Annotated in this window: 58 protein-coding genes and 1 tRNA gene (1 of these 59 cut by a window edge); 36 read left to right on the forward strand and 23 right to left on the reverse strand. The window is 73.1% G+C overall.

Features of this window, described 5'->3' with window-relative positions:
* A partial coding sequence (locus ACTMS0_RS09120) for a C39 family peptidase (RefSeq protein WP_441154706.1) occupies positions 1-288 on the forward strand: 288 nt, incomplete at its 5' end.
* 139 nt (positions 289-427) lie between these two features.
* On the opposite strand, the gene ACTMS0_RS09125 is transcribed toward ACTMS0_RS09120, so the two are convergent.
* On the reverse strand, positions 428-1327 hold the full coding sequence (locus tag ACTMS0_RS09125; protein WP_441154707.1) for an A/G-specific adenine glycosylase: 900 nt from the start codon (positions 1325-1327) through the stop codon (positions 428-430).
* Between the two features lie 101 nt (positions 1328-1428).
* Here ACTMS0_RS09125 and ACTMS0_RS09130 point away from each other — a divergent pair, with 101 nt between their 5' ends.
* The 3 genes from ACTMS0_RS09130 (at position 1429) to ACTMS0_RS09140 (ending at position 3338) form a co-directional block, all read left to right on the forward strand.
* The gene (locus ACTMS0_RS09130; RefSeq protein ID WP_441154708.1) at positions 1429-1941 is read left to right on the forward strand and encodes a glycine cleavage system protein R; all 513 of its coding nucleotides are present in this window, start codon (positions 1429-1431) and stop codon (positions 1939-1941) included.
* On the forward strand, positions 1938-2501 hold the full coding sequence (locus ACTMS0_RS09135) for a peptide deformylase (protein ID WP_441154709.1): 564 nt from the start codon (positions 1938-1940) through the stop codon (positions 2499-2501). The genes ACTMS0_RS09130 and ACTMS0_RS09135 overlap by 4 nt, the downstream gene beginning before the upstream one ends.
* 114 nt (positions 2502-2615) lie before the next feature.
* On the forward strand, positions 2616-3338 hold the full coding sequence (locus ACTMS0_RS09140) for a hypothetical protein (protein ID WP_441154710.1): 723 nt from the start codon (positions 2616-2618) through the stop codon (positions 3336-3338).
* Here the strand turns inward: ACTMS0_RS09140 and disA are convergent.
* From disA to ACTMS0_RS09160, 4 genes are all read right to left on the reverse strand, one after another.
* Positions 3335-4510: a DNA integrity scanning diadenylate cyclase DisA gene (gene disA, locus ACTMS0_RS09145; RefSeq protein WP_441154711.1), complete on the reverse strand. Its 1176-nt coding sequence runs from the start codon at positions 4508-4510 to the stop codon at positions 3335-3337. The two genes, ACTMS0_RS09140 and disA, sit on opposite strands and share 4 nt — an antisense overlap.
* A 130-nt stretch (positions 4511-4640) precedes the next feature.
* Positions 4641-6095, reverse strand: coding sequence for a DNA repair protein RadA (radA, locus tag ACTMS0_RS09150; protein WP_441154712.1), 1455 nt, complete (start codon positions 6093-6095; stop codon positions 4641-4643).
* 86 nt (positions 6096-6181) lie between these two features.
* Entirely contained in the window at positions 6182-6871 is a 690-nt protein-coding gene (locus ACTMS0_RS09155; protein WP_441154713.1) for a hypothetical protein, read from the reverse strand.
* A 137-nt stretch (positions 6872-7008) separates the two neighbouring features.
* On the reverse strand, positions 7009-7854 hold the full coding sequence (locus tag ACTMS0_RS09160; protein WP_441154714.1) for a UbiA family prenyltransferase: 846 nt from the start codon (positions 7852-7854) through the stop codon (positions 7009-7011).
* Between the two features lie 46 nt (positions 7855-7900).
* Between ACTMS0_RS09160 and ACTMS0_RS09165 the strand changes: the two genes are divergently transcribed.
* From ACTMS0_RS09165 to ACTMS0_RS09175, 3 genes are read left to right on the forward strand one after another with little or no spacing between them, the layout of a single operon-like run.
* On the forward strand, positions 7901-8638 hold the full coding sequence (locus tag ACTMS0_RS09165; protein ID WP_441154715.1) for a methyltransferase domain-containing protein: 738 nt from the start codon (positions 7901-7903) through the stop codon (positions 8636-8638).
* 43 nt (positions 8639-8681) lie between these two features.
* Positions 8682-9848, forward strand: coding sequence for an acyl-CoA dehydrogenase family protein (locus tag ACTMS0_RS09170; protein ID WP_441154716.1), 1167 nt, complete (start codon positions 8682-8684; stop codon positions 9846-9848).
* A 34-nt stretch (positions 9849-9882) separates the two neighbouring features.
* The gene (locus tag ACTMS0_RS09175; RefSeq protein ID WP_441154717.1) at positions 9883-10932 is read left to right on the forward strand and encodes a type III polyketide synthase; all 1050 of its coding nucleotides are present in this window, start codon (positions 9883-9885) and stop codon (positions 10930-10932) included.
* Between the two features lie 67 nt (positions 10933-10999).
* On the opposite strand, the gene ACTMS0_RS09180 is transcribed toward ACTMS0_RS09175, so the two are convergent.
* On the reverse strand, positions 11000-11689 hold the full coding sequence (locus ACTMS0_RS09180) for a hypothetical protein (RefSeq protein ID WP_441154718.1): 690 nt from the start codon (positions 11687-11689) through the stop codon (positions 11000-11002).
* A gap of 327 nt (positions 11690-12016) precedes the next feature.
* On the opposite strand from ACTMS0_RS09180, the gene ACTMS0_RS09185 reads away from it, so the two are divergent.
* The 4 genes from ACTMS0_RS09185 to ACTMS0_RS09200 are packed head-to-tail and all read left to right on the forward strand — an operon-like array spanning position 12017 to position 14789.
* Positions 12017-12502: a CarD family transcriptional regulator gene (locus ACTMS0_RS09185; RefSeq protein WP_012015454.1), complete on the forward strand. Its 486-nt coding sequence runs from the start codon at positions 12017-12019 to the stop codon at positions 12500-12502.
* A 56-nt stretch (positions 12503-12558) separates the two neighbouring features.
* On the forward strand, positions 12559-13254 hold the full coding sequence (gene ispD / locus ACTMS0_RS09190) for a 2-C-methyl-D-erythritol 4-phosphate cytidylyltransferase (RefSeq protein WP_441154719.1): 696 nt from the start codon (positions 12559-12561) through the stop codon (positions 13252-13254).
* Positions 13255-13270: 16 nt separating this feature from the next.
* On the forward strand, positions 13271-13753 hold the full coding sequence (gene ispF / locus ACTMS0_RS09195; protein WP_441154720.1) for a 2-C-methyl-D-erythritol 2,4-cyclodiphosphate synthase: 483 nt from the start codon (positions 13271-13273) through the stop codon (positions 13751-13753).
* 10 nt (positions 13754-13763) lie between these two features.
* The gene (locus tag ACTMS0_RS09200; RefSeq protein WP_441154721.1) at positions 13764-14789 is read left to right on the forward strand and encodes a tetratricopeptide repeat protein; all 1026 of its coding nucleotides are present in this window, start codon (positions 13764-13766) and stop codon (positions 14787-14789) included.
* Between the two features lie 60 nt (positions 14790-14849).
* On the opposite strand, the gene ACTMS0_RS09205 is transcribed toward ACTMS0_RS09200, so the two are convergent.
* The gene (locus ACTMS0_RS09205; protein ID WP_441154722.1) at positions 14850-16019 is read right to left on the reverse strand and encodes a homogentisate 1,2-dioxygenase; all 1170 of its coding nucleotides are present in this window, start codon (positions 16017-16019) and stop codon (positions 14850-14852) included.
* Between the two features lie 81 nt (positions 16020-16100).
* Between ACTMS0_RS09205 and ACTMS0_RS09210 the strand changes: the two genes are divergently transcribed.
* From ACTMS0_RS09210 to ACTMS0_RS09230, 5 genes are all read left to right on the forward strand, one after another.
* Positions 16101-16964 carry a hypothetical protein gene (locus ACTMS0_RS09210; protein ID WP_441154723.1) on the forward strand — a complete coding sequence of 288 codons (864 nt, stop codon included), beginning with the start codon at positions 16101-16103 and terminating at the stop codon, positions 16962-16964.
* Positions 16961-18160, forward strand: a complete 1200-nt coding sequence (gene fahA / locus ACTMS0_RS09215; RefSeq protein WP_441154724.1) for a fumarylacetoacetase — start codon at positions 16961-16963, stop codon at positions 18158-18160. The genes ACTMS0_RS09210 and fahA overlap by 4 nt, the downstream gene beginning before the upstream one ends.
* Before the next feature lie 297 nt (positions 18161-18457).
* Complete coding sequence (locus ACTMS0_RS09220; RefSeq protein ID WP_441154725.1) at positions 18458-18667, forward strand: DUF397 domain-containing protein; 210 nt, start codon at positions 18458-18460, stop codon at positions 18665-18667.
* 106 nt (positions 18668-18773) lie between these two features.
* On the forward strand, positions 18774-19244 hold the full coding sequence (locus ACTMS0_RS09225) for an SRPBCC family protein (protein WP_441154726.1): 471 nt from the start codon (positions 18774-18776) through the stop codon (positions 19242-19244).
* A 125-nt stretch (positions 19245-19369) separates the two neighbouring features.
* Positions 19370-20623 (forward strand): outer membrane protein assembly factor BamB family protein, encoded by a 1254-nt coding sequence (locus ACTMS0_RS09230; protein ID WP_441154727.1) that lies wholly within the window; start codon positions 19370-19372, stop codon positions 20621-20623.
* Positions 20624-20682: 59 nt separating this feature from the next.
* Here ACTMS0_RS09230 and hisC read toward each other — a convergent pair whose 3' ends face one another.
* From hisC to hppD, 4 genes are read right to left on the reverse strand one after another with little or no spacing between them, the layout of a single operon-like run.
* The gene (gene hisC, locus ACTMS0_RS09235) at positions 20683-21786 is read right to left on the reverse strand and encodes a histidinol-phosphate transaminase (protein WP_441154728.1); all 1104 of its coding nucleotides are present in this window, start codon (positions 21784-21786) and stop codon (positions 20683-20685) included.
* On the reverse strand, positions 21783-22733 hold the full coding sequence (locus ACTMS0_RS09240) for an RDD family protein (protein ID WP_441154729.1): 951 nt from the start codon (positions 22731-22733) through the stop codon (positions 21783-21785). The genes hisC and ACTMS0_RS09240 overlap by 4 nt, the downstream gene beginning before the upstream one ends.
* A 22-nt stretch (positions 22734-22755) precedes the next feature.
* On the reverse strand, positions 22756-23442 hold the full coding sequence (locus ACTMS0_RS09245; RefSeq protein WP_441154730.1) for an RDD family protein: 687 nt from the start codon (positions 23440-23442) through the stop codon (positions 22756-22758).
* A gap of 11 nt (positions 23443-23453) precedes the next feature.
* Positions 23454-24659 (reverse strand): 4-hydroxyphenylpyruvate dioxygenase, encoded by a 1206-nt coding sequence (hppD, locus tag ACTMS0_RS09250; protein ID WP_441154731.1) that lies wholly within the window; start codon positions 24657-24659, stop codon positions 23454-23456.
* A 137-nt stretch (positions 24660-24796) separates the two neighbouring features.
* Here hppD and ACTMS0_RS09255 point away from each other — a divergent pair, with 137 nt between their 5' ends.
* The gene (locus ACTMS0_RS09255; RefSeq protein WP_441154732.1) at positions 24797-25297 is read left to right on the forward strand and encodes an Lrp/AsnC family transcriptional regulator; all 501 of its coding nucleotides are present in this window, start codon (positions 24797-24799) and stop codon (positions 25295-25297) included.
* Positions 25298-25332: 35 nt separating this feature from the next.
* Here ACTMS0_RS09255 and ACTMS0_RS09260 read toward each other — a convergent pair whose 3' ends face one another.
* The gene (locus ACTMS0_RS09260) at positions 25333-26322 is read right to left on the reverse strand and encodes a helix-turn-helix domain-containing protein (protein WP_441154733.1); all 990 of its coding nucleotides are present in this window, start codon (positions 26320-26322) and stop codon (positions 25333-25335) included.
* 68 nt (positions 26323-26390) lie between these two features.
* Here ACTMS0_RS09260 and ACTMS0_RS09265 point away from each other — a divergent pair, with 68 nt between their 5' ends.
* From ACTMS0_RS09265 to ACTMS0_RS09280, 4 genes are all read left to right on the forward strand, one after another.
* On the forward strand, positions 26391-27602 hold the full coding sequence (locus ACTMS0_RS09265) for an MFS transporter (RefSeq protein ID WP_441154734.1): 1212 nt from the start codon (positions 26391-26393) through the stop codon (positions 27600-27602).
* A gap of 111 nt (positions 27603-27713) precedes the next feature.
* The gene (locus ACTMS0_RS09270) at positions 27714-29153 is read left to right on the forward strand and encodes an outer membrane protein assembly factor BamB family protein (protein ID WP_441154735.1); all 1440 of its coding nucleotides are present in this window, start codon (positions 27714-27716) and stop codon (positions 29151-29153) included.
* 127 nt (positions 29154-29280) lie between these two features.
* Positions 29281-30948, forward strand: coding sequence for a fumarate hydratase (locus ACTMS0_RS09275; protein WP_441154736.1), 1668 nt, complete (start codon positions 29281-29283; stop codon positions 30946-30948).
* Between the two features lie 46 nt (positions 30949-30994).
* Positions 30995-32404, forward strand: a complete 1410-nt coding sequence (locus ACTMS0_RS09280; protein ID WP_441155152.1) for a class II fumarate hydratase — start codon at positions 30995-30997, stop codon at positions 32402-32404.
* A gap of 316 nt (positions 32405-32720) precedes the next feature.
* Here ACTMS0_RS09280 and ACTMS0_RS09285 read toward each other — a convergent pair whose 3' ends face one another.
* Positions 32721-33266 (reverse strand): CGNR zinc finger domain-containing protein, encoded by a 546-nt coding sequence (locus tag ACTMS0_RS09285; RefSeq protein ID WP_441154737.1) that lies wholly within the window; start codon positions 33264-33266, stop codon positions 32721-32723.
* Positions 33267-33352: 86 nt separating this feature from the next.
* Between ACTMS0_RS09285 and ACTMS0_RS09290 the strand changes: the two genes are divergently transcribed.
* Positions 33353-34315, forward strand: coding sequence for an EamA family transporter (locus tag ACTMS0_RS09290; RefSeq protein ID WP_441154738.1), 963 nt, complete (start codon positions 33353-33355; stop codon positions 34313-34315).
* Between the two features lie 183 nt (positions 34316-34498).
* Entirely contained in the window at positions 34499-36175 is a 1677-nt protein-coding gene (locus ACTMS0_RS09295) for a S8 family serine peptidase (RefSeq protein WP_441154739.1), read from the forward strand.
* Between the two features lie 132 nt (positions 36176-36307).
* Here the strand turns inward: ACTMS0_RS09295 and ACTMS0_RS09300 are convergent, their stop codons facing one another.
* Both ACTMS0_RS09300 and ACTMS0_RS09305 read right to left on the reverse strand, forming a co-directional pair.
* Positions 36308-37243, reverse strand: a complete 936-nt coding sequence (locus ACTMS0_RS09300; RefSeq protein ID WP_441154740.1) for an endonuclease domain-containing protein — start codon at positions 37241-37243, stop codon at positions 36308-36310.
* 200 nt (positions 37244-37443) lie between these two features.
* On the reverse strand, positions 37444-38184 hold the full coding sequence (locus ACTMS0_RS09305) for an IclR family transcriptional regulator (protein WP_441154741.1): 741 nt from the start codon (positions 38182-38184) through the stop codon (positions 37444-37446).
* Positions 38185-38247: 63 nt separating this feature from the next.
* Here ACTMS0_RS09305 and cysS point away from each other — a divergent pair, with 63 nt between their 5' ends.
* Together cysS and rlmB are read left to right on the forward strand one after the other, a co-directional pair.
* A complete protein-coding gene (gene cysS, locus ACTMS0_RS09310; protein ID WP_441154742.1) occupies positions 38248-39663 on the forward strand; it encodes a cysteine--tRNA ligase in 1416 nt (471 codons plus the stop codon).
* On the forward strand, positions 39663-40784 hold the full coding sequence (gene rlmB, locus ACTMS0_RS09315) for a 23S rRNA (guanosine(2251)-2'-O)-methyltransferase RlmB (RefSeq protein WP_441154743.1): 1122 nt from the start codon (positions 39663-39665) through the stop codon (positions 40782-40784). Before cysS ends, rlmB begins: the two co-directional genes overlap by 1 nt.
* Positions 40785-40845: 61 nt before the next feature.
* On the opposite strand, the gene ACTMS0_RS09320 is transcribed toward rlmB, so the two are convergent.
* The gene (locus ACTMS0_RS09320; RefSeq protein WP_441154744.1) at positions 40846-41937 is read right to left on the reverse strand and encodes an ABC transporter ATP-binding protein; all 1092 of its coding nucleotides are present in this window, start codon (positions 41935-41937) and stop codon (positions 40846-40848) included.
* Positions 41938-42258: 321 nt separating this feature from the next.
* Here ACTMS0_RS09320 and ACTMS0_RS09325 point away from each other — a divergent pair.
* A tRNA-Thr gene (locus ACTMS0_RS09325) sits at positions 42259-42335 on the forward strand.
* 179 nt (positions 42336-42514) lie between these two features.
* Here the strand turns inward: ACTMS0_RS09325 and ACTMS0_RS09330 are convergent.
* Positions 42515-42850, reverse strand: a complete 336-nt coding sequence (locus ACTMS0_RS09330; RefSeq protein ID WP_441154745.1) for a hypothetical protein — start codon at positions 42848-42850, stop codon at positions 42515-42517.
* A 263-nt stretch (positions 42851-43113) separates the two neighbouring features.
* Positions 43114-44070 (reverse strand): helix-turn-helix domain-containing protein, encoded by a 957-nt coding sequence (locus ACTMS0_RS09335; RefSeq protein WP_441154746.1) that lies wholly within the window; start codon positions 44068-44070, stop codon positions 43114-43116.
* 97 nt (positions 44071-44167) lie between these two features.
* Between ACTMS0_RS09335 and ACTMS0_RS09340 the strand changes: the two genes are divergently transcribed.
* Positions 44168-45229, forward strand: coding sequence for a saccharopine dehydrogenase family protein (locus tag ACTMS0_RS09340; RefSeq protein ID WP_441154747.1), 1062 nt, complete (start codon positions 44168-44170; stop codon positions 45227-45229).
* A gap of 82 nt (positions 45230-45311) precedes the next feature.
* Here the strand turns inward: ACTMS0_RS09340 and ACTMS0_RS09345 are convergent, their stop codons facing one another.
* On the reverse strand, positions 45312-46586 hold the full coding sequence (locus ACTMS0_RS09345; protein WP_441154748.1) for a hypothetical protein: 1275 nt from the start codon (positions 46584-46586) through the stop codon (positions 45312-45314).
* Positions 46587-47014: 428 nt separating this feature from the next.
* Between ACTMS0_RS09345 and ACTMS0_RS09350 the strand changes: the two genes are divergently transcribed.
* Together ACTMS0_RS09350 and ACTMS0_RS09355 are read left to right on the forward strand one after the other, a co-directional pair.
* Positions 47015-47968, forward strand: a complete 954-nt coding sequence (locus tag ACTMS0_RS09350; RefSeq protein WP_441154749.1) for an ice-binding family protein — start codon at positions 47015-47017, stop codon at positions 47966-47968.
* 89 nt (positions 47969-48057) lie between these two features.
* On the forward strand, positions 48058-48942 hold the full coding sequence (locus tag ACTMS0_RS09355) for an alpha/beta fold hydrolase (protein WP_441154750.1): 885 nt from the start codon (positions 48058-48060) through the stop codon (positions 48940-48942).
* Between the two features lie 61 nt (positions 48943-49003).
* Here the strand turns inward: ACTMS0_RS09355 and ACTMS0_RS09360 are convergent, their stop codons facing one another.
* The 3 genes from ACTMS0_RS09360 to ACTMS0_RS09370 are packed head-to-tail and all read right to left on the reverse strand — an operon-like array spanning position 49004 to position 50599.
* Positions 49004-49861: an alpha/beta fold hydrolase gene (locus ACTMS0_RS09360; protein ID WP_441154751.1), complete on the reverse strand. Its 858-nt coding sequence runs from the start codon at positions 49859-49861 to the stop codon at positions 49004-49006.
* A complete protein-coding gene (locus ACTMS0_RS09365; protein ID WP_441154752.1) occupies positions 49861-50313 on the reverse strand; it encodes a DUF1801 domain-containing protein in 453 nt (150 codons plus the stop codon). Before ACTMS0_RS09365 ends, ACTMS0_RS09360 begins: the two co-directional genes overlap by 1 nt.
* A gap of 37 nt (positions 50314-50350) precedes the next feature.
* Positions 50351-50599, reverse strand: coding sequence for a flavin reductase (locus tag ACTMS0_RS09370; RefSeq protein ID WP_441154753.1), 249 nt, complete (start codon positions 50597-50599; stop codon positions 50351-50353).
* Positions 50600-51006: 407 nt separating this feature from the next.
* Between ACTMS0_RS09370 and ACTMS0_RS09375 the strand changes: the two genes are divergently transcribed.
* From ACTMS0_RS09375 to ACTMS0_RS09405, 7 genes are all read left to right on the forward strand, one after another.
* Positions 51007-51753: a DUF5753 domain-containing protein gene (locus tag ACTMS0_RS09375; protein WP_441155153.1), complete on the forward strand. Its 747-nt coding sequence runs from the start codon at positions 51007-51009 to the stop codon at positions 51751-51753.
* Entirely contained in the window at positions 51741-51935 is a 195-nt protein-coding gene (locus ACTMS0_RS09380) for a DUF397 domain-containing protein (protein WP_441154754.1), read from the forward strand. The genes ACTMS0_RS09375 and ACTMS0_RS09380 overlap by 13 nt, the downstream gene beginning before the upstream one ends.
* A gap of 40 nt (positions 51936-51975) precedes the next feature.
* Positions 51976-52380, forward strand: a complete 405-nt coding sequence (locus ACTMS0_RS09385; RefSeq protein WP_441154755.1) for a helix-turn-helix domain-containing protein — start codon at positions 51976-51978, stop codon at positions 52378-52380.
* Positions 52381-52415: 35 nt separating this feature from the next.
* Positions 52416-52835 carry a VOC family protein gene (locus ACTMS0_RS09390; protein WP_441154756.1) on the forward strand — a complete coding sequence of 140 codons (420 nt, stop codon included), beginning with the start codon at positions 52416-52418 and terminating at the stop codon, positions 52833-52835.
* Between the two features lie 5 nt (positions 52836-52840).
* Positions 52841-53503 carry a DUF998 domain-containing protein gene (locus ACTMS0_RS09395; RefSeq protein ID WP_441154757.1) on the forward strand — a complete coding sequence of 221 codons (663 nt, stop codon included), beginning with the start codon at positions 52841-52843 and terminating at the stop codon, positions 53501-53503.
* 63 nt (positions 53504-53566) lie between these two features.
* Positions 53567-54172: a histidine phosphatase family protein gene (locus ACTMS0_RS09400; RefSeq protein ID WP_441154758.1), complete on the forward strand. Its 606-nt coding sequence runs from the start codon at positions 53567-53569 to the stop codon at positions 54170-54172.
* Between the two features lie 30 nt (positions 54173-54202).
* On the forward strand, positions 54203-54616 hold the full coding sequence (locus ACTMS0_RS09405; protein ID WP_441154759.1) for an ASCH domain-containing protein: 414 nt from the start codon (positions 54203-54205) through the stop codon (positions 54614-54616).
* Between the two features lie 125 nt (positions 54617-54741).
* Here the strand turns inward: ACTMS0_RS09405 and ACTMS0_RS09410 are convergent, their stop codons facing one another.
* Positions 54742-55069 carry the 3' portion of a type 1 glutamine amidotransferase domain-containing protein gene (locus tag ACTMS0_RS09410; RefSeq protein WP_441154760.1) on the reverse strand. Its footprint extends 335 nt past the window's final position, so the window shows 328 of its 663 coding nt (coding positions 336-663); the start codon falls outside the window, past its right edge — the gene reads right to left on this strand; its stop codon occupies positions 54742-54744.

Here is a 55069-nt window from a genome sequence, read left to right on the forward strand (position 1 = left end):
ACCGACGCCAAGGCCGACGACAAGCAGACCGACAAGCTGCGCGAGGACGTCGTGCGCACCGTCGACGACGGCCGCGCGCTGGTGGCGAACATCGCCGGCACCGCCACCGACACCGACGGCGGGGTGCACTCCTTCGAGGGCGGCCACTACATCTCCGTCACCGGCTACCGCGACAGCGGCCACCAGGTGAAGATCGCCGACAGCGCCGACCCCAACCAGGCCGAGTACTGGATGACCACCGAGGCGCTCGCCGACTGGATCGCCACCCGCGGCTACAGCACCTCCTGACACACCGACACAGCCGAAAGGGCCGGCCCCCACCCGGGGGCCGGCCCTTTCGTCATGCCCACGTACACCGGCCGAACCGCTCGCCGGGACATATGGCTGTGGCAATCCGGGGCAGTCGCCGTAGGAAGGCGCTGACGGGTCAGGGGACCGGGACCGGTGGACCGTCGCCGGCCAGGCGGAAGGACGCTTCGCCGACCGGCTCGACGAGACCGTCGTCCACCAGTCCGGCCAGGGCTCGCGACCGCTGGACGTCGTCGGCCCACACCTGGTCCAGGCGCTGCCGGGGGACCGGCGCGGTCGCTTCGCGCAGCACGCCGAGCAGCAGTCCGCGTACCTGACGGTCGGTGCCGGCGTACCGCTGCGGCCGCCGGGTGGGGCCGGTGGGCGCCTCCTGGCCGGAGGCGCGCCAGGCGCAGACCGACTCGACCGGGCAGGTCGCGCAGCGCGGCGACCGGGCGGTGCAGACCACCGCCCCCAGCTCCATGAAGGCGGCGCTGGCCAGCGCGGCGGCGGCCGGCTCCACGGGGAGCAGCTCCTCGGTCGCGACCAGGTCGGCAGGGCGGGTGGCCGGGCCGGCGTCCGGCTCACCGGCGACCGCCCGGCAGACCACGCGCCGTACGTTGGTGTCCACCACCGGGTGCCGTTGCCCGTACGCGAACGCGGCCACCGCCCGCGCCGTGTACGTGCCGACGCCCGGCAGCGCCAGCAACTGCTCCAACCGATCCGGTACCCGCCCGCCGTGCCGCTCGACGATCGCCACCGCGCACTCGCGCAGCCGGACCGCCCGCCGCGGGTAGCCGAGGCGCCCCCACATGCGGATCGCCTCCGCCGGAGTGTCCGCCGCCAGGTCGGCCGGCTCGGGCCAGCGCGCCAGCCACGCCTCCCACGCGGGCACCACCCGGACGACCGGGGTCTGCTGAAGCATCACCTCGCTGACCAGGATCGCCCACGGGCCGACCCCGGGCCGGCGCCACGGCAGGTCCCGGGCGTTGCGCGCGTACCACCGGCTGACCAGGGTGGCGAAGGTCGGTTCAGTCATCGCGTCGCCGATGATGTCACGGCCGAGGCGCTGTCCCGCTGACTGGGCGACCCGTACCGGGCCCGCGACGCGCTCTGCCGCCGGTCGGGGACAATGCCGGGATGAACGAGCTCGCCATCACCGTCATCGGCCGGGACCGACCGGGCATCGTGGCCGACGTCGCCGAGGTGCTCGCCCGGCTCGGCGCGAACCTCACCGACAGCACGATGACCCGGCTGCGGGGGCACTTCGCGATGACCCTGATCTGCGTGGGCCCGGCCGCGGCCGACGTCGAGGCCGCCCTGGCGCCGCTCGCCGCCGACGGCCAGCTCCTCGCGACCGTACGCGCGGTGACTCCGGACGGCGAGTCGGCGCGGACCGGCGAGCCGTACGTGATGGCGGTGCACGGCGCGGACCGGATGGGCATCGTGGCGGCGATGACCCGGGTGCTCGCCGACGCGGGAGGCAACGTCACCGACCTGAGCACCCGGCTGGCCGGGTCGCTCTACGTCGTCGTCGCCGAGGTGGATCTGCCGCCGGGCACGGCCGAGAAGGTGGCGGCCCGGCTGGCGTCGACCGCCGCCGACCTGGGCGTCGACGTCACCCTCCGGCCGGCCGATCCGGACGTGCTGTGAACGGCGAGGAGTACGCGGGCCTGGGTGACTGGACGCCCGAGGACCTGGGTGTGCCGGGGGAGGTGCGGCCCGTGGTGTCCGCGCCGGCCACGGTGCTGAGCCGGGCCGGCGGCGAGGTGGACCCGACCGCCGAGGAGACCGTACGCCTCGCGGCCGACCTGGTCGCCACCATGCGGGTGTCGCCGGGCTGCGTCGGCTTGGCCGCCCCGCAGATCGGGGTCGGTGCCCAGGTCTTCGCGGTGGACGTCACCGGCCACCCGAAGGCCGCCACCGTGCACGGCACCTTCGTGCTGTGCAACGCGACGGTGGTGGAGGCCAGTCGCTGGAAGGTCGGCCGGGAGGGGTGCATGTCCGTGCCCGACCTGACCGGCGACGTGAAGCGGGCCGGTCGGCTGGTGGTGGAGGGCGCGCTGCCGGGGACCGGCAAGGTCGTCCGGCTGGTCACCGACGCGTTCGAGGCGCGGGCGCTCCAGCACGAGATCGACCACTGCGGCGGGCTGCTGTTCCTCGACCGGGTGGCCGGTGCGCACGCCATCTACCAACGGAAGGTCTACCTCTGACGGTGCATCGGAACACGGTCGGCTGTCCTGAGTGGAGGCTCCTCCCATGAGCTGTCGACGGCTCGGCGCGTCGCGGCGGCGAGCGGTGCGGTGCGCCGCTACCGTGGGGGCATCATGCGTCTGACGGTCGGCCCCCTGCCCCCCACCGTGTACTGGCGGCGTCGCGCCGTCGTACTCGGAGCGGTGCTCCTCCTCCTGATTGTCGTGCTCTACTCGTGCAGCGGCTCGGACGACCGCTCCGGCCGGTCGGGCGGGAGTGGGGCGCAGTCGACGTCGGGCGCGACCTCGCCCGGTGCGACACCCGAGCCCAGCGGCTCGGTGCTGACCCCGCAGACCGGCACGCCCCCGCCGACGGGCGGCACCGGCCCGTCGGGCGCGAACCCGTCGTCCGGCGCGACCACCACGAACGGCCCGGTACCGGTCAACCCCGTCGTTGACGACGGCACCTGCACCGACGCGGAGATCGCCGTGACCGCCGTCGCGCGGCCGGCGACCGTGGTCCGCGGCGCGACCGTGGACCTGCAGTTGAAGATCAGGAACAGCTCGAACCGGACGTGCAGCCGGGACGTCGGCGCGGACGTGCAGGAACTGTTCATCAAGTCGGGTGCCGAGAAGATCTGGTCCTCCGACACGTGCGGCAGCGGCAAGGGCTCGGACGTCCAGTCGTTCACGCCGAACTTCGAGCGTTCCTACCAACTGGGCTGGAACGGCCGGGACACCACCCGCTGCGCCGACGGCGTGGCCGCCGGCCCCAACCCGCCGGCCGGCACCTACCAGGTCTTCGCGCGGGTCGGCACGAAGCTCAGCGAGCCGGTGCGGCTCACCATCACCGCCTAGACGTAGCGTTCCAGGATCGAGGCCTCGGCGAGCCGGGAGAGACCCTCCCGTACGCCCCGGGCGCGGGCGTCGCCGACGCCATCGACGGCCTGCAGGTCCTCCACGGTGGCGCCGAGCAGCCGCTGGAGGCTGCCGAAGTGCACCACCAGCCGGTCGACGATCGCCACCGGCAGCCGCGGCACCTTGGCCAGCAGCCGGAACCCCCGGGGGCTGACGGCGGCGTCCAGCGCGTCCGAGGCGGCGGGGTAGCCGATCGCCTTGGCGACCGCGACCAGGTCGATCAGCTCGGTGGCGCTGAGCAGGTCGAGCTCGACCAGCGCCTCGTCGAGGGTGCGCGACTTGCGCCCGGCGGGCAGGTAGTCCCGGATGACCAGGGTGCGGTCGGCGTCCACGCCGGCCATCAGCTCGTCGAGCTGGAGAGCGAGGAGCCGGCCGTCGGTGCCCAGCTCGACCACGTACCCGGCGATCTCGTCGGCGATCCGGCGGACCATCTCCAGCCGCTGCACGACAGCGACCGCGTCCCGGACGGTGACCAGATCCTCGATCTCCAGGGCGGAGAGCGTGCCGGAGACCTCGTCCAGGCGCAGCTTGTACCGCTCGAGGGTGGCGAGGGCCTGGTTGGCCCGGGACAGGATCGCGGCCGAATCGTCCAGCACGTGCCGCTGGCCGTTGACGTAGAGGCTGATGATCCGCATGGACTGGCTCACCGAGATGACCGGGTATCCGGTCTGGTGGGCGACCCGCTCGGCCGTGCGGTGGCGGGTGCCGGACTCCTCGGTGGGGATGGACGGGTCGGGCATGAGGTGCACCGCTGCCCGGACGATCCGGGTGCCGTCGCTGGAGAGCACTACCGCGCCGTCCATCTTGCACAGCTCCCGGACCCGGGTGGCGGAGAACTCCACGTCGAGCGGGAAGCCGCCGGTGCACAGGCTCTCGACGACCTTGTCGTACCCGAGGACGATCAGGGCGCCGGTGCGGCCGCGCAGGATCCGCTCCAAGCCGTCGCGCAGGGCGGTGCCCGGCGCCATCAGGGCGAGGTTGGCCCGCAGCGGGTCGCCGGCGGCGCCGCCGGTCACGTTGACGCTGATCGGACGGGCGGGCGAACCCACGGCGCCGGTGCGGGCGTGGGGGGTCGCGACGGCAGGCTTGGTGGTGTCGCGGTCGATCGGCACGGGCAACAGTCTACGGACTGCCCTGCGGTGGGTGCTGTCGTGGTTACTGTGATGTGTCGCGATGCCGGCCTCCGCCCCGACCGCCCGGCCTGCCCGGTCGATCCGGTATCGCCCTCGATGCCCGAACCGGTCACTCCACGGACGCCCGCGCGACGGCCTGGAGGGCCGCCCGGACGTCGGTGACCTCGATCACGCGCATCTGCTCGGCCCGGACGCCGGTGCTCTCCGGCCCGCAACCAGGCGGCACGAGCGCCAGGCGGAACCCGAGCCGGGCCGCCTCGGCCAGCCGGCGTGGCACCGCGCCGATCCGCCGCACCTCGCCGGTGAGCCCGACCTCGCCGATGGCCACCAGGTGCGGGGCGATGGCCAGGTTCAGCCCGCCGGAGGCGACGGCCAGGGCGACGGCCAGGTCGGCGGCGGGCTCGACCACCCGGATGCCGCCGACGGTGGCCGCGAAGACCTCCCGGTCGTGCAGGGTCAGCCGCTCGGTGCGCCGCTGGAGCACGGCCAGCACCATGGCGAGCCGGGCCGAGTCGAGCCCCGAGACCGTACGCCTCGGCGAGCCCGCTACCGTCGCCCCGATCAGTGCCTGGACCTCGGTGACCAGGGCCCGCCGCCCCTCCATCGCCACCGTCACGCAGGTGCCCGGCACCGGCTCCGAGTAGCGCGTCAGGAACAGCCCGGACGGGTCGGCGAGGCTGCTGATGCCGCCCTCGTGCATCTCGAAGCAGCCGACCTCGTCCGCCGCGCCGAACCGGTTCTTCACGCCGCGCACCATCCGCAGCGACGAGTGCTTGTCGCCCTCGAAGTGCAGCACCACGTCGACCAGGTGCTCCAGCACACGAGGGCCGGCGACCTGGCCGTCCTTGGTGACGTGACCCACCAGCACGGTGGCGATGCCGCGCTCCTTCGCCACCGCGACCAGAGCCGCGGTGACGGCGCGGACCTGGGTCACCCCGCCCGGCACGCCCTCGGTGCCGGTGGTGGAGATGGTCTGCACCGAGTCGAGCACCAGCAGGCCCGGCTTGACCGCGTCGAGGTGGCCGAGCACCGCGGCGAGGTCACTCTCGGCGGCCAGGTAGAGCTGGTCGTGCAGGGCGCCCATGCGCTCGGCGCGCAGCCGGACCTGGCTGACCGACTCCTCGCCGCTGACCACCAGCGAGGGGCTGCCCCCGCCGGCCGCCCACTGCTGCGCCACGTCGAGCAGCAGGGTCGACTTGCCGACGCCGGGCTCCCCGGCGAGCAGCACCACCGCGCCGGGGACCAGACCGCCGCCGAGCACGCGGTCGAGCTCGCTGACGCCGGTGGGGCGGGCCCGGGCGGGCGCCGCGCTGATCGTCGCGATGGGGCGGGCCGGCTCGGCCGGCATCCGGGAGCTGACCACCCGGCCGGAGACCGTCGGGCCGGTGAGCGTGCACTCGACCACCGAGCCCCACTCGCCGCACTCCGGGCAGCGCCCCACCCACTTGGGCGGCTGGTGCCCGCAGGCGTCGCACTCGTACGCCGGGCGGGGTTCGCGGGCGCCGGCACGGCCGCGCCCGCCCGCCGTGCCGGCGCGCGGGGAGGTGGATCGTGAGGTGGTCACACCGGGACGTTAGCCCCCGCGTACGACGAAAACACCGCCGGCGTGGTGGTGTTCACCAACGCCGACGGTGCCGTGGTTCGCGTGGGTCAGTGCTCGGCGCCGCCCTCGCCGCCGGGGCCGTGCCCGCCCTCTTCCTGGCCCTCGTAGCCGCCCTCACGCTCGATGATCGGCGACGGGGGCGCGGCCGGGGTGAGCGGCACCGCGACCGGGGCCGGGCCGGTGACGGTGTTGCCGTTGCCGAAGTCGAAGGTCACGAAGACGTTCTGGCCGGAGCGCAGCGACTCCTCCAGGCCGATCAGCTGGAGGACCTGCCGACCCTCGGTGTTGAGCTGCACGTAGCTCAGCGGCGGAATCTCGATCCGGGCCGGCTGCGCGGCCGGCGCGGACGGCGACGGGCTCTCCGACGGCGACTCGTTCGGCGTGGGCGACCCGGTGGCCCCGGTCGTCGCACCGGCGCCGGTGATGACGACCTCGCGGGCGTCGTCGGTGGTGACCGTCACCGTGACCGGATTCGGGGAGTCGTTGTAGATCACCGCGTTCAGGACGGCGTTCGCCCCGGCCTTGTAACCCTCGACACCCGGGAACGCGACCAGCAGGCCGCGGACCGCGTACGCACCGTTCTTGGTCTGGAGGTTCACGCCCTGGACCGACGGCTCCTTGTTGGCGGTCTCGGCGACCTGGCCAGCGCCGCACCCGGACAGCAGCAGTCCGGTCGCCGCCGCCACCCCGGACAGCAGCAGGGCCGCCCGCCGGGAACCCCTGATCGAGCGCGTCACGTCGGTCCTCCTCGTCACGATCCCGCCCGGCCATACCCGGGCACGGTGGCCATGCCCGCGCAGACCGCGCTCCAGGGTAGTTGGGGTGGATCGAGGGCCGCACGCCGACCCGGGGATGCCACCTCCCGGGGTGGTCCTCAGAGCACCCGACCGCTGGTGACCAGCAGAACGACGTCGATGAGGGCGATCACCATCACCGCCCGGAAGTCCGCCACCGGCCGCGCCCGACTGGCCGTGCGTCCGCCGTACCACGTCAGGGGCGGCACCACGACGGCGGCGGCCACCGCGGCGAGCCCGACCGCCGACGGCGGCCCGGGCGGCCCGAGGACCAGCGTGGCGGTCGCGGCGAGCAGCAGCCCGGCGGCGGCCGCCCGGCTGCCGGCGGAACCGAGGCGGTGCGGCAGCCCGCGCACGCCGGTGCGGGCGTCGTCGGCGAGGTCGGGCAGCACGTTGGCGAAGTGCGCGCCCGCGCCGAGCAGGGCCGCGGCGGCGACCAGCCAGACCGGCGGCGCCGGCGCGCCGGGCAGCGCGAGCACGACGAAGGCCGGCAGCGACCCGAACGAGAGCGCGTAGGGCAGCACCGACAGCGGCGAGGACTTCAGCGGCCAGTCGTAGAGCAGCGCGGAGAGCAGGCCGGCGGTGGCCACGAGCGCGGCGGTGGGGTTCGTCGCCAGCGCGAGCAGCGGCGTGGCGAGCGCGGCCACCACGGCGGCCCGGGCCGTGGCGCGCCGGCTCACCGCGCCGGCGGCGACCGGCTTGTCGGTACGCCCCACCGCGGCGTCCCGCTCCGCGTCGAGCGCGTCGTTGGCCCAGCCGACGGCGAGCTGACTCGCGGCGACGGTCAGCACGACGGCGACGACGCCGGACGGCCGGTGCCCGACGCCCCAGGCGAGCAGGCCGGCGACGGTGGTGACCGCGGCGGCCGGCTCCGGATGGCTCGCCCTGAGCAGGGCCAGCGTCGGCATTAGCACTGTCGACGGCATGAGGGAAGTCTGGTCGTTACCGGGCAGTCGTGCCACGCTCGTGTCCATGCGAGACGCGGGCCGCACCCTGCCGCGCAACGATCCGCGCCAGTACGACGACCTGGCCGGCGAGTGGTGGCGGCCGGACGGCGCGTTCGCGATGCTGCACTGGCTGGCCGAGGCCCGCGCGGCGCTCGTGCCGGCGGCGTCCCGCCCCGACGCCCTCCTGGTCGACCTCGGCTGCGGCGCCGGGCTGCTGGCCCCCCACCTGGCCGGCAAGGGTTACCGGCACGTCGGTGTGGACCTGACCTTCTCAGCCCTGGAACAGGCCGCGGCGCACGGCGTGACCGTCGTCAACGGCGACGCCACCGCCGTCCCGCTCGCGGACGGCTGCGCCGACGTGGTCGCCGCGGGTGAGCTGCTGGAGCACGTGCCGGACTGGCGGCGGGCGGTGGCCGAGGCCTGCCGCCTGCTCCGCCCCGGTGGGCTGCTCGTCCTCGACACCCTGAACGACACCGCGTTGAGCCGCCTGCTCGCCGTCCACATCGCCGAGCGGCTGCCCACCGTGCCCCGCGGCATCCACGATCCACGGTTGTTCGTGGACGCCCGCGCACTGGTCGCCGAATGCGCCCGGCACGGCGTGGAGCTGCGGCTGCGCGGTGTCCGGCCGCAGCTGACCGGCCTGCTCGCCTGGCTGGCCCGGCGGGTGCGCGGCGCCGCCGGCCCGGCAGGGCCGCCGCCGCGCATCGTGCCGACCTGGTCGACCGCCGTCCTCTACCAGGGCCGGGGGGTCCGAAGGGGATAGCGGAACCGGCGCGGGGGTACACGTACGCGGAGAAGGGGGTTCCATGACGCTGCAGGCTGTGGAGGCGGCCCGCCGGTTGGCGCCGCGATTCGCCGCCCGGGCGGCCGGGCACGACCGGGACGGCTCGTTCCCGGCCGACGACTTCCGGGACCTGCGGGAGGCGGGCCTGTTCGGCCTCATGGTCCCCCGCGAGCTGGGCGGCCTGGGGGCCACCTTCGCCGAGTACGCGGCCGTCGCCACCGAGCTGGCCCGGGGCAACGGCGCGACCGCCCTGGTGTTCAACATGCACGCCTCGGTGACCGGCGCGCTGGGCGCGGTGACCGAGGAGCTGGCCGAGGCGCTCGGCGTACCGGAGGAGGCGCTCGCGGCGCGGGACCGGCTGCTGCGCGCGGCGGCCGAGGGTGCCTGGTACGCGGTCGCGATGAGCGAACGCGGCGCGGGCGCCCGGCTCTCGCAGCTCAGCACTGTCTACGAGCCGGTCGACGGGGGCTGGCGCATCAAGGGCAGCAAGACGTTCTGCTCGGGTGCCGGCCATGCCGACGGCTACCTGGTGGCGGCTCGCGGCGCCGCCGACCCGTCGGTGGTCTCCCAGTTCCTGGTGCCGGCCGGCGACGGACTGACCGTCGAGGAGACGTGGGACTCGCTCGGCATGCGGGCCACCTCCTCGCACGACCTGCACCTGGACGTCACCGTGCCGGCCGACCGGCTGCTCGGCGGCGTGGAGGGGCTGGCCCTGGTCGTCGCGCAGCTGATGCCGCACTGGCTGGTCGCGAGCTACGCCGCCGTGTACGTGGGGGTCGCCCGGGCGGCGATCGACGCGGCCGCCGAGCACCTCAACGCCCGCAACCTCGCCGGCCTGCCTGCGGTCCGGGCGCGGTTGGGCCGCGCCGACGCGGCGGTGGCGGCGGCCGGCCTGGTGGTCGCCGAGGCGGCCCGCCGGGTCGACGAGGCACCCGGCGACGCCGAGACCAACCGCTGGGTGTGGCGGGCCAAGCTGCTGGCGGGCACCACGGCGGCCGAGGTGGCGGCCTCGGTGCTGGAGGCGGCCGGGACGTCCGCGACCCGCCGGGGGCATCCGTTGGAGCGGCTGTACCGGGACGCGCGCTGCGGCTCGCTGCACCCCGCGACGTCCGATGTCTGCGCGGACTGGCTCGGCATCGCGGCGCTGGGCGGCGACCCGGACCGCGACGGGTCGGCCCCTCGTTGGTGAACGTGCAGGGGAATCACGACGAGAGGTGGGCATCGTGGCCGTGCCAGTGATCGCGGGTATCGGTACGGCGCACCCGCCCTCGGCCGACCAGGCCGAGCTGTGGGAGGACTTCTTCGCGAAGCACTTCTCCGGCACCACGCGGGCGCTGGCCCAGCGCATCTTCGCGAACTCCGGCGTGAGCCGCCGCCAGGCCGCGGTCAACCCGCTGCTGGAGGACGTCTCCGACTGGCCGACCGAGCGGCGCATGCGCCGCTACCAGGTGGAGGCCCTGCCGCTGGGCAAGGAGGCGGTGGGCCGTGCGCTGACCGCCGCCGGCCTGGCCGCCCACGACGTCGGGCTCTTCGTGGTCTGTTCCTGCACCGGGTACGCCACCCCGGGGCTGGACATCCTGCTCGCCCGGGACCTGGGCATGGCCCCCGGCACCCAGCGCATGTTCGTCGGCCACATGGGCTGCTACGCCGCGCTGCCCGGGCTCGGCGCGGCGAGCGACTTCGTGACCGCCCGGGGCCGGCCCGCGCTGCTGCTCTGCGCCGAGCTGACCAGCCTGCACATCCAGCCCTCCACGGCCCGGGTGGACACCCAGCAGATCGTCTCGCACGCGCTCTTCTCGGACGCCGCCGTCGCCGTCGTGGTGATGCCGGGCGGTCCGGGGTACGCGCTGCGCGAGGTCACCTCGGTCACCGACACGTCGACCGCCGACCACATGACGTGGGACGTCACCGACACGGGCTTCCGGATGGGGCTGTCGCCGAAGGTGCCGCAGGTGCTCTCCACGCACGTCCGGGGGCTGGTCGACGACCTGCTCGCCCGGCACGGCACGACGATGTCCGGGGTGGACGGCTGGGCGGTCCACCCGGGCGGCCCGCGCATCCTCAACGTGGTGGAGCGGGAGCTGGCCCTGTCGCCGGACGGGATGGCCGCCTCACGGGCCACGCTGGACGCGCACGGCAACTGCTCCTCGCCGACGGTGCTGCTGATCCTGGACCGGCTGCGCCGGGCCGTCGTACCGCCCCGGCGGGTGGTGATGCTGGCGTTCGGCCCGGGCCTCACCCTGTACGCGGCACTGCTCGAAGAGCAGGGCTGACCGGGCCGCGCTGCCCTCGGCGCATGGGCGCCGGGGCGGCGGACCGGTCGCGGGCGACGGGCGCGGATCAGCCCGCCAGGCGGGCCAGCTCGGGCTGGTAGTCCCCGGTCGAGCGGACCTCGGGGACCACCTTGACCATGGTCCCCGAGCGGTCCACCAGCAGTGCGGTGGCCGCCCCGGTGCGGGCCGGCAGGTGCAGGAAGGCGCGCAGCCCGCCGGCGGGGTCGGCGAGCGCACGGACCGTCTTCCCGGCGGGCGGGGGAGGGACCCGGACGGCCGGGTCGGCGTCGACGGTGACCACGGTGACACCGGGCGGCGCAACGGAGGCGGCGCCGGCCATCTCGGCCGCGCAGGCGCACCCGTCGACCAGGACGATGAGCGCCGGCAGCAGCCCGCGCAGCGGCACCGGCTGCCCGTCGTCGACCAGGTCGAGTGCGGGCAGCGGCCGCCCGGTCAGCCCGGCCGGCGGCGCGTACGGGGCCGGCGTCGACACCGACGGCGTCGAGCGGGTGGAGCGGGGCCAGGTGACGGCGACCAGGCCGGCCACGGTGGTGACCACGGCCACCAGGAGCACCAGCAGCGGCAACGCGAGCGGTGGTACGGGCCGGGGTGCGTCACCCTGCGCCTGTCGGCGCAGCTCTCGGCGGACCTCTTCGGCCTCGGCGGCCAGTGCCGAGGCGTCGTCCGGCACGACCACCCGGCCCCACTCCGGCGGCAGGTCGGGCAGTCCGGGGCCGTCTGCGTCGGGCTTGCCCATCAGACCCCCTGGAATTGTCTCGGTGAGCCTGCGGCGGGCTCCCTTCCAGCGTCCCCCACCGGGCCTCCTGCCGCTACACCTGGGCGCGTACCGGCGCCGCGGGATACCATGAGGCTGAGCGCATGCCCTTGATCTCGGGTTTCCGTCATCCGTACCGGGACGTCACGTGATCGTCACGGAGTGTGTTCGATTCTTCGGTCTGGCGGCCTGTCAAGCTGAAGAAATCCCTCTCACAGGGCCCCTGAGCTGCGCCAACGGTCAGGACAGCGGTGAGACATCGGTGTCTGAGCGTGTTACCCTAGACACAGCGAAAGGGGTTTCGAACCTATGGTTTTCAGTGTCGGCGAGACCGTTGTTTACCCCCACCACGGGGCCGCACTCATCGAGGCAATCGAGACTCGGGTCATCAAGGGCGAGGAAAAGCAGTACCTCGTTCTGAGGGTCGCGCAGGGTGACCTCACGGTCCGGGTGCCCGCTGAGAACGCCGAGATCGTGGGTGTGCGCGAGGTGGTGGGCGAAGAGGGCCTCGGAAAGGTCTTCGACGTTCTCCGGGCTCCGCACACCGAGGAGCCGACCAACTGGTCGCGGCGTTACAAGGCGAATCTGGAGAAGCTGGCCTCCGGCAACCCGCTGAAGGTGGCCGAGGTCGTCCGCGACCTGTGGCGCCGGGAGCGGGAGCGGGGGCTGTCCGCGGGCGAGAAGCGCATGCTCGCCAAGGCCCGCGACATTCTCGTCGGCGAGGTCGCGCTGGCCGAGAAGAGCACCAAGGACGAGGCGGAGACGCTGCTCGACAAGGTGCTGACCGAAGCCTGATCCGCACCCCATCGTCCTACCCGATTCGCAGCGAAGAAACCACCGAGGACCGCGACGTGACCGCGCAGCTCAATCCGCGCGGTGACGTCGCGGTCCTCGTGCCTGCGGCCGGTGCCGGGGTGCGGCTGGGCCCCGGCCGGCCGAAGGCGCTGCGCCTGTTGGGCGGCGAGCCGCTGCTGGTGCACGCGGTCCGCCGGCTGGCCGCCGCGGTCTCCGTGCACACCATCGTGGTGGCGGCACCGGCGAGCGAGCTGGACGCGGTCCGCGAGCTGCTGGCCCCGGTGGCGCCGGTGACCGTGGTGCCCGGTGGTGCCGAACGGCAGGCGTCGGTCGCCGCCGCACTCGCCGCGGTGCCCGCCGGCCCGGAGATCGTCCTGGTGCACGACGCGGCCCGGGCGCTCACCCCTCCCGACCTGGTGGAAGCCGTCGCGGCGGCGGTCCGGGCCGGTCACGACGCGGTCATCCCCGTCCTGCCGGTGGTCGACACGATCAAGGAGGTCGGGGCCGGCGAGCTGGTCCTCGGCACGGTCGACCGCGCCGCTCTGCGTGCGGTGCAGACCCCGCAGGGCTTCCGCCGGGCGGTGCTGGCCGCCGCGCACGCCGCCGCCACCGACCCGCTCACCGACGACGCGGGCCTGGTCGAGAAGCTGGGCGTCCCGGTGGTGTGCGTACCCGGCTCGGAGTACGCGTTGAAGATCACCCGCCCGTTCGACCTGGCCCTGGCCGAGCACCTGCTGGCCACCGGCGCCTGACGCGTACCCTCGGGTCATGATCGTTCCGCGGGTGGCCATCGGCACGGACGTGCACGCCTTCGAGGCCGGTCGGCCCTGCTGGGTGGCCGGCCTGCACTGGCCCGACCAGGACGGCCTGGCCGGGCACTCGGACGCCGACGTGGCCGCGCACGCCGCCTGCAACGCGCTGCTCTCCGCCGCCGGCCTCGGCGACCTGGGCTCGAACTTCGGGGTCGGGCAGCCGGAGTGGGCCGGCGCCTCCGGCGTGGCACTGCTCGCCGAGAGCGCCCGCCGGGTGCGGGCGGCCGGGTTCGCGATCGGGAACGTCTCGGTGCAGGTGATCGGAAACCGTCCCAAGATCGGTCCGCGGCGGGACGAGGCGCAGCGGGTGCTGTCGGAGGCGGTGGGCGCCCCGGTCAGCGTGTCCGCCGCCACCACCGACGGGCTCGGCTTTCCCGGACGCGGCGAGGGCCTGACCGGCATCGCGGTGGCCCTGGTGTACGAGGCTCCGGCCGCCTAGGCTCGCCGCGATGTCCAGCGACGCCACCTCCGACCGTTCCGCCGCCGACGGCTACGTCCAGCGTGCCCAGCTCCTCGCGGAGCTCGGCCGGTACGACGAGGCCGCCGCCGAGCTGGGCTACGCGGTCGCGCTCGAACCCGCCAACGCCGCAGTGCTGACCGCCCTGTCCCGGGTGCACCTCGCCGCCGGTCGGCCCGCCGACGCGCGTACCGCCGCCGACGGCGCCGTCGCCGCGGCCCCCGACTGGGTCCCCGCCCTCGTCGCCCGGGCAATGGCGCTCGCCGACCTCGAGGAGTACGCGGAGGCGGCCCGGACCGGCGACCGCATCCTCGCGCTCGGCCCGGACGACGCGTACGCGCAGCGCAGCGCGGCCGCGATCCTGGCCGGCTCGCGCAACGGCCAGCCGGCACTGAACGCGGCGTGGCGCGGGGTGGAGCTGGCCCCCGAGGAGCCGGAGGCGCACCTCGTCCTCGGCCTGGTCGCGGCGAACATGCAGCTGTACGACCTGGCCGAGCGGGCGTACACCGAGGCGCTGCGGCTCGACCCGCAGCTGGCCGAGGCGCGGCACGACATCGGCGTGCTTCGGCTGGAGCAGCGCCGCTGGAGCGAGGCGCTGGAACACCTCGCCGAGGCCGCCGCGATGAGCCCGGGCCGGATCGACTCGGGCCGGACGATCTCCGTCGGCCTGCGCCAGCTCGTCGTCTTCGGCGCCGGCTGGTCGATGATCGCGGCCGTGGTGCTCGCCTGCCTCGCCGTCGGCAGTGACGGCACGTCGCGCGTCGCGGCGGTGTTCGCGGCGCTCGGCGGGGCGCTGCTGGTGTGGCGGTACGCCGCGAAGCTGCCCGGCCTGGCCCGGACGATCCTGCCCGGCCTGCTGCGCTCCGACCGCACCCTGGCCCTGGCCGTGTACGCGGCGGCCGCCGCGCCGGTGCTGATCCTGCTCTACGCGCTGGTCGGCACGCCGTGGCCGCTGGTCCTGGCGATCGGCGTGGCGACCGTCGCCGAACTGACCGTGGTCGCCCGACCCGTCAGGTGACCCGGCGTCGGGCGGCACGTGTCAGGGGTGACCAGCGCCGCGTAGCTGAGCACCCCGGCCTTACCGGGGGCGGCGGGCCCAGGTCCAGGCGTAGGCGTCGTCCTCGCAGGTCGTAGCCGCGTCGCACAGGTCGAGTGGGCGGAACGTGTCCACCATGACCGCCAGCTCGTCGAAGAAGTCGACCCCGATCGACCGTTCGGCGGCTCCGGGCTGCGGCCCGTGCGTGAAGCCGGACGGGTGCAGCGAGATGGACCCCTGCTCGATGCCGGAGCCGCGCCGCGCCTCGTAGTTGCCGCCGGTGTAGAAGAGCATCTCGTCGGAGTCGACGTTGTGGTGGTTGTAGGGAACCGGGATCGCGTCCGGGTGGTAGTCGACCTTGCGCGGCACGAACGAGCAGATCACGAAGTTGGGGCCCTGGAAGGTCTGGTGCACCGGCGGCGGCTGGTGGATGCGGCCGGTGATCGGCTCGAAGTCGTGGATCGAGAACGCCCACGGGTACATGTGCCCGTCCCAGCCGACCACGTCGAACGGGTGGTTCGCGTAGACGTACCGCGTCCACCCCCGACGGTGCCGGACCAGCACCTCCACGTCGGTGCCGTCGGCCAGCAGCGGCGCGTCCGGCCCGCGGACGTCCCGCTCGCAGTACGGCGCGTGCTCCAGGAACTGACCGCGCACCGACAGGTAACGCTTGGGCGGGCCGATGTGGCCGGCCGCCTCGACGGCGAGCAGCCGGACCGGCTCCGAACCGGTCGGGACGAGCCGGTGGATGGTCGAGGTCGGGATGATCACGTAGTCGCCGGCGACCACGTCGAGCACGCCGAACGTGGACTCGACGCGCAGCGTGCCGGACTCGACGTACAGGCAGTGGTCGCCGGTGGCGTCGCGGAACAGCGGGGACGGCCGGTCGGCCAGCACGTACGCGATCCGCACGTCGTCGTTGGCGAGCAGGTACTGCCGGCCGAGCACCGGATCGGCGCCCGCGGCGTCGAGCTTGTGGGTGCGCAGGTGGCGGGGCTTGAGCGGGAGGTTCGGCGTACGGGTGAACGCGGGCGGGGTGAACTCCTCGGCCGCGACGATCGCGGTCGGCGCGTACCGGTGGTAGAGCAGAGACGAGTCGGAGGAGAAGCCCTCCTGGCCCATCAGCTCCTCCGCGTAGAGGCTCCCGTCGGGCTGACGGAACTGGGTGTGGCGCTTGCGCGGCACGTCGCCGACGCGGCGGTAGTACGGCATCTCGCCTCCCGGGGGCCGGTTGGCGTCCGATTATCGGACGCGGTTGTCCGCTCCTTGTAGCGTCCCGTACATTCTTGTGTCGTGTCAACGCAGCTGCCCCGGCTCCTGGCCGGCCTCGTCGACGATGCCGCGGTCTTCCCGCCCGGCAGCGCACCGCTGCCCGACGCGGTCACCGCGCACCGGCGCCACCGCACCTCCTGGTACGCCGACCTGGTCGGCCCGTTGCTGGTGCCCGCCTCCGCGGTGACCGGCCGCGAGCTGCACCCGCTGGTCGACCCGGCGGAGGGCCTGGTGGTCGGGCTGATCGGCGACACCGGGCTGGACGGCCTGCCCGCCGCCCTGGCGGCGCTGCCGGCCGGCGTCACCGCCCGCCAGGTCGAGGTGGCCGTGGCCAGGCGCGGCGAGGACCCGTTGCCCGGCCTGGCCGAGCTGCTGAAGCTGACCGACCGGCTCGACACCACCGCCGTCTACGCCGAGATCCCGTTGACGTTCGGGCTGATGGGCGCGCTGGACGCGCTCGTCGACGCCCGTGCCGCCGGAGCGCCGGTGGCGGCGAAGTTCCGCACCGGCGGCCTCGCCGCCGAGCTGTTCCCGACCCCCGCCGAGCTGGCCGCGGTGATCTGCGCCTGCCGGGACCGGCAGCTGCCGTTCAAGCTCACCGCCGGCCTGCACCACGCGGTGCGGCACCTGGAGCCGGAGACCGGCTTCACCCACCACGGCTTCGCCAACGTGTTGGCCGCCACGCTCGCCGCTGCCGGGGGCGCCGGGGTGGAGCGGGTCGCCGAGCTGCTCACCGCTACCGACCCCCGGCCGCTGCTCCAGCCGATCGAAGCCGGTCTGCACGCGGCGCGTCCGCTGTGGGTCGGGTACGGCTCGTGCAGCATCCTGGAACCACTGACCGATCTGATCCGGCTGGGGCTGGTGAACGGGGGCGTCGACGCATGAGCTGGGTGACGGGTGCCGAGGGTTCGCCGTACGGGGTGCACAACCTGCCGTGCGGGGTGTTCCGCACCGCCGACCGCGAGCCGCGGGTGGGCGTACGCATCGGGGATCTCGTGCTGGACCTCGGCGGCGCGGAGGCCGCCGGCCTGGTGCTCGCCGCCGGGGCGCTGGGCCGCCCCCGCCTGAACGAGTTCCTGGCGCTCGGCCGTCCCCAGTGGACGGCGGTCCGGCAGCGGATCACCGAACTGCTCACCGACACTGCCCACCGGGCGGCGGTCGAGCCGCTGCTCGTCCCGCTGGCCGAGGCCGAGCTGCTGCTGCCGTTCGAGGTCGCCGACTACGTCGACTTCTACTCCTCCGAGCACCACGCCGCGAACGTCGGTCAGATCTTCCGGCCCGGCCAGCCGCCGCTGCTGCCGAACTGGAAGCACCTGCCGATCGGGTACCACGGCCGGGCCGGCACGGTCGTCGTCTCCGGCACGCCGGTGGTGCGGCCGCAGGGGCAGCGGGCCACCCCGCAGGGCCCGGTCACCGGTCCCTCGGTCCGCCTCGACATCGAGGCGGAGGTCGGCTTCGTGGTCGGCACGCCGAGCCCGCTGGGCCGGCGGGTCGCCGCCCACGAGTTCGACGACCACGTCTTCGGGGTGGTGCTGGTCAACGACTGGTCCGCCCGGGACATCCAGGCCTGGGAGTACCAGCCGCTCGGCCCGTTCCTCGGCAAGTCCTTCGCCACCTCGATCTCGGCCTGGGTGACCCCGCTGGAGGCGCTCGGCTCGGCCTTCGTCCCGGCACCGGACCAGGACCCGCCGGTCGCCGACTACCTGCGGGACGAGCCGCACCTCGGCCTCGACCTGCGGCTGGCCGTGGAGTGGAACGGCGAGCGGGTGAGCGAGCCGCCGTTCGCCACGATGTACTGGACCGCGGCCCAGCAACTGGCCCACCTGACCGTCAACGGGGCGTCGCTGCGCACCGGCGACCTGTACGCCTCGGGCACGGTCTCCGGCCCCGAGCGGCACCAGGTCGGTTCGTTCCTGGAGCTGACGTGGGGCGGCACGGAGCCGGTGAAGGTGGGCGGCGGGGAGACCCGGACCTTCCTGGAGGACGGGGACACGGTCACCATCACCGCCACCGCGCCCGGCCCGGACGGCACGACCGTCGCCCTCGGCGAGGTCACCGGAACCATCCTCCCGGCCCGCTGACCGGGCCTGCCGGAACCATCCTCCCGGCTCGCTGACCCGAGCCGTCCGTCGGACGCGGCTCCGACGCTCGGCCGCGCGCCGGAGCCGACCGTCGCCCGCCCGCCCCTCCTGACGTACGCCCCGTCCGTCGGGTCCCGCGGATGGGACGGGTCGTCGCACAGATCGTCCGATGGGCGGGCACACCTCCCGCGTTTGATCGACCGGATTCCGTCGCTGTGCCGCGCCGGGCCGGGCCCGATCTTCCCCCTTCGGTCCCGGCCCGGCTGTCGGCTGGCGTCCGACGACAGGAGGGTGAGGATGAACGATCTCGCGGGCGCGGTCTGGCGTACCAGCAGCCGCTCGAACGACCAGGGGCTCTGCGTGGAGGTGGCCGACAACCTCGTCGACGCGCTCGGCGTGGTGGCCGTACGCGACTCGAAGGACCAGTCGGGACCCACGCTCGCGGTGAGCCCCCCGGGATGGACGGCGTTCGTGCGGGCGATCCAGGCGGGACAGTTCCGCCCCTGACCGCCGCCGGCCGCGCGCCGCGAGGGGCCTCCCGGGACGGAAATTCCACCCGAGGGGCCCCCGTTCCGCGCTCACCCGGCGTACCGTCGACGCCACGGGAGGTGGCATGTCGAGGGTGGCGGTGACCCGGTCCATCGAGGCGCACGCCGTGGACGTCTGGCGTCTGCTCACCGACCTGACCGTCCGCGCCCATGCCACCCGCGGGGTCGAGGTGCTGACCCCGGGCGGGTTCGGCCCCGGCACGACCTGGCGGGAGGTCCGGTCGCAGCCCGACGGGTCCGCCCTGATCGAGGAGTTCGTCGTGGTCGCCGTGGAGCCGCCGCGACGCCTGGTGCTCAGCTCGCCCGGTGCGGGGGTGGACTACCGGGTCACCTGGACGTTGCGCCCGGTCCGCCGCCGCGGCCGCGGATGCACGCAGGTCACGGTCACGCAGGAGGCGGTCGCCACCGAGCCGTACGGCCGGGTCGTGGCACTCCTGCTCGGCGGGCTGGCCGCCCGGGCGGTCGAGGGCGCCCTGCGACGGGACCTCGCCGACCTCGCCGCCGCTGCCGCCGACGCCACCACCGAGGCCGCCTAGGGCGGTTATCGACGTCACGACCCGGCCTCGCCGGGACTTCGACACACGCCCAACTGCCGCCCGCCTCGGCAACCTCACCGTGGCCGGGCGGGCCGCGCTGGGTAGGGTGCCGGGCGGAGGTGCGCATGGGGTTCCCGAAGGGCCGGCGACGCGTCGTCCTCGTGGCGGCGGTCCTGCTGGTCGCCGTCGCGGTAGCGGCCACGGTCTGGCGGGTGCTCGCCCCGGCCGAGGTCAGCACGCCGGCACGCGCCGCGTATCCGGAGGCCCCGAACCGGGACCCGCGGGTGGTCGCCCGGCTGCCGGTGGCCCCGCTGGTCGTCGACGGCCGGCTCCGGGTGTACGCGGCACAGCGCCAGGTCTACGCCGACCGGCCGGTGGACCACCGCTACCGGACCACCCCGTACTGGTCGTACCGCCGCTGGCCCGCCGAGCTGGCCGGCTTGGTGGCGAGCGGGACCACGGTGGTGAGCCGCTGGTCGGACGGCCTGCTCGTGGCGCTGGACGCGCGGACGGGCCGGGTCGCCTGGCGGGCGGAGGGGCCGGCCCCGGCGCGGATACCGACGGCGCGGCGGACCGGGTCGGCGAGGGTGTGGAACCCGGAGGGCCTCTTCGTCGCCCCGATCCCCGGCGGCGGGTCGGTGGTGGTGGCCGCCGGCGGTGACGCGTTGACCGCCGTGGACCTCGCCGACGGGCGGCGCCGCTGGCGCGCCGGGGTCGGTACCGGCTGCCACGACGTGATCGGCACCACCGCGGCCGGCCGGCTCGTGAGCGTCGACGGGTGCGACGGACCGGCGACGGTCGAGTTCCGGGACGCGGGCACGGGCACGGTGGGCACCCGGTGGCGCCCGCCGGGCGCGGGCGACGCGCTGAGCGCCACACCGCTGGGCTGCCGTACCGGCCGGTCCGGGTGTGCCGGCCTGCGGACGGTCACCGGGGCCGGCGACGGCGCGGGCCGGGGCTGGCTGTTCGGCGACGGCGAGCCGACCGCCGCACCAGCCCTGGACCGTCCGGACAGCGTGCTCGCCGGTGACACCGCGATCGGGATGGCCGGCGGCAGTGCCGTCGGCCGCGATGCGCGGACGGGCGTCGAGCGGTGGCGCCGGGACCTGGGCGCGGGGCGGGTGCTCGCCGTCGAGCCGGACCGGGTGCACCTGGTGACCGACGCCAACGGCCTGGTGACGCTGGACGAGGCCACCGGTGCGCAGCTGTCGTGGTTCACCCTCACCGCCGGCTCGGACGGGACGTCCTGGGCGCCGGGGGCCGCGTACGCGGTGGACGGCTACGTGGCGGTGGAGCGGCTCCGCGAGCCGGTCGACCCGGAGGCGGACGACCAGCGCTACTTCTTCACCTCCGAGCCCGTGCTGCTCGCCGCGACCTAACCGCCACCACCGCCAGCCATCAGCTCACCACTGCTGAACCGACCCCGCCATGCTCACAGTCAGCCGAGTGCCGACTCCGCCGCCGCGAGGAAGGCGTCGTTCTCGGCCGGCGTGCCGATGGTGACCCGCACCCCGTCGCCCGGGAAGGGCCGCACGATCACGCCGCGCGACTCACAGGCCTTGCCGAAGTCCACCGACCGGTCGCCGAGCGGCAGCCAGACGAAGTTGGCCTGGCTGTCCGGCACGTCCGGGACGAGCTTGCGCAGCGCTTCGGTGACCCGGTCCCGCTCGGCCACCACCAGGGCGCACCGCCGCTCCACCTCGTCGGCTTGGGCGAGCGCCGCGAGCGCGCCCGCCTGCGCGGCCATGCTGGTGGAGAAGGGCGTGACGACCTTGCGGACCGCCGCCGCCACCGCCGGCTGGGCGACCAGGAAGCCGATCCGCAGACCGGCCAGGCCCCAGGCCTTGGAGAGCGTCCGCAGCACCGCCACGTTGGGCCGGTCGGCGTAGGTGAGGCCGTCCGGTACCTCCGGATCGGTGACGAACTCCCGGTACGCCTCGTCGATGACCACCAGCACGTCGTCCGGCACGGCGTCGAGGAACCGGTCCAGCTCGGCCGTGCGGACGGCCGTACCGGTGGGGTTGTTCGGGTTGCAGACGAGGATCATCCGGGTCCGGTCGGTCACCGCCGCGGCCATCGCCGCCAGGTCGTGCCCGTGCCCGGCGTCGTTGGGGACGCGCACGCTGGTCGCGCCGCTGGTCGCCGCGATGATCGGGTACGCCTCGAACGACCGCCACGCATAGAGCAACTCGTCACCGGGCAGGCAGGTGGCCCGCACCAGGTGCTCGGCCAGCGCCACCGACCCGCAGCCGGTGGCGATCCGGTCCGGGTCCACCCCGTACCGCTCGGCCAGGGCCTGGCGCAGCGCCACCACGCCCATGTCCGGGTAGCGGTGCACCCCGGCCGCGGCCTCCGCGACCGCCTCCACGACGCCGGGCAGCGGGCCGTACGGCACCTCGTTGCTGGCCAGCTTGATCGCCTCGGGCAGGCCCAGCTCCCGGGCCAGGTCGGCCGGGCTGCGGCCGGGTACGTAGTTGGGCAGCGCGTCCAGGTCGGGGCGGGTCAGCCGCGGCGACGGCTGGGGACGTCCGGTGTCGGTCATGGGGTGTCTCCCGGGGGTGTGGTGCGGTCGTTCTCTGGGGCGGGGGTGCGGGGAAGCTGGACCACCACGGTCTGTGCCCGCTTGTCGTGCAGGGCCTGCCGCATCGGGTGGTCGAAGAGCGGAGAGACCGCGTCGAGGAGCTGGAGCAGCAGGCCCAGGCCGCAGCAGTACCAGAGCAGGGTGGGCAGGCCCAGCGTGTTCCACCTCCGCAGTGCCCGGCCCATGCCGAGCGGCTGGTCGGCGGCGAGCGGCACGGCCTTGATGCCCATCAGCCGCTTGCCCAGCGTCTGTCCGCTCGCGGCCATGGCCGGCACCTCGTAGGCGAGCCAGAGCGCGGTGGCGATCAGCAGGATGACCACGAGCAGCGACTCCGCCTGCGCACCGGGCTGGGGCAGCGGCTCCGACGTCATCTCCCCGTTCTCGACGCGCCGCCACCACTCGGCGACGGTGGGCCGGAACTCCTGGGCGAGACGCCAGACGAACCAGCCGTTGACGGCGGCGTTGAGCGCGAAGACGACGGCGAAGTCGATCAGCCGGGCGACCAGGCGGGCCCCGTACCCGGCCAGCGGCAGCCCGTGCGGGCGCGGCTCCGGCGGCCGGCCGGGCCAGGCGCCGGGCGGCCAGCCGGGCGGCGCGGCGTACCCCGGCGGTGCGGCGTGCGGCGGCCACCCGCCGGGGTGCGGTGCCGGGCCGACGGCGGGCCCGGCCGGACCGCCGTGTCCGGCCGGCGGATGGCCAGGAGCCGGGGACACCGGTCCCGGTGCGGGCGCGGGCGGCGCCGAGGGCGTGACGGGCGCCGAGGGGGGGACGGCGGACTCGGCGGGTGGCGGACCCTCCGGCGGGGTGGCGTCGACCGGGATGGCCGCGCCGACCCAGCCCTCGCCGTCCCAGTACCGCCGGGTGTCCGGGTCGGCGGGGTCCACGTACCAACCGGGTGCGACGCTCACCGGGCCGCCTCGCTGCGCTCGTTCACTCGGCAACCTTAACGACGACGGTTTCCGCGAACTTGTCGTGGAGGCACTGCTGCCAGGGCTGGTCCCACAGCTGCCAGAACCCGTCGACATAGCTGAGGAAGGGGACGAAGGAGCTGGCGAGGAACTGCACCACCCACCGGCGGCCGGCCGCGCGGCGGGTCAGCCGCCGGGCCGGATCGAGGGGGACGACCCGCAGCTTCATCACCTTCTTGCCGAACGTCTGGCCGTCGCGGCGCAGCAGGTACTCCACGTGGTACAGCCAGTACAGGCCGATCATCAGGACGAACAGCCCGAGCTGGGCCAGCAGCAGCGGCAGCAGGTAGTCCAGGAAGAGGGTGCGCGGGTCCGGCTCGACCGGCGTCCCGTCCGGGTTGATCCGCGTCACCGCCACGAACATCCGAAACCAGAGGACCAGGTAGACCGGAAGGAACACCACCAGCGCGACGGCCGTGGCCAGGGCGGTGTCGATCAGCCACGCCAACAGCCGGTCGGGGAAGCTCGCGAGCGGCTGCCCGTTCGGGGCGAGCGCCGGCGGCGGGGGCACCGGACGGGGCGGCCCGGCCCAGCCCGGCGGCGGGGCGTACTGCGGCGGTATCGCGTACCCGTGGGGGTGCGGCGGGACGCCGCCGGCGGGCGGGTGCCCACCGGCCGGCGGCGTCACGTACGGCGGAGGTTGGCTCACGCTCGACAGTCTTACAGGTTGCCGCGCTTCTCCTGCTCCCGCTCGATGGCCTCGAAGAGCGCCTTGAAGTTGCCCTTGCCGAAGCCGAGGGAGCCGTGCCGCTCGATCAGCTCGAAGAACACCGTCGGGCGGTCCTGCACCGGCTTGGTGAAGATCTGGAGCAGGTAGCCGTCCTCGTCCCGGTCGACCAGGATCTTGCGGGCCTTCAGCTCCTCGATCGGCACCCGCACCTCGCCGATGCGGGCGCGCAGCTCCGGGTCGTCGTAGTACGAGTCCGGCGTGTCCAGGAACTCGACGCCGGCCGCCCGCATCGCGTCGACGCTGGCCAGGATGTCGTTGGTGGCCACGGCGATGTGCTGCGCGCCCGGGCCCTGGTAGAACTCCAGGTACTCGTCGATCTGCGACTTCTTGCGGGCGATCGCCGGCTCGTTCAGCGGGAACTTCACCTTGCGGGTGCCGCTGGCGACGACCTTGCTCATCAGCGCCGAGTAGTCGGTGGCGATGTCGTCACCGATGAACTCCGCCATGTTGGTGAAGCCCATGACGCGCTTGTAGAACTCGACCCACTCGTCCATCTTGCCGAGCTCGACGTTGCCGACGACGTGGTCGACCGCCTGGAAGAAGCGCTTCGGCTGGAGGCCGGCGTCGATCATCGGCTGCCGGTCCACGATCGGGCCACGCGCCACGAAGCCGGGCAGGAACGGGCCGCTGTAGCGGGACCGGTCGACCAGGGTGTGCCGGGTGTCGCCGTACGCGGCGATGGCCGCCATCCGGACGGTGCCGTGCTCGTCGCTGACGTCGTGCGGCTCGACCAGGCCGGTCGCGCCCTGCGCCGTGGCGTGCGCGTACGCGGCGTCGACGTCCGGAACCTCCAGGGCGATGTCGGAGACGCCGTCGCTGTGCTTCGCCACGTGGTCGGCGCCCTCGGCGTCGGGGCGGACCGCGCCGGTCAGCACGAACCGGGCCGAGCCGCTGGTCAGCACGTACTGGGCGTGGTCCCGGTGACCCTGCTCCGGCCCCCGGTACGCCACGCAGGTCATGCCGAACGCGGTCGAGTAGTAGTGCGCGGCCTGCTTGGCGTTGCCCACCAGGAAGTGCACGTGGTCGAGGCCCTTGACCGGGAACGGGTCGTGGCTGATGTCGTGGTCGACGGCGCCGACCAGCCGGTCGACGTCGACCTCCTCGGTCGACTGGGGTCGGTCGATCGCCTGGGTCATGATGGCCTCCCTCGCGTACCGGCCGGCCTCGTGGGCCGACGCTGTGCTCTTCCCGCGAATATCGCCGTGAGCCGGCTCACTGGGCAACTGTCCCGGTTCCGGCTGGTCAGGTTGCACAAGGAGTAGGGTCTTCACCCGTGAACACTGGTCAGGATGTCCAGCTCGACGCGCTCGACTCACGGCTGATCGAACTGCTCGCCGAGGAGCCCCGGATCGGCGTGCTGGAGTGTTCGCGCCGTCTCGGGGTGGCCCGGGGCACCGTGCAGGCCCGCCTCGACAAGCTGGTCGAGCGGGGGGTGATCGGCGGTTTCGGGCCGGACGTCTCGCCGGCGGCCATCGGGTTCGGGGTGACCAGCTTCGTCACCCTGGAGATCAGCCAGCGGCACGGCCACGACCCGGTCACCGCCCACCTGGCGGCGATCCCGGAGGTGCTGGAGGCCCACACCATCACCGGCTCCGGGGACCTGCTCTGCCGCATCGTCGCCCGCTCGAACGCCGATCTCCAACGGGTGATCGACCAGATCGTCTCGTACGAGGGCATAAGACGCGCCTCAACGATCATCGCTCTGGCCGAGCAGATCCCGTACCGCGTGCTCCCGCTCGTCCGCTCTGCGGTGCAAGGAAGGGACCCCTATTAACGCCTCCGGTAGTAAAAGGGTCCCTTCTTAACGCCTCAGGCGTGGCCTGCGAGGGCGTCGCCGAGCGGGGTGCGGCGGTAGAGGACCGAGCGGGCGGTGCGGGTCCCGGTCACCAGGCCGGATTGGCGGAGCACTGACAGGTGGTCGCCCACGCCGCCGAGGCTCATGCCCAGCTGGGCGACGAGTTGGCTCGTGGTCGCGGGTGCGGCCAACGCCCGCAGGATCGTCGCCCGAGCCCGGCCGACCAGCCGGTCCAGCGCCTCCTCGGGGCGGGTCGGGTCGGGTGGGCCGAGCATCTCGGCGACCCCGGAGGCCCGGTAGACGACGGCGAACGGCCAGGGCTGCTCGACGTAGTTGATCATCGTGCCGAAGACGGTGGGGACGAGGAGCAGCCCGCGCCCCGCCAGCGTGTACGTCTCCGGGTCGTGGTCGGCCACCTCGATGTAACCGACCGGCCCTCCGGGCACCCACCGCAGCCGGGGGTCCAGGCCCGCGACCGCCGCCCCCCAGCCGTACGCGAGGAGCCGCCCGGCCCGGTGCAGCAGGTCCCGTTCCAGGACGGCCCGCAGGCGCGGCCAGTCCGGCTCGACCAGCGTGGTCCAGGCCGCCTCGATCGCGTCCGCGAGCCGGTCCACCACGTCGGGGGAGTCGTAGATCCGGCGTGCGTACGCCGGTGGGGTCCGGTGTCCGGCGAGGTTGCGGGCCAGTTCGTCCCGGGCCTGCGCCAGCGGGGTCGCGCGGACCACCGCCAGCTCGTCGGCGAAGTCCCGGCCGGTGCCGTCTGGCGGCGGCTGGATGAAGTCCGCGTTGTACCCGCCCCGGCGCAGCAGTGCCAGCAGCGCCCCCACCGCCGGCAGCTCCCGTAGCAGCCGCTCGTACGCCGGTCGGGCCCGGACCACCCAGGGTGCCAGGCCGGGGACGGTGTTCTGCCCGGCCAAGAGCCGCAGCGCGGACACCGCCTCGCCGAGCGGCGAGATCGCGAATCGGCTGGCGGCGACGTCGGCCGGGGTTACCTCGATCCGCACGCCACCTCCCTGTTTCGTCCCAGAGCGAAAGGATAGAGCGCGCCCCGGCGAGCCGGCACGCTGGCCGCGTGACCCTGACCGACACCCGTCCCGCCACCTACCGGGACGTCTTCGCCGTCGCCGAGTTCCGGGTGCTCTTCGGCAGCTTCGGCGTGTTCCTGATCGGCGAGACGGTGAAGATGCTCGCCCTGTCCGTGCTGGTCTACGAGCGCACCGGCTCGGGGCTGCTCGCCGCGCTGGCGTACGTGACCGGGTTCCTGCCGCACGCCTTCGGCGGGGTGTTCCTGCTCGCGCTCGCCGACCGGTGGCCGCCGCGCGCGGTGATCGTCGGGTACGACCTGGTCCGGCTCGCCATGGTGGTGGTGCTCGCCCTCGGCGTGCTCTCCCCGGGGGCGATGCTCGGGCTGGTCGCGGTCGTCGGCCTGTTCGGCCCGGTCAGCAGCGCCGCCCGGACCGCGCTGCTGCCGGAGGTGCTGCACGGCGACGCGTACGTCCTCGGGCGGTCCCTGCTCACCGTCGCGGCCGGTGGCACGCAGGTGGCCGGGTTCGCCCTCGGCGGGCTGCTGCTCGGCCTGGTCGGCCCGTACGGTGCGCTCTGGCTGACCGCCGTCACCTGCGCCCTGTCCGCCCTGGTCGTGCGCGTCGGGCTGACACCGCGACCGCGCCGCGCGCGACCCGGCGGCGGAAACGCGGTCCGGGAGACCTGGCGGGTCAACCGGGCACTGCTCGGCGACCGGCGGATCCGGGGTCTGCTGCTGGCGCAGTGGCTGCCCGGCTCGGTGCTGGTCGGGGCCGAGGGCGTCGCCGTGCCGTACGCCGCCGGTCTCGGCGTGGAGGCCAGTGCGGGCGTGCTGCTGATGGCGGCCGCGTTCGGGATGCTCGTCGGGGACCTGCTGGTGGGGCGGTTCGTCGCTCCCGCCCGTCGGGAGGCGTGGACGCCGTGGCTCGCGTTGCTGCTCGGCGTACCCATGCTGGCGTTCGTGGCCCGGCCGGCGTTGTGGCCGGCGGCGGCGCTCTTCGCGGTGGCCACCGCGGGCTTCGCCTACCAGCTCGGCCTGGCCCGCCGGTTCCTCGACGCGGTGCCGGAGGAGCGGCGCGGGCAGGCGTTCGGGCTGGTCAGCACCGGTCTGATGGCGGTGCAGGGGCTGGCCGCCGCGGCCGGCGGCGCGCTGAGCGAGGTGCTCGCACCGGGCACGGTGATGGCGCTGGCCGGAGTGGCGTCGCTGGCGGCGACGCTGGCGCTGTGGCGGGTGCTGACGCCGCCACGCCACGGCGGGTGAGGTGTTAACAGGGGGCCCTTCCTCTACCGCAGACGTTAAGAAGGGGCCCTTCCTTCTCGCCCAACGGCGCGCCGGGGCGCGCCCGCGTGCGCGGGTGGCTACCGTGATCCGGTGGCGAAGGGGAGCGGCCTCGGCGTACGTGGCTGGCTCCTGCTCGGGCTGATCACCGTCGTCATCCTCGCGTCGACCGGAGTCTGGAACCCCTTCCCCGGCATCTGGGACTGGGTCGACCGCAGCGAGCCCATCTCCGAGCCGGACGTGGTCTGGCAGCACCGGATCGGCGGCACGCCGCGCAGCGTCACCTTCGCCGGCGACACCGTCATGGTCGAGCAGCGCACCCGGGTCGAGGCGCGCCGGCTCAGCGACGGCATCCAGCTCTGGGAGCGCAAGGCGGACTGGTCGGCGGTGGCCGGCGGCGGCCGGGACGCGGTCGTCGTCGTGGGCAAGCTCCTGGTCAAGGGGTACGAGGTGCTCGACCCCACGACCGGCGTCACCCGGCGGCGGGACGACGACGCCGTGGCCGTCTGGACCTGGCGCAACCTGCTGCTCGACGCCCACTGCGCGGAGCCCACCGACTGCACGCTCACCGCCTGGGACCCGCGCGGCACCACTCCCCTGTGGACGGCGTTCGTGCCCGGCGTCCGCAGCGGCCTGCTCGGCGACAACCCGGGGCTGCTCGACACCCGCCGGCTCGACGCCGTCCGGGTCGACAAGGAGGTCGCCGGGCCGGAGCCGGTGCCGCCGCTGCTCGGCTTCCCGATCGACAACCGGGTGCACGTGGTGGACGCCGCCACCGGCCGGGTCCTCACCGACGTCGAGCCGGGCCGCGACGAACGGCTGTCGGTGGTCGGCGGCCGGCTGCTGCGCATCACCGCCCGATCCCAGGACGGCACCTGCTTCTTCACCATCTCCGGCCGGGACCCGACCACCGGGCAGGAGGCGTGGCAGCGCGCCGGCGTCAACCTGCGGACCGCCGACGCCGCCGGGTGCGCGCAGCGGGAGGATCCGCAGGGCGCGCGCAACGTGCTCATCGGGGTCGCACCGGACGGCCGGGAGGCGGTCCTCGACGGGTACGACGGCCGGCTGCTGCTCGTCGTCGCCCCCGGCGAGAAGATCGTCGCCGTCGACGACCGGTACGCCCTGGTCCGGGCGGCCGACAAGCGCTCGGTCTCCGCCCGGGAACTGGGCACCGACCGGATCCGGTGGAGCCGTCCCACCGGCGCGAAGGCGGGCGCCGCACTCACCCCGTACGCGGCGGTGCTCGCCCATGACAAGCCCTCCCGGCTGGTGGCGCTCGACCCGCGTACCGGTGCGGAGCTGGCGACCCTGCGGACGGCCGCGAACGCGCTCGCGGTCGGCCCCACCGGCATGATCATCGGCGAGGGCCGGGAGATCGGGTACATCCGCTTCGGCGGTGCCGCGGTCGTCCCGCCGCCGAACGGCGGTGACGGATCCCGCCCGGGACCCGCCGGGACCGGCGACGTGCCGGCACCCGACGACAGCTGCGGCCCGAAGCGGGAGCTGTGCCCCGCCCCGGAGGACGAGGGCTGACCGTGGCCTCACGTTGCCGGCCGCTCCCGAGCCGCCGTCCGGTCCGACCGGCGCCGATGAGAGCGGCGTCCCAGGACCCACCCGGCGGGTGGGACTGATCGACCCTCCTGCCCTAGGCTTTCCGCTCATGAGCAGTGCCGCCGTCTTCTCGTACGACCCCCTGCTGCCGACCGGTCCGGACCAGACGGAGTACCGCCTGGTCACCGACGAGGGCGTCGACGTCGTCGACGGGCCCGGAGGCCGCCGGTTCCTCACCGTGGAACCGGCCGCGCTGACCGCGCTGACCGCCGAGGCGATGCACGACATCGCGCACTTCCTGCGCCCCGCGCACCTGGCGCAGCTCCGGTCGATCATCGACGACCCGATGGCCTCGCCGAACGACCGGTTCGTCGCGCTGGACCTGCTGCGCAACGCCAACATCGCGGCCGGCGGCGTGCTGCCGATGTGCCAGGACACCGGCACCGCGATCGTCATGGGCAAGCGCGGCCGGCACGTCCTCACCGACGGCGGCGACGCCGAGGCCATCTCGCGCGGCGTGTGGCAGGCGTACACGCGGTTGAACCTGCGGTACTCGCAGCTCGCCCCGCTGACCATGTGGGACGAGCGCAACACCGGCAGCAACCTGCCGGCCCAGGTGGAGATCTACGCCGAGGACCCGGACGGGCACCCGGACGCATACAAGTTCCTCTTCATGGCCAAGGGCGGCGGCTCGGCCAACAAGTCGTACCTCTACCAGGAGACCAAGGCCCTGCTGAACCCGACGCGGATGATGCAGTTCCTGGAGGAGAAGCTGCGGCTGATCGGCACCTCGGCCTGCCCGCCGTACCACCTGGCCATCGTCATCGGCGGCACCAGCGCCGAGTACGCGTTGAAGACCGCCAAGTACGCCTCCGCGAAGTACCTGGACGCGCTTCCCACCTCCGGCTCGATGACCGGGCACGGCTTCCGGGACCTGGAGCTGGAGGCGGAGGTGCTGGAGCTGACCCGCAACTTCGGCATCGGCGCGCAGTTCGGCGGCCGCTACTTCTGCCACGACGTACGGGTGGTCCGGCTGCCCCGGCACGGCGCGTCCTGCCCGGTGGCGATCGCCGTCTCCTGCTCGGCGGACCGGCAGGCGGTCGCGAAGATCACCCCGTCGGGCGTTTGGCTGGAACGACTCGAAACCGACCCGGCGCGCTACCTGCCCGACGTCACCGACGCGCAGCTGGACACCTCCGAGGTCGTCCGCGTCGACCTCAACCGGCCGATGGACGAGATCCGCGCCGAGCTGTCCAAGTACCCGGTGAAGACCCGCCTGTCGCTGAGCGGCCCGCTGGTCGTCGCTCGGGACATCGCGCACGCGAAGATCGCCGAGCGGCTGGACGCCGGTGAGCAGATGCCGTCGTACCTGCGCGACCACGCCGTCTACTACGCCGGCCCGGCCAAGACCCCCGAGGGGTACGCCTCCGGCTCGTTCGGCCCGACGACCGCCGGCCGGATGGACGCGTACGTGGAGAAGTTCCAGGCGGCCGGCGGCTCGATGGTGATGCTGGCCAAGGGCAACCGTTCCGCCCAGGTCACCCGCTCCTGCGAGCGGTACGGCGGCTTCTACCTCGGCTCGATCGGCGGCCCGGCCGCCCGGCTCGCGCAGGACTGCATCAAGCACGTCGAGGTCCTCGAGTATCCGGAGCTGGGCATGGAGGCGGTCTGGAAGATCGAGGTGGAGGACTTCCCGGCGTTCGTCGTCGTGGACGACAAGGGCAACGACTTCTTCGCCGAGGTCACCAAGCCGGTCCTCACCGTCGGCCGCCGCTGAGCCCGCTCGGCGTGAACATCTGCACGGCGTCGTGGCGCGCGGCAGGATGGTACGCGTGACGACTCCAGAGGCGACGGGCTACCGGATCGAACGCGACTCGATGGGTGAGGTGGAGGTGCCCGCCGAGGCGCTGTGGCGGGCGCAGACCCAGCGCGCGGTGCAGAACTTCCCGATCTCCGGCCGGGGGATCGAGCCGGCCCAGATCAAGGCCCTGGCGCAGATCAAGGGGGCTGCGGCGGAGGTCAACGGCGAGCTGGGCGTGATCGACGCGAACGTGGCCGCCGCGATCGCGGCCGCCGCCGCGCACGTGGCCGCCGGCGGGTACGACGACGAGTTCCCGGTGGACGTCTTCCAGACCGGCTCCGGCACGTCCTCCAACATGAACGCCAACGAGGTGATCGCCACCCTGGCCAGTCGCGAGCTGGGCCGGGACGTGCACCCGAACGACGAGGTCAATGCCTCGCAGTCCAGCAACGACGTCTTCCCGACGTCGATCCACCTGGCCGCCACCCAGTTCGTGGTGGAGGATCTGCTTCCCTCGCTCCGGCATCTGGCCGAGGCGCTGGAAGGCAAGGCGATCGAGTTCGAGACCGTGGTCAAGGCCGGCCGTACCCACCTGATGGACGCCACGCCGGTCACCCTCGGCCAGGAGTTCGGCGGGTACGCCGCGCAGGTCCGCTACGGCATCGAGCGGCTGGAGTCGGCGCTGCCCCGGCTCGCCGAGCTGCCGCTGGGCGGCACCGCGGTGGGGACCGGCATCAACACGCCGCTCGGCTTCGCCGCCAAGGTGATCGAGAAGCTGCGGGCCTCGACGGGCCTGCCGCTGACCGAGGCGCGCAACCACTTCGAGGCGCAGGGCGCGCGGGACGCCCTCGTGGAGACCTCCGGGCAGCTCCGTACGGTCGCGGTCGGCCTCTACAAGATGGCCAACGACATCCGCTGGATGGGCTCCGGTCCCCGCGCCGGCCTGCGCGAGCTGCGGATCCCGGACCTCCAGCCCGGGTCGTCGATCATGCCCGGCAAGGTCAACCCGGTCGTCTGCGAGGCCGTCCGCCAGGTCTGCGCCCAGGTGATCGGCAACGACGCCGCCGTCGCCTTCGCCGGCTCCCAGGGCGACTTCGAGCTGAACGTCATGCTTCCGGTCATGGCCCGCAACATCCTGGAGTCGATCAAGCTGCTGGCCGCGTCGAGCCGCCTGTTCGCCGACCGGTGCGTGGTCGGCCTGGTCGCGGACGCCGAGGTCTGCCTGGCGTACGCGGAGGGCTCGCCGTCGATCGTCACCCCGCTCAACCGCTACCTCGGGTACGACGAGGCCGCCTCGATCGCCAAGGAGGCGCTGGCCAAGCAGATCTCCATCAAGGAGGTGGTGATCGCCCGGGGCCACGTCGACTCCGGCAAGCTCAGCGAGACGCAGCTCGAAGAGGCCCTCGACCTGCTCCGAATGACCCACCCCTAGCTGCCGGCTGGCCTGTCCGGCCCCTCGGAGGTGCCGCCGAGCGCCGGCTGGGCCCCGCCCGTGCCGGAGGTGCGGCGGGGTGCAGCGCCGCAGGTCGGGGAGGACATCGGCGCGCTGTCGAGCTGCCCCGCCCATGAGACCAGCCCGAGCGCGGTGGTCAGCGGGCGATCCGTCGCCGGTCCCCGGCGGGCGTTTCGACGACAGCCGGCTGGGGGCGGGGCGGTGGTCCTACAGATGGGGCAGCTCGACAGCGCGCCCGTCGCGCATCGTCCAGCTCGGACGGGTCCGGCGGTCGTCGAGCCAGCACGGCCGCGGGTCACCTCCTTGCAGCCGCCTTGCGGGCGCGGTAGGCGGTGACGGCCGCGCGGTTGCCGCAGCCCGCGTCGCAGAACCGGCGGGAGCGGTTCTTCGACAGGTCGACCAGCACGTTGTCGCACTCGGGGTGGTCGCAGATCCGCAGCCGGCTCAGCTCGCCGCTGCGGACGAGGTCGGCCATCGCCATCGCCGCCTCCACCGCCATCCGCACCGCGAGGGGCGCATCGCGGGGCACGGCATGGAGGTGGTACGGCTCGTCGTCGTGCGTGATGAGCTGCGGCAGGGCGTCGTTCTCCCGGAGCAGCCCGTTGACGATCGCCACGATCTCGTCGGTGTCGGCGTGCCAGAGCCGGCGCAGCCGGGGGCGCAGTTCGCGGACCGCCTCCAGTTCCGCATCGGTGTGCTCGTGCCGCCCGCTGTACGCGTGGGCGACGAAGAACTCGTCCAGGGCGGCCACGTCCGGCAGGCCCTCGCCGTCGCTGCCGCCGGTGTTGACCAACGCGGCGGCGGCGACGAGCGAACACTCGGTGTCATGGGCAAAAAGCAACTTGACTCCTGTCAGCGTGCCGGCCTAGCGTCATCGGCGTAGCCATAGTTTGCCCATGACGCTGGCCGATCGCCAAGGAGAGTCCGATGCGCCAACCACCCGTCGGCGGTGCCGGCCTCGCCCTGGCCGTGTTCTCGGCGCTCACGTTCGCCACCTCCGGCACGTTCGCGCGGTCCCTGATCAACGCCGGATGGTCGGCCGAGGCCCTGGTGATCGCCCGCGTCGGCCTCGCCGCCCTGGTCGTGGCGCTGCCGGCGGTGCTGGCGCTGCGCGGGCGCTGGTCGGTGCTGCGGCGCAACCTCGCGTCGATCGGCGTCTTCGGGCTGCTCGGTGTGGCCCTGGCCCAGGTGTGCTTCTTCAACGCGGTGCGGTACCTGCCGGTCGGCGTCGCGCTGATGCTGGAGTACCTGGGCATCGTGGTCGTCGTCGGCTGGATGTGGCTGGCGCACGGGCAACGCCCCCGCCGGTTGACCGTCGCCGGCTCAGTCGCGGCCCTGGCCGGGCTCTTCCTCGTGCTCGACCTGGCCGGTGCCGGCCGCCTCGACCCGGTGGGTGTGCTCTGGGGGCTCGGCGCGGCCATCGGGCTGGCCGGCTACTTCGTGCTCGCCGGTCGGGTCGACCCGAACCTGCCGTCGGTGGTCATGGCGTCCGGCGGGATGGCCGTCGGGGCGGCCGTGCTGCTGCTCCTCGGCCTCGTCGGGGTGCTGCCGCTGCGGGCGTCCTTCGGCGACGTCGACTTCGCCGGGCAGCGTACGAGCTGGCTCGTCCCGGTGGCCGGGCTGGTGCTGGTGGCGGCGGTGATCGCGTACCTCTCCGGGATCGCCGCAGCCCGCATCCTCGGTGCCCGGCTGGCCTCCTTCGTCGGCCTGACCGAGGTGATGTTCGCGGTGCTGATCGCCTGGCTGGCGCTGCACGAGCTGCCGACCCTGGTGCAGCTGCTCGGCGGCGCACTGATCGTCGCCGGGGTCGCCCTGGTACGCCTCGACGAGCCGCGCGAGACCCCCGCGGCGACCAGCGAGCAGGAGCCGGTGCTGGCCGCCGACCGCTGACCGCCGCTGGCCGGGGTCCGAATTCGACCTGCGGTGCGATCGAGGCCGGCCGATCGTGGTGGGCCGCTGGCCGTCCAGCCGAATAATGCTTGCCCAGGGGAAAACAAATCCCGGTGACCCTGGCGGAATTCCTGTTGATGGGTTGTGATGGCGGGCACGTCCCTCAACGAGAGGAAAGATGTGGTGAGCAGACGCTTCACCGCCGGCGCCGTCGCGACCGTGGCGGCACTGGCAACCGTGCTGGTGGGGCCGGCCAGCTCGGTCGGCGCCGCCCCGACGACCTCGACCGAGTACACGGTGGTTGCCGAGAAGGGAACCTCCGCCGCAGCCGCCATCGCGGCGATCGAGGCGGCCGGCGGCACGATCGTTTCCCGTACCGACAGCGTCGGCATGTTCCAGGTCCGCAGCGACCGCGCCGACTTCGCCAGCCGGGTGGCCGCCGCTGACGCTCTCGTCGGCGCCGCCCGCAAGCAGTCCATCGGTCGGGCGCCGAAGATCGACCGCGTCGAGCAGGAGAACCTTCTCGCCGACGCGAAGAGCAAGGGCACGACGGCCGCGGCCAGCTCCGACCGGGCGGGCATGGACCCGCTCGACGACAAGCTCTGGGGCCTGTCGATGGTCCGCTCCGACCAGGCTCGGCAGGTGGAACCCGGTGACCGCGGCGTCACCGTCGGCGTCCTGGACACCGGCCTCGACGCCAGCAACCCGGACCTGGCGGCCAACTTCGACTGGTCGCTGTCGCGGAACTTCGCCCCCGACCTGACCGACGTCGACGGCCCGTGCGAGGTGGCCGGCTGCCTCGACCCGGTCGGCACCGACGATGGCGGCCACGGCACGCACGTCGCCGGCACGATCGGCGCCGCCGCCAACGGCTTCGGCATCTCCGGTGTCGCCCCGAACGTGACGCTGGTCGAACTCAAGGGTGGCCAGGACTCCGGCTACTTCTTCCTCGACCCGGTGGTCAACTCGCTGGTCCACGCCGGTGATGTCGGACTCGACGTGGTCAACATGTCCTTCTACGTCGACCCGTGGCTCTACAACTGCACCGCCAACCCGGCCGACTCCCCGGAGGCCCAGGCGGAGCAGCAGGTGATCATCGAGGCGATGAACCGGGCGCTGAACTACGCGCACGACAAGGGCGTCACGCTGGTCGGTGCCCTCGGCAACAACCACGAGGACCTCGGCAAGCCGCGTACCGACTTCTCCAGCCCGGACTACGGCGCTCCGGCGTACCCGCGGCCGATCGACAACTCGACCTGCTGGGACCTGCCGGCCGAAGGCCCGCACGTGATCGGCGTGTCCGCGCTCGGCCCGTCCGGCAAGAAGGCCGACTTCTCCAACTACGGTCTCGAGCAGATCTCGGTCTCGGCGCCGGGCGGCTGGTTCCGCGACGGATACGGCACCAAGTCGTACCGGACCGACGCGAACATGATCCTGTCGGCGTACCCGCTGAAGGTGCTTCAGGAGGAGGGCTCGGTCGACAAGAACGGCAACGTCGTGGCGGCCGCGAAGAGCTTCGTCTTCAAGGAGTGCACGAAGGCCGGGTGCGGTTACTACACCTACCTGCAGGGCACCTCGATGGCGTCCCCGCACGCCGCCGGCGTGGCGTCGCTGATCGTCAGCAGGTTCGGCGTAACCGACCGGGCCAAGGGCGGTCTGCGGATGGCGCCGGGTCAGGTGGAGAAGCAGCTCTACCAGACCGCGGCGGAGCACGCCTGCCCCGAACCGCGCCTGCAGAGCTACACGCTCGAGGGCCGGTCGGCCGAGTTCGACGCCCTCTGCGAGGGTGACGAGGAGTTCAACGGCTTCTACGGGCACGGCATCGTCGACGCGTACGCCGCGGTGACCACCCCCATGTGACAGCCGCACCACCCGGGAGGGCCCGGTCGACCACCCGGTCGGCCGGGCCCTCGCCGTTGATCCACTCGGGTTCACGGAAGTCGGGCAACCGGTGGGTGATGGGATGCCGCGACTTCAGGGAAGTCGAGTGGATCAAGGACGCCAACCGCGCGAGGTGAGGGCGGCACGCACCTCAGCGGCCACCTTCGGGAACTTCCGGTGCAGGCGGCGACTGGTCACGTGCAGCACCAGCCAACCCGCGGTCACGAGTTGGTTGAGCCGTTGGCGGTCGAGGTGGAGACGGTCCCGGTCCTGTTGCCAGTGCCCGTCGTACTCGACCGCGACACGGAAGTCGGGCCACGCCAGGTCCGGGTGCAGGACCAGGCCGGACGGCAGGCGGACCGGATGTTGCGTGACCGGTCGAGGTAGGCCCGCCAGGACCAGCCGTACCCGCAGATGGGACTCCGGTGGTGACTGTGCGCCGGGGTCGGCGAGGTAGAAGACCCATCGGGCCCGCCTCCCGCCGGGTCGACCCTCGCGAAGGTCCGCTTCCGCCGCCAGCGCCGAGGGCGTGGTCAGCCCCTGCCGGAGCAGCGCGTCGACGATGCCGACCGCCCGGACCGGTTCCACCCAGACAGCGGTCTCCCACGCCGCCTGGGCGGGGTTCGTCCGGGCGCAGCCGCCTCCGGACGTCGGCACGGAGGTCGGATCGACTGCGGGCCCCGACGCGGACGCGGGATCGCCCACGCCCGCGACGTGCAACCGGATGCCCTGCTGCGAACCGACCCGGCGGGACTGCGGGACGAGCACGTGAACCTCGTCGGTGAAGGTGGCCGCGTGCTCCACACCGTGCAGGTACGCGGCCGAGGGGCCGGCCATCAGCACACTGCCCGGCAGGCGCAGGGCTGCGGCCCGGCAGGCCAGTGCGTGATCCCGATCCAGCCGCGCGTCGGCGTAGACGTCGTGCCTGACGCGGACCCAGGCGGAGCTGCGGAGCTGGTGCTCGGTGAGCAGACCCCGCTGAACGGCCTCCGAGCCGCGAAAGACCTGCCAGGCGAGGGCGGCGGGCCGGTGTGGTCGAGGTGGCATACCGACCACCCTGCGGTTCCCCGGCATCGCCGGGACAGCCCTGTGGACAGGCGTCGGGTGTGTGCCGACGGTCGCCTGTGGACAACGCCGATCAGGCCGGCCGCATGTGGTATTCGGAAGATCGACTCGACGTCATGGAAGTCGGAGCATCGTGATGGCCGGAACGGCCCGGCTTCAATGAAGTCGAGTGGACCAGGGGGTCAGGTGAGGGCGGACGCTATGGCTGTGGCCGCCGCGAGGACCTGGGCGCCGACCGTCTCGGTGTCCAGGGGTGCCAGGGACACCACGCCGACGCTCGCCTCCAGGCCGGGTACGCCCAGCACCGGCGCGGCCACCCCGTACGCCCCGGACTGCAACTCCCCGGCGGTGCTCACCGGGCCGGCGGCGCCCGACCGGCCGGCGAGGATGGCCCGGCCCGCGGCCCCGCGCTCCAGCGGGTGCCGCGCCCCGGTCCGGTACGCCACGTGGAACGCCGTCCAACTCGGCTCCACCACCGCCAGCGCGACCCCCTCGCCGCCCTCGACCACGGTCAGGTGGGCGGTCGCGCCGGCCTGTTCGGCGAGCCGGCGCAGCGCCGGCAACGCCCCCTCGGCGAGCAGCGGCTGGGCCCGCCGGGCGAGGTGCAGCACACCGGCCCCGAGCCGCAGCCGGCCGTCGGCGTCGCGGCGCACCATCCCGTGCGCGGTCAGCGGCGCGATCAGCCGGTACACCGCCGCGCGGCCGATGCCCAACCGGTTCGCCGCCTCCGTGACGGTCAGCCCACCGGGCACGTCGGCCACCAGGTGCAGCAGCCGCAGCCCGCGGTCCAGGGTCTGGGCGGTCTCGCCCCCGCGAACCTCCGCCTCGCCGCGGCCACCGGCCGGCGCCGCGCCGGGTCGTACCGAAGGGCCCGTGTCGGCCCGGGCGGGCGGGTCGCTGCCCGGTCGGGCGGTGGTATCCACGACCAGCAGCGTACGACCCGGCTCCGGCCGACCCGGAAAAGCGGGGACGGATACCCTTGTACGGTGACGCTACGCCTGTATGACACCGCCACCCGATCGGTGCGGGACTTCGTCCCGCGGGAAGCCGGCAAGGTGGGGGTCTACCTGTGTGGTCTCACCCTCCAGTCGCCGCCGCACATCGGGCACCTTCGCTCCGGCGTCAACTACGACGTGCTGCGCCGGTGGCTGCTCGCGCACGGCCTCGAGGTCCGGTTCGTCCGGAATCTCACCGACATCGACGACAAGATCCTCGTCAAGGCGCAGGAGCAGGGCAAGCCGTTCTGGTCGATCGCGTACGCCAACGAGCTGAAGCTCGCCGCCGCGTACCGGGCGTTGAACGTGCTGCCCCCGACCTACGAGCCGCGGGCCACCGGGCACATCCCGGAGATGCACGAGCTGATCGTGAAGCTCATCGACACCGGGCACGCCTACCCGGCCACCGACGGGTCCGGCGACGTCTACTTCGACGTGCGCTCCTGGCCGGCGTACGGGTCGCTGTCGAACCAGTCGCCGGACGACATGCAGTCCGCCGGGGACGCCCCCGACCGGGGCAAGCGCGACCCGCGCGACTTCGCCCTGTGGAAGGGCGCCAAGCCGGAGGAGCCGGCGGACGCGTACTGGCCGTCGCCGTGGGGCCGGGGCCGGCCCGGCTGGCACATCGAGTGCTCGGCGATGTGCTGGCGCTACCTGGGTGCCGAGTTCGACATCCACGGCGGCGGGCTGGACCTGACGTTCCCGCACCACGAGAACGAGCTCGCCCAGTCGCAGGCGGCCGGGCTGCCGTTCGCGCGGTACTGGGTGCACCACGGCCTGCTCAACATCGGCGGCGCCAAGATGGGCAAGTCGCTCGGCAACACCCTCGACCTGACGTACGTGGACTCGCTCGGCGTCCGGCCGGTGGAGCTGCGCTACTACTACGCCGCCGCCCACTACCGGTCGGTCATCGACTACTCGGAGGACGCGCTGCGTGAGGCGGCCGTCGCGTACCGGCGGATCGAGGGCTTCGTGCAGCGGGCAGCCGAGCGGGTCGGCGCGGGGCCGCTCGGCGAGCTGCCGGCCGCCTTCGCCGCCCCCATGGACGACGACCTCAACACCTCGGCCGCGCTCGCCGTGGTGCACGAGGTGGTCCGGGACGGCAACACCGCGCTGACCGCCGGCGACGATGTGACCGTGCGCACCGCGCTCGGTCAGGTGCGCGCCATGCTGGATATCCTCGGAGTCGACCCCCTGGACCCGGTGTGGACCGGCGGCGCCGGCGCGGAAGACCTGCGCGGCGTGGTGGACTCCCTGGTGGCCCTGGCCCTCGAGCAGCGCGCGCAGGCGCGCAGCCGGAAGGACTGGGCCGCCGCCGACGCGGTACGCGACCAGCTCAAGCAGGCCGGCGTGGTGGTCGAGGACACCCCACAGGGCCCCCGTTGGACTATTGGAGAGCAGGACTGATGGCCGGCAATTCGCAGCGCCGTGGCCGGCGACTGACGCCGAAGGCGGGGGCCCCGAAGGGCTCCGGTGGCAAGGGCAAGGACGCCCTCGCCGGGCGGGGCAAGACCCTGCCCGCCGACGAGCGACCCTGGCACAAGGCGTACTCGGGCACCGAGAAGCTGCCCCAGCGCACCGCCTGGAAGCAGGAGAAGGAGCGCCGGGCCGCCGCCGAGGAGGGGCGTGCCCCGAAGATCGGCAAGCCCGGCACGAAGGACACCACCTGGGGCAGGGGTGGTGGCCGGGGCGTACCCGTCGGCAAGGGCGGTGGCCGGGGCAAGCCGGCCGGCCGGACCGGCCCCCGGGTCGCACCGGGCCGCAAGGCGAACCCGGCAAAGGACGCGCCGGAGCTGCTGGTCGGCCGCAACCCGGTGCTGGAGTCGCTGCGCGCGAACGTGCCGGCGACCGCCCTCTACCTGGCGCAGGGCATCGATATCGACGACCGGGTCAACGAGGTCGTCCGCACCGCCGCCGACCGGGGCATCGCGATCCTCGAGGTCAGCCGCGCCGAGTTGGACCGGATGACCGGCGGCGTGCTGCACCAGGGCATCGGCCTCCAGGTGCCGCCCTTCGCGTACGAGCCCTTCGAGGACCTGATGGCGGCCTCGCTGGAGCAGGCGGCGCCGCTGCTGGTCGCGCTGGACGGGGTCACCGACCCGCGCAACCTGGGCGCCGTGATCCGGTCCGCCGCCGCGTTCGGCGCGCAGGGTGTGTTCGTACCCGAACGGCGGGCCGCCGGGATCACCGCGACCGCCTGGCGGACCAGCGCCGGCGCGGCCGCGCGCGTCCCGGTCGCCCAGGTCACGAACCTGACCCGGTCGCTGAAGGCCTGCAAGGACGCCGGCTTCGTCGTGGTCGGCCTGGACGCCGACGGCGAGACCGACCTGTACGACCTGGAGGCCGCCGTCGGCCCGCTCGTCGTGGTGGTCGGCTCCGAGGGGCGCGGGCTGTCCCGGCTGGTCGGCGAGACCTGCGACCTGACCGTCAGCATCCCCATGATCTCCGACGTCGAGTCCCTCAACGCCAGCGTCGCGGCCGCCGTGACCCTCGCCGAGGTGGCGCGCCGCCGGGCCGTCGAGGGCTGACGGTTCCGCAGACACGGAAAGGGGCGGTCCGCCGAAGCGGGCCGCCCCTTTCGTTCGTACGTCAGATCCGGTTGCCGGTCTTCGCGTGGAAGACGTGGCTGCGGCCGGTACGCGGCTTGACGAACACGGTGTCACCCATGTTCGGCATGGTGCGCCGGTCGGTGCGGACCACGAAGCGCTCGTTGGCGCCGCCCAGCGCCGCGTGGCCGTAGACGTTGGCGTCCGAGCCCAGGTCCTCGACCAGCTCGACGACGACCGGCATGCCGCCCTCGGTCGGGCTGACCAGGTCGCAGTCCTCCGGACGGAAGCCGACGGTCACCTTGCCGTCGCCGCCCTCGGCGCGGGCCGCCTCGACCTGCTCACGGGTGAGCGGGATGTACATCTCGGCGAACTCGGCGCCCTTGTCGTTCAGCGGCACGGTCTTGATGTTCATGGCCGGGGAGCCCATGAAGCCGGCGACGAAGACGTTCGACGGGGTGTCGTAGAGCGCCCGCGGGGTGTCGACCTGCTGCAGCTCACCGTCGAGCAGGACGGCCACCCGGTGACCCATGGTCATGGCCTCGACCTGGTCGTGGGTGACGTAGACGGTGGTGACGCCGAGCTTGGCCTGGAGCGACGCGATCTGCGTACGGGTCTGGACCCGCAGCTTGGCGTCGAGGTTCGACAGGGGCTCGTCCATGAGGAAGACCTGCGGCTCGCGGACGATCGCCCGGCCCATGGCCACCCGCTGGCGCTGACCGCCGGAGAGCGCCTTCGGCTTGCGGCCCAGGAACTCCTCCAGCTGGAGCAGCGCCGCCGCCTCCTTGACCCGCCGGTCGATCTCCGACTTCGAGGTCTTGCGCAGCTTGAGCGCGAACGCCATGTTCTCGTACACCGACATGTGCGGGTAGAGGGCGTAGTTCTGGAAGACCATCGCGATGTCGCGGGCCTTCGGCGGCAGGTGCGTGACGTCCCGGTCGTCGATGTAGATCGAGCCCTGGTCGACGTCCTCGAGGCCGGCGAGCATGCGCAGGCTGGTGGACTTGCCGCAACCGGAGGGGCCGACCAGGACCAGGAACTCGCCGTCGCCGATCTCCAGGTCGAGCTGGTTGACGGCGGGCCGCTCGGTGCCCGGGTAGATCCGGGACGCCTTGCTGTAGGTGACCGTAGCCATGGGGGGATGCTTCCTTTCACCGGCAGGAACGTGCCGGACGATCCGAGTGAAGGAGCGGCCGGTACGCGTCGCGCACCGGCCCACAGGCAACAAAGTGTCGTCCGTGTCACTGCACGGTAAACGGGTTTTCGCCACCTGCCAAGAACGGAGGCGGCGGATGGGACGGACGGCATACGCATACCGGTCAGTCGGGCACGGTAGGGCAGCAATCGCCACCGGCACCGGCCGCGTCGGGTCGGCATGTTGACGTTTCCCGTGCTCGGGACGCCTGGCGCACGGGAAATCCGGACGTCAGTCGCTATGCTGACCACGGCACCACGCGCCCCTGTAGCTCAGCTGGCCAGAGCACTCGCCTTGTAAGCGAGATGTCGCCGGTTCGATCCCGGCCGGGGGCTCCAACTCGCGTTCACCGCTAGCGGATCAATCCTGCACAGGTGAGCATGACGAGCGCCACCAGGACGAGGCCAGCGGCGGTCACGGGAACCGTGACCGCCGCTGGCGCTCCTGGCCGCCTCAGGCGACGGGTGCCATTGACGGATCGCCGACGACGCAGCGGTGCGATGCCACCGAGCGCGGACTAGTCCTCCAGCTCCAGCTCCAACTCCAAGTCGACGTCGCGGATGCAGACGATGACGTTGTTGGGCTGGGTCCGGTTGTCGTTCGTCGCCGTAACGTCCGAGCGCTGATCGACCCTGACGTCGCTGTCCTCGATCTCGTTGTCGCTGACGATTTGGGCGACGAGCACCTTGTTGATCTGCTCGGCGGTCCCGCAGACAAACCCGTCACGGTCCGAGGACCGGTGCTTCGAGTCGTGTCCGTCGGACGCGAGCGCGGCGACGGGCGTACCGAGCAGCAGGGCGGCGGTGCCCAGCGCCACCCCGCCGGCGAGCTTGGTCAGAAACCTCTTCGACATGTCCCCTCACTCCCTTCTGGTCGGCTCAGGAAGACGAGCCACGACGAACATAAGAAAGGTTCATGTCCGGTCGGAGCGCTTTCCAGGTTTTTGAGGCAAACGTGCCTTCGGCTGCTATACGTAAGTTGTTTCACATTTCCGGGCGGTAAGCCCGGTTGACGCCTTGTCTGCGGCGACTCAGGTGGCCTGCCCCGCAAGGAGAACACCCGAACGGATGAACTACGCCAGGCCGCGAAGCTGTCAGGCCGCCGACAGGATGGCGATCACGATTCTGATGAGGGCCAGGCGCTGCGGAAGGTGCGACGGTAGGCGTCCGGAGGTACACCGACGGTGCGGTTGAAGTGCCGGCGCAGCGTCGTGGCGGTTCCCATGCCAGCCGCCTGCGCGATGGCGTCGATGCTGTCGTCGGTGTTCTCCAGCAGCTCCTGGGCCCGGCGGATCCGCTGCGTCGACAGCCACTGCAGCGGCGTGGTGCCGGTTACCGACTTGAAGTGGCGGGCCAGGTTGCGCGAGCTCATGTTCGCCTGGCGAGCCAGGTCCTCCACGGTCAGCGGACGGTTCAGCCGTTCCATCGCCCACGGGAACAGGTTGGCGAGGGGATGGTCGTCGCGGGCGGGCACCGGGGTGGTGACGAACTGGGCCTGGCCGCCGGCCCGATGCGGCGGCACGACCAGGCGGCGGGCGACGGCGTTGGCGACCGTCGAGCCGTGGTCGCGGCGGATCAGGTGCAGGCACAGGTCGATGGCGGCGGCTTTGCCGGCAGAGGCGAGCACGTTGCCGTTGTCGACGTAGAGCACGTCCGGGTCGACCTTCACCCGGGGATAGCGAGCGGCCAGCGCCTCGGTGTGGGCCCAGTGCGTGGTCGCCCGCAGCCCGTCCAGCACCCCGGCGGCGGCCAGCACAAACGCACCGGTGCACAGCGAGACGATCCGAGCGCCCGCCTCGTGGGCCGCGCGGACGGCGTCGAGCAGGTCGGGTGGCACGTCCGCGTCGATGTCTCCCACGGCAGGGATGATCACGGTGTCGGCGCGGGCGAGCCGGTCCAACCCGTCGTCAGGCTCCATACGGAATCTGCCGATCCGGACCGGGCCCGGGCCGCAGACCACGAGGTCGTACCACGGGTCTGCCAGGCCGGAGGGGTCGCGGACGAAGACCTCGCAGGCCATGGCGAGCTCGAAGTGGAGCATCTCGTCGGTGGCGGCGAGCGCGACAGTGGCCATGTCCGAAATTGTATGGGGCATGGCGTTCCAGACACTGGTCCGGGACCGGCGCTGCTGAGAGGGTCTCCTCAGTCGATCTTTCGAGGAGGAACTGCAGATGGGTTCGGGTCAGACCGTGGCGGTGTTCGGTGCGTACGGACACACCGGGCGTTTCGTGGTGATGGAGTTGCGCGATCGCGGGTTCGTCCCGCTTCTCCTCGGTCGCGAGGCGGGCAAACTCCAGGCGCTGGCGGCGTCGCATCCGGGGCTCGAATACCGGGTGGCGTCGGTCGACGATCCGGCCTCGCTCGACCAGGCATTGAAGGGCGCGGCCGCGGTCATCAACTGCGCCGGCCCGTTCGCCTCGACCGCGGCCCCCGTGATCGAGGCCGCCCTGCGCACCGGGGTCCCGTACGTGGATGTGGCGGCCGAGATCGAGGCCAACCTCGACACGTTCACGCACTTCACCGACCGCGCTCAGACCGCAGGCGTCGCGGTGGTCCCGGCGATGGCCTTCTTCGGCGGACTCGGCGATCTGCTGGTCACGACGGCGATGGGCGATTGGATGGCGGCCGACGAGGCGCACGTCGCGTACGGACTGAGCAGTTGGCACCCCACGGCCGGGACTCTCGCCTCCGGCACCGTCTCCCGCGAACGGCGCGATGGCCAACGTGTCCGCTACACCGGTGGCCGGCTGGAGTATTACGTCGACGAGTGCGACCTGCCGACCCTGGAATGGGACTTTCCCGCTCCGATGGGCCCCCGGACCGTCCTCGGCGACTTCACGATGGCCGACGTCGTCACCGTCCCCAGCCACCTGTCCATTCCCGAGGTTCGCACGTACATGACCACCGACGCGGCCAAGGACCTGACCGCTCCGGACACACCCGCACCGACTGCGGCCGACGCGCGCGGGCGGTCCGCGCAGACGTTCACCGTCGACGTCATCGTGCGCTCCGGCGACACGCAACGACGCGTCGTCGCCAGCGGCCAGGACATCTACGCCATCAGCGCACCGCTGGCGGTCGAAGCGGTCCATCGCATTCTCGGCGGTCGGACGAGGACGAGCGGTGTCGCCTCCGCCGGCGAGATCTTCGACGCGCCCGACTTCCTCCGCGCGCTGTCCGCGCACATCTCGCTCGAACCGTGCCACAAGTCCCGCGCGCCACAGTTCTCCTGACGGTGGGGCCCCGCGCTCGACCAGTCGTCGCTGGGCCCCACCGATCGTTGGAGCCAGAACCCGCTAGCAGCGGTGTCCGGCGCTACTCCAGGGTCCGGATCCGCAGTGTCACCATCTCGGGCTCGGCCCCCTGCTCGGTGACCGCGTAGATCCGGTTGCCGTGCACCGCCAGCCCGCCGTCGACGAGATTGTGTGCCCACGTCTCCTGGTTGGGCAGGTGTCCGAACTCGAAGGTCGCGATCGGCGTGGAGCCGCCCGGTTCGAAGACCCACACGTCCTTGTCGTACGACGAGTTGGTGCCGGCGACGACGAGGCCGTCGGCACGGATGGCCACCGCGTTGGGATACGGGACGGTCGGGTACCGGTGCACCTCGGTGAGATCGGTCGCGCTCAGCGTCGGGTGGTAGTACGGCGCGCCGGAGGGCACGATCACCTGGCTGCCGTCCGGTGTGACCGCCAACTGCTTGACGGAGCCGCCGTCGGTCCGGCGCCACGCCTGCTGGAGAAGCTGCGTCGAGGTGGCCTCGAACCGGTACAGGTTGGCCGGGCTGGTGCCGGTCGCACCGGCGATCAGGATGTTCGGCTGCCCGGGCACGTTGGCCAGTAGCGTCGCCGAGCTGATGCTCGAGTCGACGACGGCGACGCTCAGGTCGTACGCGCCGGTCTCCGGATCGATCCGGCCGATGGCCGCCGGAGCGTTGTCGCAGCCCCACGAGAACCACAGCTGACCGGACGCGAAGGCGACGTCCCGCGGGCAGGTCATCGTCCCGTCGGTCTTGCCGGCGAAGTACCCGCCGGTCTCGTAGGTCGTCGTGTCGACAACCGTGATCCAGTCCCGGTCGCTGGCAGTGACGAGGAGCTTCGTACCGTCCGGGTTCAGCGTCATCCCCGCGGCGCCGGGAATGCCCGCGACCCGACGCAGGATGCCGCCGTCCAGGTCGGTGACGACGAGCTCGTCGGTGCCCTTGCCCCCGGTGATGTAGAGGCGCCCGCGCGCCTCGTCCACCAGGATCTCACCGAACCGGAAGGGGAAGGCGAACCCCGGCAGCGGAATTTTGATGTCGGTGCCCGTGCCGGGTGGCGGCGTCGTGGCCGACGGCGTCGGCGTCGGGCTGGACGTCGAGGTGGTCGAAGGGGTGGGGGTTGGACGTGGCTTCCGTCCCGGCCCCGGGGACTTGGAGCTGGCGGCCGGCCCTGGCTTGGCGGCCACACCGATGCCCTGCTTGTCCCGGGTGGGGCCGTCACTCGTTCGATCGTCTCGCGCCGCGGCGACGCCGCCACTGGCGGCCAGGAGGAGGAGGGCGACACCGCCCACCGTCCACATGCGTACGCGCTTGCCTCTGGCTGTCCGGCTCATCGTTCCCCGTTCGTGATCTGACATGACTTTCGCCGAACAGTCAGCGCCCCGGTGTCTGCATGGCGTTACATGCGGACGCAGGTTCACCGAGGATCTGGTACTGCCTTCGTGGCCGGCGCGGCGGCCTGCGTCGCGCTGGTCGCTTTTCACCCTGACCACGTACGGCGTCCGGTTGCAGCGCCGGCTTCGGGACAGTCACGTGGAGGTTCTCCGGCGCGACGGCCGCCGAGGTTGTGGTTGCAGGTTTGCCGGCGAGGTCGGCGGGGAGGCGGTAGCGCGGACCGGCCGCCGCGAAGCGGACGGTTCGATGCCATCACCGTCACAGCGAACGGATGCCAGCCATGACAAGCGAACTCGCACGTTCCGCCGGCAAGGGCCTTCGCTTTGCCCGGTCGGCCGTCCTCGGGTCAAGCCTGGTCTTCGCCGGGTTGACCCCAGTCTCTTCCGCGTCCCAACCGGACGATCCCGTCGACCTGGCGACAGCGGCCACGTACGCCGTCCTCGCTGACAGTTCTGTCACCAACAGCGGAGACACCGTCGTCAACGGGGACCTGGGGGTACACCCGGGCACGGAGGTGACCGGATTCCCGCCGGGCGTGGTCAACGGCCAGGTGAACGCCGGCAACGCCGCGGCGGAACGGGCACAGACCGACCTGACGACCGCGTACGAGGAAGCGGCCGGACGAACGTCGAACCGGACGGTCGGCCCGCAGCTCGCCGGACAGACGCTCACTCCGGGGGTGTACCGGGCCTCGGCGGACGCGAGCCTGGACGGGACGCTCACCCTGGACGCCCAGGGCAACGCCGGCGCCGTCTTCATCGTCCAGGTGGACTCCGGCCTGACCACCGCGCAGAACAGCGACGTACGCGTGATCAACTCGCCCGGACCGGCCTGCAACGTCTTCTGGACGGTCGGCGACTCCGCCACTCTGGGCACCAACACGTCCTTCGTCGGCCGGATCATGGCGGTCAACGCGGTCACGCTCGAATCCGCGGCGAAGATCGAGCAGGGTGGGGCCCTGAGCCGTGACGGTGCGGTCACCCTGGACACCAACGCGGTCACCCGGTCCGAATGCGCGGCGCCGGGGGCACCGACCCGGGCGCCGAGCCCGACCAGCCCGACGCCGTCGCCGACCGTGAGCCCGACGACGCCGAGCCCGAGCCCGACGACGCCGAGCCCGACCCGGACCACGCCGAGTCCGACTCGGACCACGCCGAGCCCGACGACGCCGACCCCGAGCCCGACCCGCACGACGCCGAGCCCGACGACCCCGGCGCCGGACGAGACGGAGACGGAGACCACCGCGCCCGGGGCGGACCTGACGGTTCCGGGCGTCCCGGACGTGGAGGTCCCGCCGCAGGCGGGGGCTGACAACGGGTAATCCCGCTGGCCGGAGCGGCGTCGCAGCAGGCGCTGCTCCGGCCACGGCGGGCCGTTTCGGCTTCCTGCCCCCCGGGTACGCGCAGCGTCATGCCGGCCATGCCCGTGGCGTACCGCACCGTCGACGTCGACGGCATCCGGACGTTCTACCGGGAGACCGGGCCGGAAGACGGCCCGGTCGTTCTGCTGCCGCACGGCTATCCGTCGTCGTCGTTCCAGTTCCGCAACCTCATGCCGGCGCTCGGTGACCGCTGGCGGCTGCTCGCCCCGGATCTCCCGGGCTTCGGCTACACCCGCGCCGACGCCGGGCGGTTCGGGTACACCTTCGACGCGTACGCCGGTTTCCTGCGGCGCTTCGTCGACGTGCTGGGGCTGACCCGGTACGCCATCTACCTCCAGGACTACGGATCCCAGTTCGGCCTGCGACTGGCCATGGGCGCGCCGGAGCGGGTCGCGGCGCTCGTGATCCAGAACGGCGACATCTACGAGGACCAGCACGGCCCGAAGTACGCGCCGCTGAAGCGGATGTGGGCCGACCCGAACCCGCAGGCGCTGGCCGCGGTGGCGGAGAACGTGTCGGAGGACGGGTTCCGGGACGAGTTCCTCGGCGAGGTGCCCGACGAGATCGCCGACCGGATCAGCCCCGACCTGTGGACCCTCTCGTGGGCCCAGGTCGGCCGCCCGCCCGGCCCGGAGAACCTGGTGCGCCTCCTCGCCGACCAGCGCAACACGGTCGCCTGGTTTCGCCGGCAGCAGGCGTACCTCCGCGAGCACCAGCCGCCCACGCTCATCGTGTGGGGACCGCACGACGGGTACATGCCCGAGGGCGCGGCCCGGGCGTACCTGCGTGACCTCCCGGACGCGGAGCTGCACCTGCTCGACGGCGGCCACTGGCTGCTGGAAACCCACCTCGACGAGGTGGTCGCGTTGATGCGGGACTTCCTCGGCCGCGTCCACGCACCGCCCGGCCGGTGACCCTCCAGCGCCCCGGCGGCCGGCGCCAGGTCCCGAAGCGGCAGGGATGACGGGCGGCCCGTCAGGCCTCGGTGAGGACCTCGCGCAGGGTGACGGCGAAGGCGTCCGGGTCACCCTGCATGCCGAACTCCCCGCTCATGAAACCGCCGTGGTGGCTGGGGAAGGTGACCGCCTTCGTGCCGAGCCGCTCCGCCACGGCCAGCCCCGCCCGGTGGGCCATCTCGCCCTCCGATTCGGCGCCGACACCGACGACGATGCGGGTCGGCGCCGCGCGCAGGGCGTCGACGTCGGGCTCGTAGTGCGTGCAGGTCATCAGGTTCTGCCCGAACATCGGGTCGCCACGGGTGCCGTCGTCCTCGGTGGGCAGCCCGAGGTCGGCCGGGGACGGCCCGGGCCGGTTGGCGAGGCCCGCCGGGATCGGGCCCCGATGGCCGGCGACCGCGATGAACTTCGCCATCGCCGGGCCGAAACCCTCCCGGTCGTACGTCCGGCGGATGTCCACCACCGCCGCCAGCGCCTCCTCGCGGTCGGGCAGGAGCCGGGCGGCGGGCGGCTCGTGCGCCACGAGGGTGCGCACCTGCTCCGGATGCCGGGCCACCAGCGCGAGCGCGTTCACCGCGCCGCCGCTGCTGGCGAAGATGTCCACCGGCCCACCGCCGAGAGCGTCGATCAGCCGGTGCAGGTCGTCGCCGTGCTGCTCGGGCGTCGACTCGGCGGCGTCGTCCGTCCGGCGGCTCCGGCCGACCCCGCGCGGGTCGTACGTCACCACCGTGCGGTCGCCGAAGTGCTCCGCCAGGCTGGCGAAGCCGCTGGCGTCCATAGGCGACCCGATCATGAGCAGGATCGGCGCCTCGCCAGCCTCGGCCGGACGCACGTCGTAGTGCAGGACCGCGCCGGGCACGTCGAGAGTGTGAGCCATCAGTCGCCCCTCTTGCTCTGGGAGGCCCGGTCGACGCCCTTGTGGACGCGCACCGTGCGCTCGACGAGCTCACGGAGTGCGCCCTCGTCGACGTCGTCGAGCCGTTTGAGGTAGAGACAGCCCTTACCGGTCCTGTGCGGGCCGAGGCGGGCGAGCAGCGCCGGATACCGCTCCTCGTAGCCGCCCAGCAGGTAGACGACGAGCTGCTGCTTGCGCGGCGAGAAGCCGACCAGTGGCGCGTCGCCCGTGCGCCCGCTCTCGTAGACGTAGTGGTAGCTGCCGAAGCCGACGATGGTCGGCCCCCACATCACCGGCGGCTCGCCGGTCATCTCCCGCATGATCGCGAACAGGCGGAGCGCGTCGGCCCGCCGGCGATCGTCGGGGACCGCGGCCAGGAAATCGTCGACGCCGACCTCGGTCGGGACGGTCACCGGCTGCTTCGATGTCGCCACGACCGCGATGCTCCCACGCCGGTACGACAACGGCCGGTCAGCCGCGGGCTCGGGCCCACCCGAGGAAGCGCTCGGCGAGGCGAGCCGGCGGGACGTCGTGGTCGAGGGTGGCGAGTTGCTCGGCGGCCTCGACCTGGAGGGTGGCGAGGTAGATCAGCAGGGCTGCCCGGTCGTTGCGGTACTCGCCGAGCAGCCGCAGCTTCGCCGGGGAGCAGGGCCAGGCGATGTCGCAGGCGGCGCACCGCCAGGTCGGCCGGGAGGCTACGTGCTCGGGGCGGCGCGGCATCAGACCCGGGCCTCCTCGGCCTCGGCAGGCAGGGACGCAGCACCGGCCCAGGACCGGAACACGACCGTCCCGGCGCCCTTCCAGCACTCGTGCGGGCCGTCATGACCGGGAACCAGGTTGCAGGTCGCGCGCCACAGTCCCTCGCCGTCGACCGCACCGCAGATCTTTCCGAGTACGCGGTCGCTTCGTACTGCGCAAGGCTCACCGGCCCTCGGACCTCCCTCGCCTGTCTGGAAGGGGCCGCCCGCTTCCTGCCGGGCGGCCCCGCGACAGGGCGCAACCGCCGGGCTTCGGGTACCTCCACCGGCCGCGCCGTCTGCACAGCACCCTCCGCTCTGTTGCCGAGCAAATACACAGCGTTGCAGTATGTGTTCGGGACGTTCGGGACGGAGGAGGGCGGGCAGGGGATGAATCGGGTGGTCATGGTCGCCATGACGGAGGCCGGTGAGACGGCCGAGAGCCTCGCTGCCCAGGTCGGGGTGGATCCCAAGACCGCGCAGCGGTGGGTGACGCACGGACGGATCCCGCAGACCCGGCACCGGGCGCAGGTGGCCGCGATCCTCGGGAAGGACGTACTGGAGCTGTGGCCGGACGCGCTCAAGCGCCGCGAGCCCGCCTGGTTCCGGCCCTGGACAGACATCGAGCGGGAAGCGACCGGCCTGCGGTGCTACGAGTCTGCCGTGATTCCAGGCCTGCTACAGACTGAGGCATACGCCCAAGCGGTGCTCGCCAGCGGACCGTTAGGGGCGGACGCGGCAGTTTATGTGGAAACGCGACTCCGTCGTCAGGCCGATGTCTTCGACCGGCCGCGACCGCCGCTGACCGTGTTCGTGATCGACGAAGCGGCTCTACGGCGAGGCGATCCCGACGTCATGCATCCACAGCTCGACCACCTCGTGGCGATGGCGAAGCGCCCGACCGTCATGGTGCACGTCTTGCCTCTCGGCGCCGGGCTGCACCCGGGCCAGGCCGGGCCGTTCGTCATCGCGACTAACGGTGACGGCGAAGACGCCGGCTATCTCGATGATCAGGCGGCGGGGCGCATCACGAATGACGTTGCTTCGCTGTGGGCGGTCTGGGATACCGTGAGGTCGGTTTCGCTTCCTCGAGACCAGTCCATCGACTTTCTGCGAGCACGAACATGGTTGACCTGACCCGCGCCTGTTGGCACAAGAGCAGTCGTAGCAGCTCGAACGGCGGCAACTGTGTAGAGGTCGCCGACAACCTGCCCGGCGTCGTCCTCGTGCGTGACACCAAGGACCGCGACGGCGGCACCCTGACGTTCACGCCGGCCGCCTGGCGGGCCTTCGTCGCCCAGGTCGCCGAGCGGGCCTGACCGGAAAGGGATAGCCGGGTCCGCCGTCTATCGTGGTGCCGTGAGCAGGGCCGTCGAGGAGACCAACCGGGCGATGCTGCGGGCCCGGGACGCGATGGACCGGGCGTACGCCGAACCTCTGGACATCCCGGCCCTTGCCAAGATCGCGCACGTCTCCGAGGCGCACTTCATCCGCACCTTCCGGTCGACCTTCGGCGAGACCCCGCACCGCTACCTCCAGCGGCGGCGGGTGGAGCGGGCCATGTACCTGCTCGTGCACACCGGCCAGGACGTGACGGACATCTGTTACGCGGTGGGGTTCAGCAGCCTCGGCACGTTCAGCCGTACCTTCCGGCAGATCGTCGGCGAGTCGCCCACCGACTTCCGCAAGCAGCGGACGGCGCCGGTCGCGCCGGTGCCGAGTTGCTTCACCAAGGCCTGGACCCGTCCCAGCAGTTTTGGATAAGCAGCAGGTCAGGGGCGACCACTAGCGTTCTCGGCATGACGATGAACGCGATCACCCGCTCCCAGATCTACGTCCTCGACCAGGACGAGGCGCTCGACTTCTACGTCGGCAAGCTCGGCCTGGAGGTCAACACCGACCAGGACCTCGGCTTCATGCGCTGGCTGACGGTCAACGTGCCCGGCGACCCGGAGCGCGAGATCCTGCTGGAGAGGCCCGGCCCGCCGAACCTCGACCCGGCCACCGCCGAGCAGGTCCGCGAGCTGCTCACGAAGGGCGCCGTGGGGGGCTTTCTCTTCATGACCACGGACGACGCCTACAAGACGTACGAGGACCTCGTCGCCAAGGGCGTCGACATCACCGACGAGCCGATGGAGCGCCCGTACGGGATCGACTTCGGGATCCGCGACCCGTTCGGCAACAAGATCCGCATCGGCCAGATGTTCCCCCGGAGCTGAGGACGATGGACGAGGCGATCAGCGCCGCCCGGCCGGTCGACCGGGCCGGCTCGGACCGCGCACTGTTGGCCGGCGGCGTGCTGGCCGGGCCGGTATGGGTCACCGTCGCGCTGGTGCAGGGGCTGACCCGGGAGGGCTTCGACTTCCGGCGGCACCCGGTCAGCGTGCTGAGCAACGGTGACCTGGGCTGGCTCCAGATCGCCAACTTCATCGCCGCCGGTCTGCTCTGCGTCGGTGCGGCGGTGGCCCTGCGCCGGGCCCGGCATCCCGGGCTCGGCCCGCGCAGCGGCCCCTGGCTGATCGGCCAGTACGGCGTCGGGCTGGTGCTGTCCGGCGTCTTCGTCGCCGATCCGCTCGACGGTTTCCCCGCCGGCACTCCGGCCGGGCCGGGGGAGGTCAGCTGGCACGGGTTCGCGCACTTCGCGGCCGGGGCGGTGGCGTTCACCGCGCTCATCGCGGCCTGCCTGGTCGCCGGGCGCCGGTACGGGCGCCAGGGCGAGCGGGGCTGGGCGGCGTACAGCGTGGCCACCGGTGTGTTCTTCGCGGCGGCCTGGCTGGCGCTGATCGGCTCGGGCGGTCGGCCGTTCGCCATGATCGGATTCGCGCTCGCGGTGGTCGCCGGATGGGCCTGGGTGTCACTCACCCTGACCCGGACGCTGCGGGATTGACGCCGTCGGCATGATCGGAAGGCGCGGCACGGGGTCGCGCCTTCCGGCGTGACGGGGTGGGACGTGGCGAGCCGACTGCTGTTGCTGGCCCGGCACGGGGAGCCGGACCACTCCACCGACGCGGCGGGGCTGTCCGCGCGGGGCCGGCGGCAGGCGTCGCTGCTCGGCGAGCGGCTGCGGGAGGCGTCCCTCGACGCCGTCCACCACGGCCCGCTGCCCCGAGCCGCCCAGACCGGCGGGCTGGTCGCCGAGGCCCTGCCCGGGGTCCCGATGCACGCCACCGACCTCGCCGGGGACCACCTGCCGCACGACACCGACCCGGTCGGGCTGCCGCCCTCGTACGCCCGGTTCCTGAACGGCTACTCGCCGGCCGAGCGGGCCGACGGGCCGCGCGTGACGGCGGCGGCCGTGCGGCGGTTCGCCCGACCACCCGCCGAGGGGGACGTCCGCGAACTGGTCGTCACCCACGCGTTCCTGATCGCCTGGCTGGTCCGGGACGCCCTGGACGCCCCGGCCTCCCGCTGGCTCGGGCTGAACCCCCAGCACTGCGGCCTGACCGTCATCCGCTACGTCGACGGGCTGCCGCCCCGGCTGGTCGCCTTCAACGACGTGACGCACCTGCCGCCCGAACTGCGGGGCACCGGCCTGCCGCCGGAATACCGGGTGTGACGGGGCGCTGGCGGCACTAGCCTCGCGCCCATGTCCGAACTGCCCAAGGCCGAGTTCGCCTTCCCCGGCCCGCTGCGGGACCGCCTGGTCGCCGCGATCCTCTCCGGCGTGAAGACCACCACGACCGGGCTGCTCGTCGCGTACGAGCACGACGGCGAACCGCTGCCCGTGGCCGGCGGCCGGTCGGTGGTGGTGGACTCGGCCGACCGCCCGGTAGCCGTGATCGAGGTGACCGACGTACGGGTGGTGCGCCTCGGCGACGTCGACCTGGCGCACGCGCGGGACGAGGGCGAGGGGTTCGAGACGGTCGCCGACTGGCGGGCCGGGCACGAGGAGTTCTGGCACGGCATCGAGTTCCGCGGCTTCCTCGGCGACCCGGACTTCACCGTCGACGACGACACCCTCGCGGTGACCGAACGTTTCCGGTTGCTCGAACGGCTCTGAAACCCGACGGGCTCGATCAGCGGTTCGTCGGACGCGGCACTTTCTCGGAAAGAGTGGCCATTCCGTCCGCGAAGGCCACTCTTTCCGGGAAAGTGCGCCCGCGGGAGGGCCCCACGGGACGAGGGTCAGGACGCCTGGACGGTCGTTACGACCGCTTCGGCCAGCGCGCGGGCGGACTGCGGGTTCTGGCCGGTCACCAGGCGGCCGTCGACGACGACCTGCTCGGTGAAGTTCGGTGCCGGGACGTGCGTGGCGCCGGCCTCGGTGAGCTTGTCGGCGAGCAGGAACGGCACCTCGTCGGTCAGCCCGACGGCGGCCTCCTCCTCGTTGGTGAAGCCCGCCACCCGCTTGCCCGCCACCAGGTGCGTGCCGTCGGCGAGGCGCAGGTTCACCAGGGCGCTCGGGCCGTGGCAGACCGCGGCGACGACGCCGCCGCGCTCGTAGATCGAGGCG

Source organism: Micromonospora sp. H33 (assembly GCF_052068455.1).
Taxonomy (GTDB): domain Bacteria; phylum Actinomycetota; class Actinomycetes; order Mycobacteriales; family Micromonosporaceae; genus Micromonospora.

Coding starts and splice junctions, on each gene's coding strand:
- hisC (WP_441154728.1), bottom strand. CDS start 21,786: ATGACCGACACCGGACGTCCCCAGCCGTCGCCGCGGCTGACCCGCCCC.
- rlmB (WP_441154743.1), top strand. CDS start 39,663: ATGGCCGGCAATTCGCAGCGCCGTGGCCGGCGACTGACGCCGAAGGCG.
- ACTMS0_RS09380 (WP_441154754.1), top strand. CDS start 51,741: ATGGTTGACCTGACCCGCGCCTGTTGGCACAAGAGCAGTCGTAGCAGC.
- ACTMS0_RS09140 (WP_441154710.1), top strand. CDS start 2,616: ATGCGTCTGACGGTCGGCCCCCTGCCCCCCACCGTGTACTGGCGGCGT.
- ispF (WP_441154720.1), top strand. CDS start 13,271: ATGATCGTTCCGCGGGTGGCCATCGGCACGGACGTGCACGCCTTCGAG.
- ACTMS0_RS09230 (WP_441154727.1), top strand. CDS start 19,370: ATGGGGTTCCCGAAGGGCCGGCGACGCGTCGTCCTCGTGGCGGCGGTC.
- ACTMS0_RS09300 (WP_441154740.1), bottom strand. CDS start 37,243: ATGCCACCTCGACCACACCGGCCCGCCGCCCTCGCCTGGCAGGTCTTT.
- hppD (WP_441154731.1), bottom strand. CDS start 24,659: ATGACCCAGGCGATCGACCGACCCCAGTCGACCGAGGAGGTCGACGTC.
- ACTMS0_RS09345 (WP_441154748.1), bottom strand. CDS start 46,586: ATGAGCCGGACAGCCAGAGGCAAGCGCGTACGCATGTGGACGGTGGGC.
- ACTMS0_RS09185 (WP_012015454.1), top strand. CDS start 12,017: ATGGTTTTCAGTGTCGGCGAGACCGTTGTTTACCCCCACCACGGGGCC.
- ACTMS0_RS09330 (WP_441154745.1), bottom strand. CDS start 42,850: ATGTCGAAGAGGTTTCTGACCAAGCTCGCCGGCGGGGTGGCGCTGGGC.
- ACTMS0_RS09375 (WP_441155153.1), top strand. CDS start 51,007: ATGAATCGGGTGGTCATGGTCGCCATGACGGAGGCCGGTGAGACGGCC.
- ACTMS0_RS09125 (WP_441154707.1), bottom strand. CDS start 1,327: ATGACTGAACCGACCTTCGCCACCCTGGTCAGCCGGTGGTACGCGCGC.
- ACTMS0_RS09225 (WP_441154726.1), top strand. CDS start 18,774: ATGTCGAGGGTGGCGGTGACCCGGTCCATCGAGGCGCACGCCGTGGAC.
- ACTMS0_RS09180 (WP_441154718.1), bottom strand. CDS start 11,689: ATGGGCAAGCCCGACGCAGACGGCCCCGGACTGCCCGACCTGCCGCCG.
- ACTMS0_RS09390 (WP_441154756.1), top strand. CDS start 52,416: ATGACGATGAACGCGATCACCCGCTCCCAGATCTACGTCCTCGACCAG.
- ACTMS0_RS09405 (WP_441154759.1), top strand. CDS start 54,203: ATGTCCGAACTGCCCAAGGCCGAGTTCGCCTTCCCCGGCCCGCTGCGG.
- ACTMS0_RS09170 (WP_441154716.1), top strand. CDS start 8,682: ATGACGCTGCAGGCTGTGGAGGCGGCCCGCCGGTTGGCGCCGCGATTC.
- ACTMS0_RS09160 (WP_441154714.1), bottom strand. CDS start 7,854: ATGCCGTCGACAGTGCTAATGCCGACGCTGGCCCTGCTCAGGGCGAGC.
- ACTMS0_RS09395 (WP_441154757.1), top strand. CDS start 52,841: ATGGACGAGGCGATCAGCGCCGCCCGGCCGGTCGACCGGGCCGGCTCG.
- ACTMS0_RS09275 (WP_441154736.1), top strand. CDS start 29,281: ATGAGCAGTGCCGCCGTCTTCTCGTACGACCCCCTGCTGCCGACCGGT.
- ACTMS0_RS09360 (WP_441154751.1), bottom strand. CDS start 49,861: ATGGCTCACACTCTCGACGTGCCCGGCGCGGTCCTGCACTACGACGTG.
- ACTMS0_RS09280 (WP_441155152.1), top strand. CDS start 30,995: ATGGTACGCGTGACGACTCCAGAGGCGACGGGCTACCGGATCGAACGC.
- ACTMS0_RS09355 (WP_441154750.1), top strand. CDS start 48,058: ATGCCGGCCATGCCCGTGGCGTACCGCACCGTCGACGTCGACGGCATC.
- ACTMS0_RS09200 (WP_441154721.1), top strand. CDS start 13,764: ATGTCCAGCGACGCCACCTCCGACCGTTCCGCCGCCGACGGCTACGTC.
- ACTMS0_RS09320 (WP_441154744.1), bottom strand. CDS start 41,937: ATGGCTACGGTCACCTACAGCAAGGCGTCCCGGATCTACCCGGGCACC.
- ACTMS0_RS09205 (WP_441154722.1), bottom strand. CDS start 16,019: ATGCCGTACTACCGCCGCGTCGGCGACGTGCCGCGCAAGCGCCACACC.
- fahA (WP_441154724.1), top strand. CDS start 16,961: ATGAGCTGGGTGACGGGTGCCGAGGGTTCGCCGTACGGGGTGCACAAC.
- ACTMS0_RS09340 (WP_441154747.1), top strand. CDS start 44,168: ATGGGTTCGGGTCAGACCGTGGCGGTGTTCGGTGCGTACGGACACACC.
- ACTMS0_RS09335 (WP_441154746.1), bottom strand. CDS start 44,070: ATGGCCACTGTCGCGCTCGCCGCCACCGACGAGATGCTCCACTTCGAG.
- ACTMS0_RS09220 (WP_441154725.1), top strand. CDS start 18,458: ATGAACGATCTCGCGGGCGCGGTCTGGCGTACCAGCAGCCGCTCGAAC.
- ACTMS0_RS09370 (WP_441154753.1), bottom strand. CDS start 50,599: ATGCCGCGCCGCCCCGAGCACGTAGCCTCCCGGCCGACCTGGCGGTGC.
- ACTMS0_RS09165 (WP_441154715.1), top strand. CDS start 7,901: ATGCGAGACGCGGGCCGCACCCTGCCGCGCAACGATCCGCGCCAGTAC.
- ACTMS0_RS09290 (WP_441154738.1), top strand. CDS start 33,353: ATGCGCCAACCACCCGTCGGCGGTGCCGGCCTCGCCCTGGCCGTGTTC.
- ACTMS0_RS09130 (WP_441154708.1), top strand. CDS start 1,429: ATGAACGAGCTCGCCATCACCGTCATCGGCCGGGACCGACCGGGCATC.